General features: G+C 57.8%; 33 protein-coding genes, 1 pseudogene and 1 riboswitch. Of the genes and pseudogenes, 13 read left to right on the top strand and 21 right to left on the bottom strand.

What is annotated here, in order from left to right:
- Positions 1-3,868 (bottom strand): annotated as a pseudogene (locus ACE6ED_RS26860) (hypothetical protein); the annotation flags it as partial.
- Positions 3,869-4,104: 236 nt separating this feature from the next.
- On the opposite strand from ACE6ED_RS26860, the gene ACE6ED_RS26855 reads away from it, so the two are divergent.
- Positions 4,105-5,175 (top strand): YheC/YheD family protein, encoded by a 1,071-nt coding sequence (locus tag ACE6ED_RS26855; RefSeq protein WP_410830523.1) that lies wholly within the window; start codon positions 4,105-4,107, stop codon positions 5,173-5,175.
- Positions 5,176-5,375: 200 nt separating this feature from the next.
- Positions 5,376-6,185, top strand: a complete 810-nt coding sequence (asd, locus tag ACE6ED_RS26850) for an archaetidylserine decarboxylase (protein WP_410830522.1) — start codon at positions 5,376-5,378, stop codon at positions 6,183-6,185.
- A 210-nt stretch (positions 6,186-6,395) separates the two neighbouring features.
- Here the strand turns inward: asd and ACE6ED_RS26845 are convergent, their stop codons facing one another.
- A complete protein-coding gene (locus tag ACE6ED_RS26845; RefSeq protein ID WP_410830521.1) occupies positions 6,396-7,277 on the bottom strand; it encodes an SDR family oxidoreductase in 882 nt (293 codons plus the stop codon).
- 259 nt (positions 7,278-7,536) lie between these two features.
- Between ACE6ED_RS26845 and ACE6ED_RS26840 the strand changes: the two genes are divergently transcribed.
- Positions 7,537-8,061 carry a YfiT family bacillithiol transferase gene (locus ACE6ED_RS26840; RefSeq protein ID WP_410830520.1) on the top strand — a complete coding sequence of 175 codons (525 nt, stop codon included), beginning with the start codon at positions 7,537-7,539 and terminating at the stop codon, positions 8,059-8,061.
- Between the two features lie 40 nt (positions 8,062-8,101).
- Positions 8,102-8,608, top strand: coding sequence for a GNAT family N-acetyltransferase (locus ACE6ED_RS26835; RefSeq protein ID WP_410830519.1), 507 nt, complete (start codon positions 8,102-8,104; stop codon positions 8,606-8,608).
- A gap of 438 nt (positions 8,609-9,046) precedes the next feature.
- Here ACE6ED_RS26835 and ACE6ED_RS26830 read toward each other — a convergent pair whose 3' ends face one another.
- Together ACE6ED_RS26830 and ACE6ED_RS26825 are read right to left on the bottom strand one after the other, a co-directional pair.
- On the bottom strand, positions 9,047-9,832 hold the full coding sequence (locus ACE6ED_RS26830; RefSeq protein ID WP_410830518.1) for a helix-turn-helix domain-containing protein: 786 nt from the start codon (positions 9,830-9,832) through the stop codon (positions 9,047-9,049).
- A 134-nt stretch (positions 9,833-9,966) separates the two neighbouring features.
- The gene (locus ACE6ED_RS26825) at positions 9,967-11,697 is read right to left on the bottom strand and encodes an aminotransferase-like domain-containing protein (RefSeq protein ID WP_410830517.1); all 1,731 of its coding nucleotides are present in this window, start codon (positions 11,695-11,697) and stop codon (positions 9,967-9,969) included.
- 139 nt (positions 11,698-11,836) lie between these two features.
- Here ACE6ED_RS26825 and ACE6ED_RS26820 point away from each other — a divergent pair, with 139 nt between their 5' ends.
- The 4 genes from ACE6ED_RS26820 to ACE6ED_RS26805 all read left to right on the top strand — a co-directional run bounded on the left by ACE6ED_RS26820 (position 11,837) and on the right by ACE6ED_RS26805 (position 15,116).
- Complete coding sequence (locus ACE6ED_RS26820) at positions 11,837-12,496, top strand: pyridoxamine 5'-phosphate oxidase family protein (RefSeq protein WP_410830516.1); 660 nt, start codon at positions 11,837-11,839, stop codon at positions 12,494-12,496.
- Positions 12,497-12,696: 200 nt separating this feature from the next.
- Positions 12,697-13,995, top strand: coding sequence for an aminotransferase class I/II-fold pyridoxal phosphate-dependent enzyme (locus ACE6ED_RS26815; RefSeq protein WP_410830515.1), 1,299 nt, complete (start codon positions 12,697-12,699; stop codon positions 13,993-13,995).
- Between the two features lie 198 nt (positions 13,996-14,193).
- Positions 14,194-14,583 (top strand): nuclear transport factor 2 family protein, encoded by a 390-nt coding sequence (locus tag ACE6ED_RS26810; RefSeq protein WP_410830514.1) that lies wholly within the window; start codon positions 14,194-14,196, stop codon positions 14,581-14,583.
- Positions 14,584-15,002: 419 nt separating this feature from the next.
- On the top strand, positions 15,003-15,116 hold the full coding sequence (locus ACE6ED_RS26805; RefSeq protein WP_410830513.1) for a YjcZ family sporulation protein: 114 nt from the start codon (positions 15,003-15,005) through the stop codon (positions 15,114-15,116).
- A gap of 326 nt (positions 15,117-15,442) precedes the next feature.
- On the opposite strand, the gene ACE6ED_RS26800 is transcribed toward ACE6ED_RS26805, so the two are convergent.
- From ACE6ED_RS26800 to ACE6ED_RS26780, 5 genes are all read right to left on the bottom strand, one after another.
- The gene (locus tag ACE6ED_RS26800; RefSeq protein WP_410830512.1) at positions 15,443-16,657 is read right to left on the bottom strand and encodes an ABC transporter permease; all 1,215 of its coding nucleotides are present in this window, start codon (positions 16,655-16,657) and stop codon (positions 15,443-15,445) included.
- 1 nt (position 16,658) lies between these two features.
- Positions 16,659-17,405: an ABC transporter ATP-binding protein gene (locus ACE6ED_RS26795; RefSeq protein ID WP_410830511.1), complete on the bottom strand. Its 747-nt coding sequence runs from the start codon at positions 17,403-17,405 to the stop codon at positions 16,659-16,661.
- Complete coding sequence (locus ACE6ED_RS26790; RefSeq protein ID WP_410830510.1) at positions 17,402-18,844, bottom strand: DEAD/DEAH box helicase; 1,443 nt, start codon at positions 18,842-18,844, stop codon at positions 17,402-17,404. The genes ACE6ED_RS26795 and ACE6ED_RS26790 overlap by 4 nt, the downstream gene beginning before the upstream one ends.
- Positions 18,845-18,932: 88 nt before the next feature.
- Positions 18,933-19,709 (bottom strand): SDR family NAD(P)-dependent oxidoreductase, encoded by a 777-nt coding sequence (locus ACE6ED_RS26785; protein WP_410830509.1) that lies wholly within the window; start codon positions 19,707-19,709, stop codon positions 18,933-18,935.
- Positions 19,710-19,848: 139 nt separating this feature from the next.
- Positions 19,849-20,307, bottom strand: coding sequence for a chemotaxis protein CheX (locus tag ACE6ED_RS26780; RefSeq protein ID WP_410830508.1), 459 nt, complete (start codon positions 20,305-20,307; stop codon positions 19,849-19,851).
- A 254-nt stretch (positions 20,308-20,561) separates the two neighbouring features.
- Between ACE6ED_RS26780 and ACE6ED_RS26775 the strand changes: the two genes are divergently transcribed.
- Together ACE6ED_RS26775 and ACE6ED_RS26770 are read left to right on the top strand one after the other, a co-directional pair.
- Positions 20,562-21,464 (top strand): LysR family transcriptional regulator, encoded by a 903-nt coding sequence (locus tag ACE6ED_RS26775; protein ID WP_410830507.1) that lies wholly within the window; start codon positions 20,562-20,564, stop codon positions 21,462-21,464.
- 65 nt (positions 21,465-21,529) lie between these two features.
- Positions 21,530-22,339 (top strand): histidinol-phosphatase, encoded by an 810-nt coding sequence (locus ACE6ED_RS26770; RefSeq protein WP_410830506.1) that lies wholly within the window; start codon positions 21,530-21,532, stop codon positions 22,337-22,339.
- Positions 22,340-22,602: 263 nt separating this feature from the next.
- Here the strand turns inward: ACE6ED_RS26770 and ACE6ED_RS26765 are convergent, their stop codons facing one another.
- The 7 genes from ACE6ED_RS26765 to ACE6ED_RS26735 all read right to left on the bottom strand — a co-directional run bounded on the left by ACE6ED_RS26765 (position 22,603) and on the right by ACE6ED_RS26735 (position 29,499).
- Positions 22,603-23,151, bottom strand: a complete 549-nt coding sequence (locus ACE6ED_RS26765) for a GNAT family N-acetyltransferase (protein ID WP_410830505.1) — start codon at positions 23,149-23,151, stop codon at positions 22,603-22,605.
- 31 nt (positions 23,152-23,182) lie between these two features.
- Positions 23,183-24,094, bottom strand: coding sequence for a metallophosphoesterase (locus ACE6ED_RS26760; protein ID WP_410830504.1), 912 nt, complete (start codon positions 24,092-24,094; stop codon positions 23,183-23,185).
- A 155-nt stretch (positions 24,095-24,249) separates the two neighbouring features.
- On the bottom strand, positions 24,250-25,047 hold the full coding sequence (locus ACE6ED_RS26755) for a potassium channel family protein (RefSeq protein ID WP_410830503.1): 798 nt from the start codon (positions 25,045-25,047) through the stop codon (positions 24,250-24,252).
- Positions 25,048-25,049: 2 nt separating this feature from the next.
- Positions 25,050-25,871, bottom strand: a complete 822-nt coding sequence (locus ACE6ED_RS26750; RefSeq protein WP_410830502.1) for a DUF3891 family protein — start codon at positions 25,869-25,871, stop codon at positions 25,050-25,052.
- 396 nt (positions 25,872-26,267) lie between these two features.
- Positions 26,268-27,032 (bottom strand): succinate dehydrogenase iron-sulfur subunit, encoded by a 765-nt coding sequence (gene sdhB, locus ACE6ED_RS26745; RefSeq protein ID WP_410830501.1) that lies wholly within the window; start codon positions 27,030-27,032, stop codon positions 26,268-26,270.
- A 36-nt stretch (positions 27,033-27,068) separates the two neighbouring features.
- Positions 27,069-28,814, bottom strand: a complete 1,746-nt coding sequence (sdhA, locus tag ACE6ED_RS26740) for a succinate dehydrogenase flavoprotein subunit (protein WP_410830500.1) — start codon at positions 28,812-28,814, stop codon at positions 27,069-27,071.
- Between the two features lie 16 nt (positions 28,815-28,830).
- On the bottom strand, positions 28,831-29,499 hold the full coding sequence (locus ACE6ED_RS26735; RefSeq protein WP_410830499.1) for a succinate dehydrogenase cytochrome b558 subunit: 669 nt from the start codon (positions 29,497-29,499) through the stop codon (positions 28,831-28,833).
- A gap of 487 nt (positions 29,500-29,986) precedes the next feature.
- Between ACE6ED_RS26735 and ACE6ED_RS26730 the strand changes: the two genes are divergently transcribed.
- Positions 29,987-30,298: a hypothetical protein gene (locus ACE6ED_RS26730; RefSeq protein ID WP_410830498.1), complete on the top strand. Its 312-nt coding sequence runs from the start codon at positions 29,987-29,989 to the stop codon at positions 30,296-30,298.
- A gap of 741 nt (positions 30,299-31,039) precedes the next feature.
- Positions 31,040-31,948, top strand: coding sequence for a LysR family transcriptional regulator (locus ACE6ED_RS26725; protein WP_410830497.1), 909 nt, complete (start codon positions 31,040-31,042; stop codon positions 31,946-31,948).
- A 1,230-nt stretch (positions 31,949-33,178) separates the two neighbouring features.
- On the opposite strand, the gene ACE6ED_RS26720 is transcribed toward ACE6ED_RS26725, so the two are convergent.
- Together ACE6ED_RS26720 and ACE6ED_RS26715 are read right to left on the bottom strand one after the other, a co-directional pair.
- Positions 33,179-33,844, bottom strand: coding sequence for a potassium channel family protein (locus tag ACE6ED_RS26720; RefSeq protein ID WP_410830496.1), 666 nt, complete (start codon positions 33,842-33,844; stop codon positions 33,179-33,181).
- A gap of 16 nt (positions 33,845-33,860) precedes the next feature.
- Positions 33,861-35,219 (bottom strand): TrkH family potassium uptake protein, encoded by a 1,359-nt coding sequence (locus tag ACE6ED_RS26715; RefSeq protein ID WP_410830495.1) that lies wholly within the window; start codon positions 35,217-35,219, stop codon positions 33,861-33,863.
- 87 nt (positions 35,220-35,306) lie between these two features.
- Positions 35,307-35,491: riboswitch (cyclic di-AMP (ydaO/yuaA leader) on the bottom strand.
- A 347-nt stretch (positions 35,492-35,838) separates the two neighbouring features.
- Here ACE6ED_RS26715 and ACE6ED_RS26710 point away from each other — a divergent pair.
- Positions 35,839-37,755 carry a CPBP family glutamic-type intramembrane protease gene (locus tag ACE6ED_RS26710; protein ID WP_410830494.1) on the top strand — a complete coding sequence of 639 codons (1,917 nt, stop codon included), beginning with the start codon at positions 35,839-35,841 and terminating at the stop codon, positions 37,753-37,755.
- Positions 37,756-38,030: 275 nt separating this feature from the next.
- Here ACE6ED_RS26710 and uvrC read toward each other — a convergent pair whose 3' ends face one another.
- The 3 genes from uvrC to ACE6ED_RS26695 form a co-directional block, all read right to left on the bottom strand.
- Positions 38,031-40,181 (bottom strand): excinuclease ABC subunit UvrC, encoded by a 2,151-nt coding sequence (uvrC, locus tag ACE6ED_RS26705; RefSeq protein WP_410830493.1) that lies wholly within the window; start codon positions 40,179-40,181, stop codon positions 38,031-38,033.
- A 134-nt stretch (positions 40,182-40,315) separates the two neighbouring features.
- A complete protein-coding gene (gene trxA, locus ACE6ED_RS26700; RefSeq protein WP_410830492.1) occupies positions 40,316-40,633 on the bottom strand; it encodes a thioredoxin in 318 nt (105 codons plus the stop codon).
- Between the two features lie 172 nt (positions 40,634-40,805).
- The coding region (locus ACE6ED_RS26695; protein WP_410830491.1) for a DUF4261 domain-containing protein at positions 40,806-41,783 on the bottom strand (978 nt) is incomplete at its 5' end.

Genomic DNA, 41,783 nt, shown 5'->3' with positions numbered 1-41,783 from the left:
AATGCAATTCCGTTACGCTGCCTGCACGCAGATGGCTGCTGTCCACCGACTCTGACGCCAGGTGCTCGCGGGCAACCGCCCCTTCTGAGATGTGGCGGCTTTCCACCGCGCCATCCGCCAAATGCGAACCCGTCACGCTGCCCGCCGTCAAATGACTGCTGTCCACCGACTCCGGCGACAGGTGTTCGCGGGCAACCGCCCCTTCTGAGATGTGGCGGCTTTCCACCGCGCCATCCGCCAAATGCGAACCCGTCACGCTGCCCGCCGTCAAATGACTGCTATCCACCGACTCCGGCGCCAAATGTTCCGGCTTAACCGCACCTTGATGAATATGCCGGCTCTCCACCGCACCGTCCGCCAAGTGCCGCCCGTCTACCGTTTCGCGGTTTAAATGACGGCCTTCCACCGACTGGTCCGCCAGATGCGCGCCGGTTACGCTGCTTTCCCGCAGATGTTTCCCGCCAACCGACTCCGGCGCGAGATGCGCGCTGCTAATCAATCCGGGGGTCAGGTGCACACGCTCCACCGATTCCGGCGTCAGGTGCTCCCGCGTAATCGTGCCGGCCCGCAGATGGCGGGTCTCCACAGCTTCCGCCGCCAGATGAGCGCCCGAAACGCTGCCCGCAATGAGGTGCGCGCCTTCCACCGACTCCGGTGTCAGGTGCTCCCGCAGAATGGCTCCGGCCTGGATGTGCCGGCTTTCCACCGTTTTTTCCGAGAGGTGACGCCCCTCCACCATTTCATCGGTCAGATGCCGCCCTTCCACCGATTGGTCCGCAAGATGGATGCCCCTCACGCTGTCTTCCCGCAAATGCTTCCCGCTGACCGTGTCCGGCTGCAGATGTTCCCCGCTCACCAGCCCCGGCGCCAGATGCACGCTGTCCACACTTCCGGGGGTCAAGTGCTCCCGTAAAATCGTTCCAGCCTTAATGTGGCGGCTCTCCACCGAATGATCCGCCAAATGCCGCGCGCTGATAATCTCACCGGTCAGATGCCGGCCCTCCACCGATTGTTCCGTCAAATGCGAAGCGTTTACGCTGCCTTCGCGCAAATGCTTGATGCCTACCGATTTTGGCGCCAGATGGTCCCCGTTCACCAGGCCCGGCGTCAAATGCGCGCTGTCCACCGATTCCGGCGTCAAGTGCTCCCGGGTAATGATGCCCGCCTGCAGATGACGGCTCTCCACCGATGCTTCCGTCAGATGCCGGCTCTCCACGCTATCGGCGGTCAAGTGCCGGGCTTCCACCGTCTCTTCCGCTACATGCGAGCCGTTAATGCTGTTTTCCCGTATGTGCATGCCGCCCACGGATTCCGGCGCAAGATGCGCCCCGCTGACCAGACCCGGCGCCAGGTGTATGCTGTCCACCGACTCCGGCGTCAAATGTTTCCGCGTGATCGTACCTGCCTGCAGATGACGGCTCTCCACCGACTCCTCCGCCAAATGCCGGCTTTCTACGCTTTCTGCGGTCAGGTGGCGGGTTTCCACCGATTCATCGGCCAAATGCGCACCGTGCACGCTGCCTTCCCGCAGATGCATGCTGCCGACCGATTCCGAGGCAAGGTGGGAGCCGTTTACCAGCCCAGGTGTCAGATGCACGCTGTCCACCGACTCGGGCGTCAAATGCTCCCATGTAATGGTGCCCGCCCGCAGATGCCGGCTTTCTAGAGCGCCATCCGCTAAATGGTGTCCGTCTACACTTTTACCGGTCAGATGCCGGCCCTCCACCGATTGTTCCATCAGGTGGAAGCTGCCGATACTTCCTTGGCGCAGCTGCTCTTTGCCCACAGAGCCTGCGGCTAAATGACGCTGCTCTACAGCGTTATCGGCCAGCTTCGCGGAACCGACGCTGCCGTCCGCCAACTTCGGAGCGGTTACGGCCAAATCGCCGAGCTTATCGGTCGACACGCTTTCGGGCGACAGCTTCAGCGAAGTAACCGCATAATCCGCCAGGTGGTGCGGCTGAACCGCGCCAAATGCCAAATGCTCAGCTTCGACAACAGCTTCCTTCAGCACCCGCCCGCTCACACTGTCGTCACCGAGATGTTTTTCCTCCACTGCCGCTTTGGCAATATGCTCGCTGCCTACCGCCCCAAAGGCGATTCGCCGCCCGGTCACCGCTCCTTCGGCCAGCTTCTGCTCCGTTACCGCACCGTCCGCCAGCTTGGCGGATGTCACGCTGGCGGGGCGCAGATGCACTTCGTCCACCGCCGCTTCCGCCAACTGTGCTCCGGCAATCGCCCCAGGCTCCAGGTGGCGTGCTTCAACCGCACCGCTGCGCAGCTCGCGCGGGCCAATCGCATCCTGCACCAAATGCTCGCCGCCGACCGTGTCGGGAGCCAGGTGCACTCCGGTCACCGCCTTGGGCGCTAACTGGGCGCTCCGGACGGCTCCTTTGGCCAGATGCCTTGACGTGACCGCCTCATCGGCCAATTTGTGCGACAGCACGCTTTGGTCGGCGATCTTCGAAGCGGTCACCGCCTGTTCCACCAGCTGGGCCGTTCCCACAGCGCCTTCGGCCAGCTTGATGGAAGGCACGCTGCGGTCCGCCAAATGGCGGCCGCCGATTTCGCCATCGGCAAGATGCTCGCTCCGTACGCTGCCCGGGCTTAAATGCATGCCGGTGACGGATTGGGAGGCCAGCTGGCGCGGACCCACTGATCCGTCCGCCAAATGCTCGCCGCGGACTGCGCCAAGATCCAATTGGCCGCCTCCGACCAGACGGTCGCCCAGCTGGCCGCGCCCGATTGCGCCGGGAGCCAGATGTCTGGCGTCCACAGCCCCGTCGGCAAGATGACGGCTTTCGACCGCGCCGTCCCGGAGTTTGGCGCCGGTCACTTCACCGTCGGCGAGCTTGCTTTCGGTAACCGCCTCTTCCGCCAGCTTGGCGCTGTCTACCGCACCGTTCGCCAGATGAACCGCGGAAATGGCGCCGCTGGCGATTTTGGCTCCGGTCACCGCCTGATCCTCCAGCTGCTCTTCCGAGATGACACAGTCGTTCAGATGGCGTCCTTCAATGGATTTTTCCGCCAGCTTGGCACCGTCGATGACCCGGTCGGCAAGCTTGGAAGGCCCGACGCTCCCGTCCTTCAGCTTCTCTCCGCCGATGGATCCGTCAAGCAGTTTTGTTCCCGATACGCTGGAATCGGCCAAATGCTCACCCGACACCGCCGCAGGTGCAAGCTTCGCTCCAGTCACCGCCTTGTCCGCGATGTGTATCCCGTGTACGGCCGCGTCCTGAAGCCACGGAGCGCCGATGATGCCATGCTTCAGTTTGGAGCCGTCGATCGCCCTTGAAGCGATTTTAACTCCGGTTACAGAAGCATCGGCCAAGTCGTCAGTATAGACCGTCCTGATTTTTGCGGGGTAAGAACGGAAAGTTTCTGCCGGGCTGATTTCGGCCTGCTGCTCCGCGGCAGCTTCTTTTTCCGGCGGCAGCACGGTCCCCGGCGCCGGGATCTCCGTCTGTTTCTCCCCTTTCGGAATCATTTCCTGCTCTATTTCCGGCTTGGTTTCCTGTTTGACTTGCTGTTCCATTTCCCGCTTGATTTCCTGTTTAGCTTCCGCTTTGGTTTCCGCCAGGACCTCCGGCTTCGTTCCGAGCGGTGTTTCCAGCTTTACCTCAGTCGCAGCCTCCGGTATCGCCTCCTGCTGTACTTTCTGCATCTCCGGCGTACGTTCCGGTTTTACGGCTGCTTGAAGCGCAGTGACCCGCAGCTCGCCCGGTTCGTCCGGGATAAGCGGACGTTTAGGCTGTCTGGACGCATGCCGGCTGGGCTCCAATAAACTCAGTTCTTCCGTATCCGGATTATCCAACACATACAAACGATTTTTTTGCGGGCGCTGCCGCTTGTTTCTGGTTCTGCCCACGAGCAGTCCCCCTCCTTCCGGCTGAGTGATCTCGTAGGCATCATATGCATGAATCTGGGCGAATGACACCCTGGCTCGCGAAGTGCTTTCCCTGCAGCTCCTATCATTTTCAAGTCAGGCATAAAAAAAGGCGGTTGCCGCCGCTCATTCGTCCATCCCGCACGGGCAAGTATACACATACACTGCGGTATGAGGATTACCGGCTGCACACTCTGATGCAAAAGGAGGGACCAGGCATGCAGCGCACATTCGTCGGAATCCTGCTGAACGCCTCCGTTTACCGGGGCCTCCCGAAAGGCAACACCGGACAGGAATACCTCCCCAATTATGAAAAAGCGGCCGCGGCGTACGGATTAACCCCCTGCTACTTGCAGCTGGAAGGTTTGGAGGCTGTTCCCGGCTACAGCAAAGCATATATCCGCGACGGGCGGGGATACACGCAGACATTTATCCCGACACCGCAGGCCGTTCATAACCGGGCGATTTACGTTCCATCCGTCCGCCGGCCCGAGCAGCTTGCACGCAGCGGACTTCTTCTGTTTAATCTTCGTAACCGGTACGGAAAAGATGTGATCCACCGGCTGCTGGCCGAAGATCCCGGACTGGCTCCGCATCTGCCGGACAGCGCCTGGACACCGTCCGGGGTCCGGGCCCTGATGGAACGCTGCGACGACCTTATCCTGAAGCCCTGCTTCGGCAGCGTCGGGCACGGGCTAATCCGCCTGCGCAAGCGGGAGGGGCGCTGGTTTGGCGTCTCCTCCCGCAGCGGCACGCCTTTTCCGTTCCGCCCGCCGCACGGACAGGACGGCTCCTTTGTGAGAAACGGCATCCGCTATCTCGCCCAGGCCCGGGTTCCGCTGGCTTCAGCCCCGGGCGGACGGCCGTTCGATCTGCGGCTGACGGTGCAGCGGGGCTGGGGAGGCGAATGGCGGGTCACCGGACATTTTGCTAAGCTGGCCCCGCCGTCCGGCTTCGTCACCAACATTGCGCGCGGCGGGGCGGCAGTCAAGGTGGAGGAGGCACTGGCATCGGCATTTCCCGGCAGACAGGCGGCGGAAGTGCGCATGCACGCCGAAGAGCTGGGGCTGGAAGTAGCGCGGACGTTGTCCCGCAGACTTCCCGGCCTCGCCGATCTAGGTCTCGACCTTGCCGCGGCTTCGGACGGCAGGCTGTATTTTATCGAATGCAATGGCAGGGACCAGCGCTATGGGCTGCTTCGGGCGGGCCTTAGAACGCAGTGGGAGGAATCGTACCGGCGGCCGATGGCGTACGCCCGGTATCTGCTGGAAAACGGAGCCGGACTGTAAGTCCGTTCATCCCGCCGGACTGCGGCAGGCCAGGCTGCGCTGCGGGACGATCCACAGCGGTTCGCGCTGCCCAGGCGGGGCAAGGAAAGCTGAATATATTGATTTCCCTTCTATTCTATGTCAATATAATGCAGAGCGCAGGCAGGACGCCAGACAGTACCGGCGGACGCGCTGCGCGGCGACATGGAAGGGAGATGGGCATGGTTAGACAATTGTTCCGGCTGATGACGGAGCTGTCTTCGCACCGCTGGCTGTCCCGGATTATGGGGGCGTTTTCCCACAGCGGACTCAGCCGTTTTTTAATACCGACATTTATACGAATTTATAATATCCCCGCGCACGAAGCGGAAAAGGAAATTAAAGAATACCGGACGCTGAACGAATTTTTCAGCCGCCGGCTGAAGCCGGGTATGCGCCCGGTAGCGATGGAGCCCGAGGCGCTGGCCAGTCCGGTGGATGCGGTGGTTACTGCGATGGGACCAATCGAAGCGGGCACCATCATGAACGTGAAGGGGCAGGATTACCGGCTCGAAGAGCTGCTGCATCATTCGCCGCATCTGGAGCGGTACCGCAAAGGCTTTTTCTTTGTGCTGTACCTGAGCCCGACGGATTATCACCGCATCCATTCCCCGGTCACGGGGCGCAAAGTGGAAAGCGATTATATCCGCGGCCGCGCTTATCCGGTGAACGAATTCGGCATGACGCAAATGAAAGGGGTGCTCAGCCGCAACGAACGGCTGGTCACTTACATTGCGCACCGCTTCGGCGAAACGGCCGTCGTCAAGGTAGGCGCGATGAACGTCAGCAGCATACGCTACTCCGACCCGGATGCCGATAGCTGGCAGATCGGCGATGATCTGGCCTATTTCGAATTTGGCTCAACCGTTGTGCTGCTGACGGAGACGGGGACGTTCACCCCGATCCCGGGACTCGTTCCGGGCGCCAAAGTCCGGATGGGGCAGTCGCTTGGACTGCTGCACGCGCGGGTCGCGCCTGAAGTTTCCGGTTAACCGGCGGCCCTTCTTTACCATCACCGGGGGAGGGGCTAAACCCTTCGCCTCCTGCGATGGAACCGCGGTCATTCAAGTTATTCAAGTTATTCAAGTCATCAGCCGGGAACGGCGGGATCCATACGTTTTATGTAGTTGTTTGCTGCGGCATCAGCCTGCTTGCGGTCCTTTGGGCCCGGCAGGCTTTTTTGCGCATCCCCGTCATGCCCGTCAGGGGCGGTTCTCGTTTTTCCCCTTCAGCGCCAGCAGCACCAGCCTGCCGAACCACCGGGCGGGCAGCCACTTCCGGGCCGTCATCGTCAGCGCGGCCGAGGCAGGCAGCCGGTACCGCAGCTTCGGCCGGCGCGAACAAGCAATGCCGCCGACCCTGCGGGCCACCTCCAGCGGGTCGCCGCCGCCCGCGGCGCTGCGGCGCGCATATGCCAGCAGCGCCTCCAGCATGGAGGCATAAGGTGATTCCGGGGAAGCGCTGATCCGGGCAAAACCCTTGTCCCATATCGCCGTGCCGTAAGCGCCGGGCTCGACGATTGAGACCTGGATGCCGAACGGCCGGACTTCCAGCGCAAGGCTTTCGCTGAAGCCTTCCAGCGCGAATTTGGACGCCGCGTACGGGGCAAAGCCGGGAAAACCGACAACCCCGCTGATACTGCTCATCTGAATAATGCGCCCTTGGCCCCGCTCCCGCATCAGCGGCAGGACGGCGCGGGTGACGGATACGGCTCCAATAAAATTTGTCTCCATCTGCTCCCGCCACACATCAAGCGGAACCTCCTCCGCGAAACCGCCCCATGCCGCACCCGCATTGTTAACCAGCACGTCCAGCGATCCCCCCAGCTGTCCGGCCGCCAGGCGGACGGCGCTCCGGACTGAAGTCTCATCCGTTACGTCCATACGGAACACGGTAATCCGCTCTCCCGTCCCTTCCTCCCGCGCGGCCGACCGCAGCGGGTCCGAGGCTTCCGGCCGGCGCATACAAGCGGCAACGCGAAACCCCCGCCTCGCAAGCTCCAGGCTGATCAGCAGCCCGAAGCCCGAGGAGGCTCCCGTCACCAGTGCTGTTCGGCCGTTAAGAGGCGCAGCTCTCCTGTCCATTTTATTCCCCCTGTCTGAACTGCCCGGCGGTAAGACTGCGGACGGATCGACGCACACACCGGACCGGGCTATAATGTTCAAGAGTACCACAGCGAATGCGTTCATGCGATGTGCGGTATTTTGCAGCAATACGCCGCTTGGGCAAACGGCCGTTAACTTGGAGCATAAGCGTTCACGTAACAGGCTGGTTAGTGATTTCCTATTGAACTTCATGCACATCCGTGAGGTTCCCACTGTCAAAATCGAAAGGAGTAATTGCATGGACCTTCGTTATCCGATCGGACATTTTGAACACACCGGCCCCGTTACCCGGGAGCAGCTGGCCGATTGGCTCCTCCGTCTGGAAAGCCTGCCGTCGAGACTGCGCGAAGCGGTAAACGGATGGTCTGCGGAACAGCTGGACACGCCTTACCGGCCGGGAGGCTGGACTGTCCGTCAAGTTGTGCATCACGTAGCCGACAGCCATATGAACAGCTATATCCGGATTAAGTTGGCCTTAACGGAAAATACGCCTACAATCAAACCTTACGAGGAAGCGCTGTGGGCGGAGCTGGCGGACGGACGGACTGCGCCTGCCGAGCTGTCCCTTGCCCTGCTGGAGGCGCTGCATGCGCGTTGGGTCCTGCTGCTGCGCTCGCTTGATGCAGATCAGCTGAGCAGAACCTTTGTGCATCCGGCTACCGGGGAGACGATCCGTACGGACTGGAACATCGGCAATTACGCCTGGCATGGCGATCACCATCTGGCTCACATCACCGGCCTGCGGGAGCGGATGGGCTGGTAAGGGTACGCTTTTTACGCAATTATGAACAGGAGGTTTGCTTGTGATCCGGGAATGCGGCAAACAAGATAAAAACGTCATTTACGACATTATTAATGATGCGGCGTCCGCCTACGCCGGCGTGATCCCCGCCGACCGGTATCACGAGCCCTACATGCCGCTGGAGGAGCTCGAACAGGAGCTTGCGGACGGCGTGCGTTTCTGGGGCTGGTCCGATGACCAGGGTGTACTTGCAGGTGTGATGGGACTTCAGGATAAAGGAGAGGTGGCGCTGATCCGGCATGCGTACGTCCGGACCAATGTGCGGAACCGCGGCATCGGCGGACAGCTGCTGGCCCATTTGACGGCAATGACCGCCAAGCCGATCCTGATCGGCACGTGGGAGGCGGCTGACTGGGCTGTGGCTTTTTATCAGAAGCACGGCTTCCGGCTCGTTACTCCCGGGGAAAAAGAACGTCTGCTCCGGACCTACTGGAACGTTCCGCCCCGTCAGATCGAGGTTTCGGTTGTCCTGAGCGGACCGGGAGACCGGCTGCCGGCGCTCGGGTAAAAAGCACTGGCCTGCGTTTGCACGAGGCGGGCTTTCCCCGGCGGCATCCCGGCCCAAACCACCGCGCATTTGGCCCGGCCGCACCGCCCTGCATAGATAAGAAACCCCGCTGCGGTCAGCGGGGTTTCTTATCTATGTAGAAGCATCCGTCCTTGGCGGCTCTCCGCTTTTCCTCGCGGGCCTGACGGGACAGCCTCTGAGATATGCAAGCTGTTCTCTAATTCGTCCGCATTAAAACCAGGCGTCGTCGCCCGTCTGCATGGACCGGATGCGGCGGCGGCTTCTAAAAATTCCGCTCCCCCCGCTGCGGCATTCCATGTTGCAAATTCTGCGTCTGATCCACATGCCGGTTGCTCCTTTCGCTCTGGAATTCTGCTTGGCAGCTCCTGGATTGAAAGGTAATTACCCCTGCCCCCGGCGGGTGAAACAGACCCATCCTCAGCGGATTTCGGACGGGCTTTTGCCGGTATGCTGCTTGAATTGCCGGCTGAAAAAGAAAATATCGCGGTACCCCAGCGCATCAGCCACCTCAGTCACATTCATGCCCGCATACAGCAGTAGATGCTGCGCGCGTTCGATCCGTGTGCGGATGACATACGCCTGGACGGAAGAGCCGATCAGCTCCTTGAACTTGATGGAAAAATAACGCGGCGACAGCCCGGCACGGGCCGCCAGATCCTCTACCCGGTGGGGCGCGCCCGGATGCTGGCTGATATAGTTCGCCACCTCATGGATGACCTCCGCCAGGTGATTGCTGACGCTGCGCTCAACCGGGATCACCCGGTCCTCCCGGAGAAGATGGATCATCAGCTGCTTCAGAATCAGCTGTCCTTCCTCACGGGCGGCAAAGGTCTTCACCAGAAAAATCCGGACATATCTCGACAGCATATGCTCAAACTCCAGTGTATCGCCGAGCCGGCGGTAGGGCTCCGGAATTTCTTGAACCGGTTCATCGACATCAAAATGAATATATGTAATGACAAGCGGCTTCTGCGGATTGTGCGTGGCGCTCGTATGATCGCCCGGCCGGAACAAAAAACAGCTTCCTTTGCGCACCTCAAACGGCACGCCGTTGCGGACCACGGTTCCTTCGCCGCTCCAGACGTAGAACAAATCGTAATTCTGCAGCGGCTTCTCCCGCTTCTGCCATTTCCAGCCCGGTTCACAGACGATCTTCGCCAAAGCCGGCAAGATGACAAACGAGCTTGGCGACGCATGCAGCATATAGACCCCTCCTAAATTACAGTCCCGCCGTTACCTTCCTGTAGGCGTTGACGGCCAGGCCCCAGGCAGCAGACGACTCCCTGCTTGTCCCCCTGATGACCTATAGCTTTCTATTTCTTTACCATCATACCGCTTCACCGGCTTTTTTGCACATCGTCCCACGCGGCCGCCAGACGATCCACTCCCTCTTTTAACTGCTCCGGGCTTAGATGTGAAAAAGAAAAACATCCCGCAGGCGGACCGGCCTGCATCCGGTACAGCGCCGCATCGCGAAAGTCGGCTCCCCGGCGGACGGCGGCCCCGCGGAAGGCTTTGTACGTCCCTTCCGGTCCAAGCCACTCAGCGTAAGCCTGCAGCCCGGCGTCGGCGGGACGGAGGCGCAGCACGCTTCCAAGCCGCTCTTCCATCAAGGAGCGGAAGAGCTTCGCCCGCTCGCCGTAGATGCGCTTCATGCGCCGCAGATGGCGGGCATAGCCGCCCATCGACATGAACCGGGCAAGGGCCCGCTGTTCCAGCTGGCCTGCGGTCATCGGTTCGTACAGCGCTTTGGCCATGACCGCAGGCCGGACCAAGGCGGGGGGCAGCACCGCGTAACCAAGCCTCAGTCCGGCGAACAGGCTGCCGGTAAACGAACCGATATACACCACCCTGCCTTCGCTGTCCAGCGCCTTCAGCGGTTCTATCGGACGGCCCGCCCAGCGGAACTCGCTGTCGTAATCGTCCTCGACGATGACCGCGCCCCGGCGGTGCGCCCACTCCAGCAGCCGCCGTCTCCGTTCCAGCGGCAGCACCGCGCCGGTCGGAAACTGGCGGCTTGGAGTCACGAAGAGCAGCCGGGCGTCCCAGTCTTCCGGAACGAGGCCCAATGCGTCGACCGGGGCCGGGACCGGAATGCCGCCGGTAACCTCGATCGCCCGGCGGATTCCGTGAAATCCCGGCTCTTCCAATACGGCCCGTTCTCCCTGCTTCAGCAGCAGCTGTGTTAACAGCACAAGCCCCTGCATGGAACCGCTGAACAGCACAATAGAGTCCGCCCCCGTCCGGATGCCCCGCGTTACGCCGAGGTAGGCCGCAAGCGACTGCCTTAGCGCTTCATCCCCCTCCGGCGGTGCGGCGGCGCCAAGCCGCGCTCCGCTCCGGCCGCCCGCGTAGGACAACGCGCTCCGCCATTCCGTATAGGGGAAGTGTTCCATCGGCGCGGCGCCGCCGGTAAAGCTGATGAACCCAGGCATACGCGCGCCTGGAGCCGTCCGGGGATCCGGATGAAGCAGGAGCCGCCGGGCCCAGTCCGACAGGGGCAGCCCGCTTACGCCCTGCCCGTCCTTCTCAGATCCCGTTCTTTCCGCTCCATCCATCACCCGGCCGGCTTCATTGACTAAGCCGTTGTCCTCTGCATCCGCTGTACTCCAGGCCCTAGCGGCTGCGGCGCTGTCCCCTCCGTCCGCCATCCATCCGGTCCCGTCTTCTCCATCCGCCAACTGTCCGGAGGCAGCTTCACCTGAGCCGGAGCGCACCTTCCCGGGTGCTGATAGAGCACCGGACGGTAAAGGCTCCTCCCCGGCTCTACTGCCGGGCGGAATCAGCGGCGGACGGACAGCGGACGGCGAAGCCGGGACAACCTCCGCCACAAACGTGCCTCGTCCGATTTCCGCGCGGATATACCCGTCCGCCAGCAGCATTTCATACACCTGGGAAGCGGACCCGCGCGACAGTCCATACAGCCCGGCCATCCGGCGGGTTGAAGGCAGGCGGGTACCGCCCGCCAGCCTGCCTTCGAGAATCGCGCTGCGCAGGGCATGATACAGCGCCAGATATTTGTACCGGTGGCGCTTTAAATATTCGTCATAAGGCAGCATAATTTCCATTTTCGGCATCCTCCTGCAAAGTGGACCAATAAAATCAATGTAAACCGGCACTTTTTTCTTGTCAATTTCTGCTTTATCCTTGGAATCACGCCCGGCTCGCCCGGAAACAGCAGACTTTAGAATCAAGGAGGCCTACGATATGCGCAGAAAAGAATTTAAGGTGGAAGACCCGCGGGAACTCGAAGAGTTTCTGCAGAGCATGAGCTTTGGCTTTCTCGGAACAGCGGACCCGGAAGGGCGCCCTTCCGTCACCCCTTTGAACTTTGTATATGACGGCGCAAATTTTTACTTTCACGGAAGCCGGGCCGGCAGCAAAATGAAGCAGCTGCGCGCACGCCCCGAAGTTTGTTTTACGGTGGCGGACGAGTATGCGCTTATCCCTTCCTATTTCAGCGATCCCGAACTGGCCTGTCCTGCCACCGCCTATTTTAAAAGCGTGACGGCATACGGGATTGCCGAGCTGGTCGAAGATCCCGCCGAAAAAGCCGCCGCGTTGTCCCTCTTCATGCGCAAGCTGCAGCCGGAGGGCGGGTACGCCCCCATCGGCGCGGAGGACGAGCGGTATCGCGGACAGCTGAAGGGCGTCGCGGTCGTCCGCATTGTGCCCGAATCCCTGACCGCCAAATTTAAATTCGGCCAAAATTTGCAGGAGACGGAGCGGGAGCGGATGATCGGTTCTTTGGCCCGGCGGGGCGGAGAGCGGGACGAAGAAACCGCAGAGATGATGCGTAAATCTTGTCCGTTCCATGCCGAGTCTGCGCCGCCGCAAGCGCCCGGAGACGGGCAGCCCGCCGGCTGAGCAATGGAATGTTTATCCTCCTGATATCCGGCGCTGTGTAAAGAACAACGGTTGACTGCGGCGGCGGCTTCATTTTTTTCGACATATCCAGCGGATTTACGGACCAAAACTTCATTTGGCAGTGACTGCCGCAAGCCGCGATGTTATAATGTTAGGCAGCGAAACGCCCGATTCCAATGATAACCGGAAGGATGAAACCGATGAACCCATTGGCTGCCCAACTGAACGAAACGATCAAGGCCGGAAATGAACATGTGTACGAGATGCTGTCCCAGCTCGGCAAAGACATTTACTTCCCGAAAGAAGGGATTTTGAGCCAGTCCGCCGAAGCGACCGCCCACGCCAAGAAATACAATGCAACAATCGGCATCGCCACGGAGAACGGGGCGCCGATGCATCTCGGCGTCATTCAGGAGAAGCTCTCCGCATATTCGCCCAAGGATTTGTACGGCTATGCTCCTCCTGCCGGCAAACCCGAGCTGCGCACCGTATGGCGCGAAAAAATGCTCCGCGAGAACCCTTCCCTGGAAGGTAAATCGTTTGGCAATCCCATCGTCACCAACGCGCTGACCCACGGACTGAGTATCGTTGCCGACCTGTTCGCTTCGCCAGGGGACGCCGTGATTTATCCGGACAAAAACTGGGAGAATTATGAACTTACCTTCGGCATCCGCCGCGGCACCGAAACCGTGACTTACCCGCTTTTCACCGAAGAAATGACCTTTAACAGCGACGGCCTGCTGGAAGCGCTGCTCTCCCGCAAAGGACAAGGCAAAGCGATTGTGCTGCTGAACTTCCCGAACAACCCGACCGGCTACACGCCGGGAGCCGCCGAGGGAGAAGCCATTGTTGCAGCCATCCTGCGCGCCGCGGAAGAAGGAGTCAACATTGTCGCCGTTACGGACGATGCTTACTTTGGTTTGTTTTTTGAAGATTCGCTGACGGAGTCGCTGTTCGGCCAGCTGGCCAACCTGCACCCGCGCATCCTGGCCGTCAAAGTGGATGGAGCTACCAAAGAGGAATACGTGTGGGGATTCCGTGTCGGCTTTATCACGTTCGCTTCGGACAACAAAGACCTGCTGGCAGCGCTTGAGCAGAAGACGCTTGGCATTATCCGTGCCACCATTTCCAGCGGACCGCATCCGTCCCAGACGTTTGTGCTGGATGCCATCAAATCGCCGGGATTTGAGGAGCAGAAGCAAGAGAAGTTCCGCATCATGAAAGGCCGGGCCAACAAGGTCAAAGCCCTTCTCGACAGCGGCAAATACGGGGATGTCTGGACGTATTACCCGTTTAACTCCGGCTATTTCATGTGCCTCAAGCTGCATACCGTATCCGCTGAAGCTCTACGCGTGCATCTGATCCACCAGTACGGACTGGGTACCATTGCGCTTGGTGAAACCGACCTGCGGATCGCCTTCTCCTGTATTGAAGAAAATCAGCTTGAAGACCTGTTTGACCTGGTGTATCAAGGCATCCGGGATCTGGAGAACGCCTGAATCTCCGCCTAACTCTTCTTGACGGGCAGATTATATTTGCTGCAAGAAACCGTCATCCTCATTGCAAAAGCAAGCAAAAGCGGCTGCTCAAGGACCTGTCCTTGCCGGCCGCTTTTTGCTTTTCGGGTCTCAGGCCCGTCTGCAGTATGGTACTATTCTTTTGATCACCGTCTTTTATTAGGAAGGAGAGATAGCGTTATGGTTATTAAAGAAGTGCAAGCAATAATAGAAAAATATATTGAAGCTTACAATTCATTTGAAATTGAAAGCATGGTTCAACTCTTGCATAAGGATATAATATTCAGGAACATTTCCAATACAGAAACCACAACGGAGACCAGAGGAATAGCAGCATTTAGGGAATTGGCCGAACAGTCGTCAACGATGTTCTCCAGCCGCCGCCAGACAATTACCAGTTACAGTGACAGTGTCATTAACGACGAAATTGAGGTTGAAATTGATTATGAAGGTGTTCTGGCCATGAATCTTCCTAACGGATTAAAAAAGGGGGACAAACTTCAATTAAAAGGGAAATCGAAATTTGGCATTAAGGAAGGCAAGATTTTATTGATTGAAGATTACAGCTGACACAATAATATGGACTTCACTGCGGCAAGTGTCCTGCAGGGCCATTTTGTGTGAAAATTCATACAAATCAGCATCGGCAGAGGACCCGCAGCATTATTGGGTGTGGGAATTCACTCGAATTTCACTTCCTCCTCACCCTGCTTCACTTTACCAACTACTTCAACTCTACCTCACTTTATTTCCACCTGATCCCGCTTCACTTCGCATATCATTTCATCACTCCTCACTTCACTCCCATTTCATCACTCCTTATTTCACTTCACACAGAGGGCTGTTCGCTCACAGCAACCTCTTTTTCTTATGGGACAGCTTCGTTTTTTTACGGAAAGAGACGACATTGGCCCATACACGTTCGGTCCCCGGCACATACAATACGATGTACACTCCAGTACAACAACTTACGCGAAAGGGGAATGAACATGAGCGCAGAAGAAAACAGAGGCGGATACGGGTACGGAGCTTTCACCAGCACGGGCGCCATCCTGGTTCTCTTTATCCTGCTGGTTATCATCAGCAAATCCCTCTTCGTCTAATCGGGAACTTCGCTAAGGAGAAGGCCTACAGGCCTCTCCTCTTCCCCCCCGTGCCGGTATGTACGCCAAAGGTCGGCAGGGACGGATTCGTCCGCCCGTAGGCCTGAAGCCAAGGGATACAGTCATCCTTACCGGGCGAACGCCGCACCCTAAGCAGCCGACTGACCGGATGAGGCAGCAGCAATACCCCGCCTGCGGGCGGCCGGACTGGATTCCGGCCGCTGGCTGGCGGGGTCTTTTTCGTAGGATCAGGCCAGCCGGAACAGGGCTGGAAGATCTATTTTTGCTGGTAAGTCAACATGCGGCAGCCGGATCACTCCCGCAGGTCAATCTTCATCTGTGCTGGCCATTTTACGCAGCAGACTGCCCCGCTGAAGCCAAGCCAATACCAGTCCCGCAGCCAACGAGCCAATCCCCACCCCGGGGTTGGAAGGGATCAGCCGGGCGAGAGGCAGCCACATGACCACGCTCCACAACGCATGCAGACGGAAGACGAAGCCTGCCGTATTGACGGCCCGGCTCCCTTCAGGCAGCGGATAGACGATCAGCCAAAACGATTCCTGATACAGACGCCGCAGCGAAGACAGCTGGACGCCCATCACAAACACGAAAAACAGATACAGACAAGCCGCAGTCAGCGTGTTCCCGCCCAGAGCCACCAGCAAAAGGCCCAGCAGGCCGATCCGCAGCACGATGCCAAACAAATCGCCGCGGGCGAAGCTTTGGGTCAGCAGAAACCGGTATGCGGACCCGCGTTGCCACGGCAGCCGTGAACCGTTTTTCGGCAGCCAGCGGCGGGCATAAACGCGTTGTTCCCGGCCCGAAACGTCGACGAACCAGCCCAGCACCATCTGCGCTCTGGCGGCCTGCGCTTTTTCAGCTGCGATCAGATTCTCCCAGGGCACGATATGCCGGGGAGGCACCATCAGTCCCGCGGTATAAGCAGCGGCAAGTAACAGGATAAAAATCAGTCCCCGGCCGGCCGGCTGCCACAGCCACGCCGCCACAGCCAGCCCGCAGACTGCCCAGCGCAGCAGCCGGAATGCCAAAGCGCTTTGCCGGGACAACATCGAAAGCTCCCGCCAGTGGCCGAAAGCGGACAGGCATTTCAGCCCGGCGAGCAGCAGCACGGTTGCCCACAGCGGCTTGGCGTCGGTTTCCGAACGTATGTAAAGCGGCCATAAGGTGATAAGAATAAACATCAATCCAAGGGCTTTCCAAATGACGCCGCTCACCCACGCCGGCACAAAATATTCGCGCATCCGGTGTTCCTGAGGCAGCATAAACAACGTGTCCGGCTGCTGCAGGTAAGTCCGGAAGTTTGCATGGATGACGGGCGGCGCCAGCAAGGCCAGCGCAATCCAGCGGATCGGCAAATCGGCGGGCACATTCCGCAGAAGCGCTGTATACCAGGCGGAGAAAGCGATCATTGCGAGCAAAAACACCATCGCCACGCCGCTCTGGATAATGTATCCGACATACGGCATGAGCGAGCCGACGAACCGGCCGCGCCGGTCGCGCCGCAGCGCACGCAGATCCATCTCAGTTCCCTCCTTGAACCAGCTCGTAGAACAGCTGCTCCAAAGGCATGCCCGGTTTCCCGGCGGCGGCGGAAATCTCCTCCAGCGTGCCCTGCGCAAGAATCGTTCCCTGATGCAAAATGATGAACCGGTCGCAATAATTTTCAATGGTAGACAGAATATGCGAGCTTAGGAGAATGGAAGATCCGGCCGCCCGGATCTCCAGCATAAAATCAAGCAGCGAACGGATGCCAAGCGGATCCAGCCCGAGAAAAGGTTCGTCGATAACATACAGCGCGGGCCGGGCGACAAAAGCGCACATAATCATGACCTTCTGCTTCATTCCCTTGGACAGATGGGCTGACAGACTGTCCATTTTGTCCTCCATCCGAAACAGGCGGGCCAGCCGGGCGCTGCGTTCTTCATAATCCTTGCGGTCCACTCCGTACGCTCTGGCTGTAAATTCGACATGCTCGCGGACGGTCAATTCCTCATACAGCAGCGGCGATTCCGGTACAAAGGCAAGCGAACCGTGATACCGCTCCCGGTCGGCGGCCAGCGTGACGCCGCTAACCCGGATGCCGCCCTTCTGCGGCGTCATGAGGCCCAGGATATGTTTCATGGTGGTGCTTTTGCCCGCACCGTTGAGGCCGATCAGCCCAACCATTTCGCCTTTGCCGACATTCAGGCTGATATTGTGCAGAACCGGCTTGTTGAGGCTGTAGCCGCCGCTCAGTCCGTCAATCTCCAGCACTGGCGCCGTACTCATCGTCCGCCACCTCCACCTTTTTTATCCTTCAGCCATTTGGGTGCGCCTTTGTTTTTGCGGTCCCGTTCGCGGTCTGAACGGCCTTTGCCGCCAGCCGGCGCGCTTCCCGGCGTTCCTGTCCGGCCGCCCGGGCTGCTGCCGCGCCGCTCCAAGGAGTTCGCTCCCGCCGTTTTGGCCGCGGCTCCGGCGCCGTTCCCCGGCTGCGGGGCCGCTGTACGCCGCGGCGGCGAAGCTTCCGCGTTCGGCCGCGGTCCGGCGGTTTTGCCAGGCCGCCGCTGTCCGCCGCCTGCCGCGCGGACTTCCTCCGGCGTCAGCGCTTTGCCGCCGGACCATACGCGCTCTTCAATCTTCGTCCCCAGCTCCTGCGCGAACTTCCGCATAATAAATTCCTGCTGCCGCGTAACCAGAGACACCGACAGCCCCTTGCGGCCCATGCGTCCGGTCCGGCCAGCGCGGTGGACATAATGCTCCGAATCAAAGGCGGGATCGTAGCTGACCACAAGACTGAGGCCTTCGATATCCAGCCCCCTTGCGGCAACGTCGCTGGCAACCAGCACCCGGAACTTTCCGTCCCGGAATCTTGACAGCACCTTGCTGCGGGTAACTTTATCCGCGTCGCCGTACAGCGCTCCGGCGGTCAACCCAAGATAATTCAGCTTGGCCTCCACCTCAGCGATATTGTCGGTGTCGTTCACAAAGACGATGGCCCTTGCCGGGTTAAAGTGGCGGATCGTACGGCGCAGCGTCTCCATCTTGTCGCGCTCCTCCGTAACGAAGTAGAAGTGCTCCAGACCGGCTGCCGTCTTCACTTCCTCGTCGACGGCGACGTGTACGGCATCCTTCATTTCTTTAGCGGCAAGCGCTCTCGTCTCCGGCCCGATTGTCGCTGACAGCATGACCAGCTGGCGGGTGCGCAGAGTGCTCTGAATAATCTTCTCCACATCGCCGGCGCCGCCGAGCTGGAACATCTGGTCCGCCTCGTCGATAACAATTGTGGTTACGGCGTGCATCTTCAGCTTACGCATGGAGATCAGTTCCTTGATCCGGCCCGGCGTACCCACAATCAGCTGCGGATGCTCGCGCAGCTTCTCCACCTGGCGTTTGACGGCCGCCCCGCCGATCAGTGCGATCGTTCCGATACCGCGCTGCGCGCCGTAACGGTCTGCTTCCCGCACGATCTGCATCGCCAGCTCCTGCGTCGGCGCCAAAATCAGCTTCTGTGCCACCTTCACTGACGGATCGATCCGCTGCAGCAGCGGCAGGAGATAAGCGAGCGTCTTGCCGGTTCCAGTCTGGGAAGCCGCCAGCACATCCCGGCCTTCGAGCAGCGGCGGAATCGCCTGTTCCTGTATCGGCGTCGGCGCGGCGATGCCGAACTCCGCGAGCCTTGCGGCAAAATCCTCCTCAATCCCGATGCCTGTAAATGATGCGTTGCTCATATTTGAATTCATCCTTTTCGGTTATTGATGTCCCTTCCATTATAGGCGAAAACGGCCCTCTCACCAAACGAAGGCCGCTGCCCGGGTACTATTTGCGGTTCATCGCCTTGTACGTCAGCCGGTCCGCCAGGCGGGGGAATAGGCCGTACAGCCGGATGCCAACCGCGGCCAAGCCGGGAAGATCGGTTTCTTCCTTCCCCTTCTCCATCATCTTTACGATCCGGGACGCAACATGCTCGGGTTTCATCATGAACCAGGACACATTTTTTACGTAATTTCCGGACGGGTCGGCGCGTTTGAAAAACTCCGTGTCAATCGGCCCGGGATTAACGGCCGAGACGGTAATCCCGCTTTTCCGGAGCTCCTGTCTCAGCGCGTTGGTGAACCCCAGCACCGCATGTTTGGTGGCGGTGTACGCGACCGCGCGGGCGCTGCCGATTTTGCCGGCCATGGAAGCGACATTAACAATCTGGCCCGAGCCCCGTTCCAGCATATGAGGCACAACCGCTTTGGTACAGCGGACAATCCCCATATAGTTCACATCCATCATTGCATCAAATTCCTCTGCGGGCATTTCCGTAAAACCCTCAAATTTGCCGTAACCCGCATTATTCAGCAAAATATCCACCCTGCCGTGCCGCTCAAAAATTTGACGGAACGTCTCCTCGACTGCCTCCCCGTCGGTTACATCGGCGGCATACAGCGCATGAGGCCCCTCAATTCGCCGGGCCGCGTGTTTCAGCCGTTCTTCCGAGCGGGCAATCAGTACGGGAAAGGCTCCGCGCTTCGCCAGCATTTCGGCCGTAACCGCTCCGATTCCGCTCGACGCCCCGGTGATGACTACGATTTTATTCTCCAGCTTCATATGCGAACAGCAGCTCCCTCGCGCATCATTTCACTTCGCACCGGGCGGGTCCGGCAAACTGCATCCGGCCCATAAACGCCAAATGGCCTGCGGTGCATGCCCGCAAGCCTATCGCCCAAGTCCCGGCTGTATATTTATTTTACGAAATCATCACCTGAATATCCAGTTCGCCGATCCCGTCCATAAGCAGAGGAATGCTTAACGCTTTGCGGGGCATAAACGACACGAGATTCTCCGATTTCATGACGGTCGGAGGCGTAATATCCACCGAGACGCCCTGATTCGACAAAATGGTGCTGGCATTGCCGCTGATCATGTTCCCCAGCTCGGATATTGCGCTCTTGCCCATCTCATCCATCTCTGTGATCACGTACCCGCCCATCATGGCGGATACCATACGGAGCGCGACGGCTTCAGCCAGTCCGAATACAATGTTGCCGCTGAGCTGCCCGGTCATGCCTACTTGTATCCATACATGATTATCGATCAGTTCGATATCCTTAATTCCCAAATTGCCCGTAGATGGCGACACCTGGATGACCTGCTCGATGACGATTCTCGCCGATTCCAGAAAAGGATTAATCACTTCTGCCTTCATAACTAGCGCACCCCTCCTTTATCAGTCTTTGGTCACGTATCCAAAGTCCTAATAGTCTTGATTTATTATACTTCATTTATCGGCACAATTCACCAAAAATTAATCCCTAAGCCATAGGAAATGCAAACTTCCCGAATGCGGTCTCATTGCCCTGCCGGCGGTATTCTCCTATAATTTAATTAAATGCCAACATTTTGCGTAAGATATGCAGGTGAACGATTGCACCATTCGGTTGGCTTTAAGGGAGGTATTCCATGAATATCAGCCAACTGGAGACGCTGATCACGATCTCCAAGACCATGAGCTTCCGCAAGGCGGGAGAGCTGCTCAATTTGACGCAGCCCGCGGTTTCGGCGCAAATCAAGAGCCTGGAAGAAGAATTCAAGACCCAGCTGGTGGACCGGAATCAACCCGTAACCCTGACGGACAGGGGCAAGGTTTTTCTGGAGCATGCGGAACGGATTGCCGCCATTGTCGAAGAGCTGAAGCAGCGTCTCGCCGACCTGGAGGAAACGCCGCAGGGACATATTGTCCTCGGAACAACCACTTCCATCGCCATTCAGATTTTACCCAGGGTGCTGTCTTATTTTCAGAATCAATTTCCTCATATTAAGACTTCCATTCAATCCATGTCCTCCTCGCAAATTTACCAGCATGTCGAGAACGGCCTGGTCGATGTCGGCATCGGCTATCTGATCGGACGCAGTTCGGGCATGACCAGCTCCGTGCTGTATTACGACACCTTTGAGCTGGTTGTCTCGCCCCGCCATCCGCTTGCATCGGTGCGATCGGCCGGTGTGGAGGTCCTGGGAAGCACCCCGCTTATTCTGCTTTCGCCGGATACGGTCGGACGCCGGTTTGCGGAGGAAGTGTTTGCGAAGCATGAGATCAAGCCCCAGGTGATTATGGAGCTGACCAGCAGTGAGGAAGTGAAGCGGATGGTCGAACTTGATCTTGGAGCCGCTATCATCTCCAAGCAGTCGGTCGTAAGCGAAGTGCGGGAGGGACGGCTGAAAATCGTTCCGATTATGGAGCTGGAGGTTACTCATCCGGTCGGCGTCATCACCAAATCGGGCAAATACGTCAATTCCGCCATGCGCCAATTTCTCAGCGACTTAAAAGGAATGCCCGAAACCCAGTTTATCGGCTCGGAATGAGCCGATTTTTTCCGGCCGGACAAGCTTGTCCGGTTACCATCTTTGCAGCTAAGGAGGGTTCACTTATGCGGTTTGATCTGCACACGCATCATTTCCGCTGCGGCCATGCCGACGGAAACATTCGCGATTACATCGAGGCGGGCATCGCCGCCGGGCTTCAGGTGATCGGCATCTCCGATCATACGCCTTATTTCGGACATCCGGAAGAACAGGCTTTTCCGCATATCGCCATGGGCAAAGCCGAACTCGCCGCCTATGTCGGCGAAGTATTGGAGCTGAAACGGGAATACGCAGGCCGGATCGAGGTGCTGCTTGGCATTGAGTCGGACTATTTTCCCGAGCATGCGGAACTGTACCGGCGGACGCTGGCCCAATACCCTTTTGACTATATCATCGGTTCCGTGCACAGTACGGAAGGACTGAGCATCTTCAACAAAGGCCGGTGGAAGAAACTTGACTCCCGCGCCCAAATCGCGGCTAAAACGGAGTATTACCGCCTGATTTCCGAATCCGCAAAAAGCGGCATGTTTCAGATTCTCGGTCATATCGACGCCATGAAAGGGAATTATCCGGCTTTTGCCGATATCGAGGCGCCGGAGCCGCTGGATGCCTGCCTGCGCACTATCGGGGAATGCGGAGTGGCCATTGAGGTCAATACCTCCGGCAAAACCAAGCTGAGCGGCGGCTGGTATCCTTCCGACGCCATACTGGAGCGCGCGCTTCATTACGGCGTGGAAATCACCTTTGGTTCGGATGCGCACAAGCCGTCCCGGGTTGGAGACGAGCTCGACGCGGTCGCCGTCCGGCTGAAGGAGATCGGATTCGGCCACTGGGTCTATTACCGGAACAAAACGAAGCAGGTTGTGCCGCTGTAAACTGTTTTTTTCGGGGATGGGTGAGCAAATGTTAGGAGAGTCAGCAGGGTCTGCAGAGCCGTCAGGGGCTGAAGAGTCGTTAGAGTCCGCAGGGCGGCAAGAGCCGCAGAGTCGTCAGGAGCCGCAGGATTTGCATGACCGGCAGCGGTTTTTGGACAAAAAAAGTGGACCCGATTGCTCGGGTCCCAAACTATATTATATTCAAAAGGGGGTCATGTACTTAGTTTAACCGTTGACTGTTAGAGTTTCATAACGGCATTATTTCAATTGTGTAACAAAACATAAACGTTAATCCGGCCTCCCTCTTTTCCAGGGAGCGGGATCGTCCTCGCCAGCATCATACCGTTTTTCTCCATCACCCGCGCCGACCGCAGGTTGCTATCCATGCATCGCCCTTCCACTCTCCGCAGCTTCCAGGTGTCCTGCGCATAGTTCAGCAGCAGGCCTACCGCTTCCGCGGCCCAGCCTTGTCCCCAGCAGTCCGGCTTCAGCATATAACCCAATGTAGCGGTGCCTTCCTTGCGGTCCCAGGATTGCAGCGATACCGTGCCGACCAAACGCCGATCTTCCCGCGTCAGAATTCCGGCATGGAGCGCTGACTCTTCCCGCCCCAGCACCATCGACAGCGCAAGCCTCCCGGTACTGTAGGCGCGTTCGCCTCCCGCTCTGGGCGACAGCGCAGCCGCCAGCTGCGGGTCGGCAAGCAGTTCTTCAACCGCGGCGGCATCGTCCGGCGTAAGCCCGCGCAGGAGAATCGACCGGCCGGCCAGCTCCGGCAGTTCGATGCGGCTCTGATCCTCAGCTCCCAACATCCCTCACATCCTTCGTCCCGCTTTGGCGGGGTTATCCCTTCCGCAGCGTCAGCACGGATAATTCAGGACGGCATAAAAACCGGAAAGGCATGTACGTCATCCCAAAACCCCGGTTAACATAAAGCGGCATTCCGCGTTGTCCGACATGGTACAGGCCGGCGACATACTTCTGCGCCCCGTACGGCGTGTAAGGCGCTCCGACAAACGGGAGCCGGATTTGGCCGCCGTGGCTGTGCCCCGACAGCTGCAGATGGAACGGATAGGCTGCCGCAGTGTCGGCATAATCGGGTTCGTGCATCAGCAGCAGCGTACACATGCCTTTCGGAACGTCGGATAACGCCGCTTCCGGGTCGGGCCTGCCGTGCAGCATATCCTCGATCCCGGCAATGGCCATCTCCCCGCCGCCCCGCCGGATACGCGCCGAAGCGTTGCGCAGCACGCGGAAACCCGCCGATTCCAGCAGCCCGGCCAGCGCCGGCGCGTTTTTGTAATCATGGTTGCCCAATATGGCATATTTCCCTAACGGCGCCGTAAGCTCCGCGAGCAGCGGAACCGCCGGCCTTGCGTCCCTCGGCTCGCTGTCCACAATATCGCCGGTGAAGCAGATCAGATCGGGCTGCTCCCGCTTGATCCCGGCAAGCAGTCCGGATAAATCCGACGCCTCCTTGTGAAAGCCCAGGTGCGTATCGCTGAAATGAATCACCTTGATTCCGTCAAAACCCGAAGGCAATCCGGCAACCGTAATCCTATGCCGTGTCACCTCCAGCCACCGGGGCTCCGCTTGCCACGCATATCCGCCGGACAGCGCGGCCGCGCCAATAACCGTTGCCGCGCCGCGCTTCAGAAATTGCCGTCTAGTCATTTTGGGTCCGCCGCCGGTGCCCGGAACGGGGTTTGCGGCGGGCGTTCCAGCCGGAGAAGACCCATGTTGGTTCTGCTGCATAAGGGTTTCTCCTTTCTTGTAGCGTGAAAAGAGCCATAGCGGCTCTATCCATCCGCCCGGCTGCAGCCAGGCGGAGAGTCGTAGTGTAAATGAGTGTTTTGCTGCGGTTGTTCCTCCCGGTTCCGCGGCGCTTCCTTCGGATCAGGAAGACCGGCCTAATCTCGGGTGCCCTCATCTCGAGTGCCTTCATCTCGAGTGTCTTCATCTTGAGCACTCTCATCTCGAGCGCCTTCCTTCTTCGGGCCGCCCGGATCCTTCTTCGGGTCATTCGGTTCTTCTTCCGTTCCCCCGCTATCCATTGCTTCATCCAGATCGACATCGACCGCGGATTCGACCTCTTCTTCGCCGCCGGGACCTAATATTTTGCGGAAAAGCCCCAGCATGGACAGCGCGTAGGCGACGGTAATGAAGCTGAACGAAATCTGCATAATCACGGCAAGGCGGGAGGTATTGTCCACGGCTGCGATATCCCCGTAGCCGACTGTGGTGAAGGTGGCGACGCTGAAGTACAGAAACGAAATCAGCTGGCTCAAGAGATCCTGGCCCAGCCCTTTTCCTTCAAACGAAGTCTGGCCAAACAGCTTATAAATGGAGGTATAGACGACCGTAAAAAATATAATACAAGACAATGCGGCCACGCTGATCCGCAGCAGAGTGGACTGCAGCCGGACCTCCCGGCTGTTGGATTCTTTGATTTCATGAAAAATAAACAGGATGTAAAACAGCACGGACGCCAGGCAGAACAGCAGAATCAGCGCCCGCATCCCTCCGTTTCCAGGCACGACGTCCCCGAGGTCAATCCAGTTCAGCAGATCCTCGACCGCAAACAGCACATAAATCAGAATAGGCGCCAGCAGCACACCTTTTCCCAGCCAGCTCATTCTCATTTTGTAAAACCAGAACCCGAGCAGCGACAGGACGGCCAGATTAAAAAGCCACAGCGCCCAATCCACGCTTATTCCTCCTTGTGCCCGCCTTCCGCAGCGTTCTGCGCTTGCTGAACCGCATCGACGGCAATCCGGCAGTCTTCAACCGGGGTCTCCGCATACGCCCGGGCCAGCCCTTTAGCCGCAATGTCGGCTTTGGACACGCGCCGCAGCGGAATCATCAGTTCCACCCGCTCGGTGAACGGATACGGGTCCAGCGTCAGCGTGGAACCCTGCCACTCCGCTTCGATCCGGCGCCCTTCGGTGAACGGAAAATCCTCGCTCCCGGAGAATCCGTCCTGCCACCAGGGGTGCGTCTCCGACTTCGGTGTTCCGGGTTCATGCAGCGCCAAATACAGCGACAGGTCATCGCAGAACTGCAGCAGCCGGCTGTCGTTGTACAGCTCCGCTTCCCCGATCGGAGCCGTATGCTCCAGTTCCCGGCGGATGCGCGCCCGCCGTTCTTTCTCGTGCTCCTGGAACAGCGACAGCTCAGGCCCGCGTTCGCCCGCAACTTCAATCAGCCGTTCAAAGTGCAGGCTGACCAAAAGCGCACCGTACGCCGTCTCCGCCTCGATTTCATCCAGCCCTCGGGTATAAAACGTCAGCTTCGGCACAACCGGAAAATCGATGAAGCTGTACGGGGTCCCCGCTGCGTCATTCCAGAACGGCGTTTCGTCCAAATCGATCCAGGCCCGGTCGTGGTGCCCGATTGCATGTAGCACCTCGGCCCGGCGGGCGGGATTTGGCACCTCCCCGGTTAGAAACACCGCGGCCAGCCTGCCCGACACCAGCCCGTGGTGATGCTGCTTTACCAAGACAAACGTTTCCTCCTGCTCCCGGCAAATCACATCAGTTCCTCCTGTCATCCTAAAGTCGCGTGCTTTTTCCTTGGCAAGATTATAGCACAACTGCCAGCCCGTTCCGAAATTTCAGGCGGGTGGACAACCTGCAAACGCAGGATCGCCCAGTCCGCAGGAACGTGCTCTAAAGTATCGCAGGAGCCGGTCCCACGGCACAGCCATATCCTAACCGGACCCGGAACAACTTTGGTTTACATCAACCTCCGTCCCCTCAAAAAAACGGGCGCTGCCGCATTTTTTGCCGGCACCGCCCGTTTGGTATTAACTCTAAAAAATTATAACGACAGAACTAAGGATGTACGGATGAAGCGGGGCTGTCACTGCGGGAATTGGGTTGCGTCCCCGGCCGTACCGTCCCACGCTTTTTCTCAGCCGCAGCAGCCCTTATACGCCAAGCCAGCGCTTGAACATATGTTTCGTGGTCTGCTTGTTCATCTCCGCGATCGACGTCGTCAGCGGAATGCCTTTAGGGCAGGCGCGCACACAGTTCTGCGAGTTGCCGCAGCCTTCGATGCCGCCTTCCTCCATCAGCGCTTCCAGCCGGTCTTCCGCGTTCATCTCGCCCGTAGGGTGGGCGTTGAACAGGCGGACCTGCGAAATCGCCGCCGGGCCGATAAAGTCGGTTTTTTCGTTTACGTTGGGGCAGGCCTCCAGGCAAACACCGCATGTCATGCACTTGGACAGCTCGTAAGCCCACTGGCGTTTCTTCTCCGCCATTCTTGGACCCGGTCCCAGATCGTAGGTTCCGTCGATCGGAATCCAGGCTTTTACCTTCTTAAGCGCATTGAACATCCGCGTCCGGTCGATCACCAGATCCCGGACAACCGGGAACGTCTTCATCGGCTCGACGCGCACCGGCTGCTCCAGGTTATCAATAAGCGCCGCACATGCCTGGCGGGGCTTGCCGTTGATGACCATCGAGCAGGCGCCGCATACCTCCTCCAGACAGTTTGAGTCCCAGCAGACCGGAACTGTCGCCTGGCCGTTCGCATTAACCGGGTTGCGCTGAATTTCCATCAGCGCGCTGATGACGTTCATCCCCGGCCGGTATGGCAGTTCAAATTCTTCCGTATAGGACGCACCCTCCGGACTGTCCTGGCGGGTGATAATAAATTTCACGTTTTTGGAAGATGCTGCAGTAACACCCATAGCCTGTTCCTCCTCGATCAAATTCGTTGTGCCGCCTTATTTTTCTTTTGAGTAGTCGCGAATCCGCGGCGGAATCAGCGATACATCCACTTCTTCGTACGTAATCTGAGGACCGTCCGGCGTCCAAGCCGCCTTCGTTGTCTTCAGGAATTCCTCGTCATTGCGCTGCGGGAAGTCCGGTTTGTAGTGGGCGCCCCGGCTTTCGTTGCGCAGGAGCGCGCCAAGCGTCATCGCTTCGGCCAGCTCCAGCATGTTCCACAGCTGGCGCGTGAAGGCCACGCCCTGGTTGTTCCAGCGGGATGTGTCGCTCATGTTAATGCGGCCGTAGCGCTCCTTGAGCTCTTTGATTTTGCCGATCGTCGCTTCCAGCTTGTCGTTGTAGCGTACAACCGTCATGTTGGCCGTCATCCAGTCGCCCAGTTCTTTATGAATGACATACGCGTTTTCGGTGCCCTGCATTTTGAGCAGCGATTCGTATTTATCCGTCTGGCGCTTGCGGGAACCATCGAAGATGGTGGATGATACGTCGCGGACCGACTTCTTCAGCCCTTTGACGTATTCTACGGCTTTCGGTCCTGCCACCATGCCGCCGTAGATGGCGGACACCAGCGAGTTGGCTCCGAGGCGGTTTGCGCCGTGATATTGGTATTCGCATTCACCGGCGGCAAACAGGCCGGGGATATTCGTCATCTGGTTGTAATCGACCCACATGCCGCCCATGGAGTAATGGACCGCCGGGAAGATTTTCATCGGAATTTTGCGCGGATCGTCACCCATGAATTTTTCATAGATTTCGATAATGCCCCCGAGCTTGACGTCAAGCTCCTTCGGGTCCTTGTGGGACAGGTCCAGGTAAACCATGTTTTCGCCGTTGATGCCAAGTCCCTGGTCGACGCAGACGCTGAAAATCTCCCGGGTAGCGATGTCCCGCGGCACCAGATTGCCGTAAGCCGGATATTTTTCCTCAAGGAAATACCAAGGTTTGCCGTCCTTATACGTCCAGATACGTCCGCCTTCGCCGCGGGCCGATTCGGACATCAGCCGCAGCTTGTCATCGCCGGGGATGGCGGTAGGGTGGATCTGAATAAACTCCCCGTTTGCGTAATGCACACCCTGCTGGTACACGGCGCTCGCCGCCGTACCGGTATTGATGACGGAGTTTGTCGTTTTGCCGAAAATAATGCCCGGTCCGCCGCTGGCCAAAATGACAGCATCGCCCGGAAACGTCTGAATTTCCATCGTCCGCAGGTTCTGCGCGCAGATTCCGCGGCAGACGCCGTCGTCGTCGATAACGGCCGACAGGAACTCCCAGTTCTCGTATTTTGTCACCCGGCCTTCGACCTCCCAGCGGCGGACCTGCTCATCAAGCGCGTACAGCAGCTGCTGTCCGGTAGTTGCGCCGGCAAACGCCGTCCGGTGGTGCTTGGTGCCTCCAAAGCGGCGGAAATCAAGCAGGCCCTCCGGCGTCCGGTTGAACATCACGCCCATCCGGTCCATCAGGTGAATGATGCCCGGTGCGGCTTCGCACATCGCTTTGACCGGCGGCTGGTTGGCCAGAAAATCGCCGCCATACACGGTATCATCAAAATGCTCCCATGGCGAGTCGCCTTCCCCCTTCGTGTTGACGGCACCGTTGATGCCCCCCTGGGCACAAACGGAGTGCGAGCGCTTGACGGGCACAAGCGAAAATAAATGAACGTGAGCGCCGGCCTCCGCAGCCTTGATGGAAGCCATCAGGCCCGCGAGTCCGCCGCCGACGATAATGATATCGAATGCTGGCATAGTCGGTTCACTCCCCTTATCGAATGACGGTAGTTACAGTTGATACGGCCGCAGCCGCGGTCTGGAATTCGCTGTCGCGGAAAGTGACAAGCGACAGCAGGAACATAAAGGTGACAAGGACGAACAAGCCCATGCACACATAGGACGAAATCCGCTGCGAACGAGGTCCAACGGTGATTCCCCAGCTGACGAGGAACGACCACAGTCCGTTCGCGAAGTGGAAGCAGGCCGAGATAATGCCGACAATATAGAAAGCCAGCATGAGCGGGGAAGTCGCAACGCCATGCATCACGCCGCCAAGCTCCTCGTGCCCCACCTTGCCCAGCGCAACCTGGAACCGTGTCTCAAATACGTGCCAGATCACAAATATAAACGTAATGACCCCCGTAATCCGCTGCAGGGTGTACCGCCAGTTGCGCTCCAGATTGAAGCGGCCCACGTTGGGCTTCGCCTGATAGGCGATGTACAGCCCGTAAACGCCGTGGTACAGCAGGGGAAGCCAAATTAAGAATAATTCCAGGAAGAACACAAGCGGCAGGCTGTTAAGCCACAGCACGCTGTCCGTAAAGCCTTCAGCGCCCCCTTCGACCGCCGAGAAGTTCGTAATCATGTGCTCCAGGAAAAATGCCCCGAGCGGGATTACGCCGAGCAGAGAATGAATCTTTCTGGAATAAAACCCTCTCATAAAACTCCTATCCCCTTTCCATTAGTACAGCGTTTTCATTAATGAGCATACACATCCGGAAGCGGGGTTGAAACAGTGCTGCCGTCCCCCGTAAACACGAGCCTTACGCTCATTTTCATGCGCATCCCCCGTTTCTTCCGACTTTGCTCCACTTTTCACAATTTGTGAATATCTTGTGTCACTTTTTATGTTACTCCTTTTTTGCTTATAAGGGAATTGCAATCTAATTATTAATCATTATAAAATAAGTGCATAAGAAAAACTTTTACTTAAGAGTCATTCTAGTTTTGATCCGGGAAACAGCCCCCATTTCGGCTTACAGGAAACTCCGTTCGCTGTAACCCGGCACAGATGTCTGTGCATTCCGTCACGTGCTGCCGGCAGAGACCGGCGGGGGTCATTATATTTAAGTACCTCAACTTTCGCAGAGCGAAAATCAGCTAAGCTCCAGACCTGGCGCGGATTTAACCGCAATGAAGTAATCGTCTTGAAAAAAAAGAAAAACACCGCTTCGCCCGCGGCGAACGCACCGCTCGGCGTGCTATTTTATTTACGGTGCGATGAAGTTAACACCCTACACTGGGCGGTTGCCTTGGCACAACTCATAGAACGGCTGAACGAAATTACGACTCAGGTTGGGAAGAAATGCTCCACCCTAATTCAAAGTCAACTCCAGCACTGGATCTCCGGTTTGCCCAGTGATCTCAAGGCGTATCTGCCGATCTCAGGCTGCGCTGCCGATCTCAGGCTGCGCTGCCGGTCTCAGGCTGCGAAAGTTGAGTTAATAAAAGCAGCGTGAACCAAGACTTGATAAACCATGTCTTGGACTGCCGCTGTTGTCGTTGAACGAACTGGAACGAATCTTCCCCTGCGACACACCCGCAGCGGATTACCACAGCACGCGATACCGAGGTTTTTCCGGACCCAGAGGACGTTATTTCTGAAATTCTTGGGCTTTTGGGTTGCCTTGCGGACTCCAGATCCGTTATTCGTACCGAAAACATCCAAACGATGGATTTTCCGCGTAAATAAGGGAATCTGAGTCCGTCACTTTGCCAAAACGCTGAATAATCAGCAAATAAGGTCCCCTGAGTCCGTAAGAAAGTCATAGGGGGAGGACAATGTTGAGCTGTGAGCTGCTTCAAAAGGCCTCCAAGGTTTGGAAAATCGAGACTGTGTTCAGGCAGGGAATGTTGCTGTAATTTTGTCAATACGAGTAAAGCTACTGAATTCTCCTTACGCGCTCAAGGGTTTAAGCCATTTTTCTAGCTGCGAAAGTTGAGTTAAGTACAACCTAACGTAGTGGGAAAACTTAAGATGGCGGGCAAGCCTAAGATGGCGGGCAAGCCTAAGATGGCGGGCAAGCCTACGGTGATGGGCAAGCCTACGGTGGCGGGCAGAGTGCGGCCAGAGTCATTACACTGTAGATGGAGCAGCGATGCCTTGCTTACAACAGAGCCAGGAACGGAAAGCAACCGCCCGCTAAAAATCAAGGGCGTAACTATACATTCGCTCGCGATATGAAAAAGGAGGCGCCGCCTTGTACGACGATCTGGATATTTTTGCCGTAGTTGTGGAGCAGTCGAGCTTGAACCGGGCTTCGCGGCTCTTGAATCTGTCCCAGCCCGCCCTTTCCCGAAAAATCTCCAAGCTGGAAGAGCGGCTGGGCACTCCGCTGTTCAACCGGTTCGGCAAACGGCTGGAGCTGACCGACGCCGGCCGGCTGGCGTACACCTTTGCGCTGGAGCAGCGGCATCAGCGTTCCCGTTTTCTTGAGGCACTGTCGAAGTTCAAGGAAGGCGAACCGATGATCATGACGCTTGGCGCCAGCCTGACGACCCTTCAGACGACGCTGCCTCCCCTGATTAACACTTATATGGAGCGGTATCCCGCCGCCGAGCTGAAGCTGATTACCGGCAAAACGCATGAGATCGTCTCGTCCGTCGGCGAAGGCCGGGCGGATGCGGGGATTGTAGCCTCGAGCATATCCGAGCCGGGCCTGCGCTGCGTTCCGCTGTTTGAGGATCAGCTGAGGCTGGTCGTCTCGGAACATCACCCCTTGACGCTGCTGCCGCGTCTGGAGATGGGGCATCTCGCTTCGCTGCCGATGATCCTATTCTCCAAAGGAACGTGGTACCGGCGGCTGACCGACGATCTGTTCCAGCGCTGCGGCGTGGAGCCGGACGTGCGGATGGAGATCGACTCGTTTGAAGCGATCATCCGGCTGCTTCCTACCGGCAAGACAGCCACGCTGCTGCCCAAGTCGTATCTGCGCCCCGAACTGCTGAAGGGAGGCGGGCTGGTGTCGCTGCACATTAAGGAGCTCGACCTCACGCAGCGGACAACCAGCCTGATTTACCGCGAGGGCGGAAGCCTCAGCGCGGCGGCACGCAGCTTCGTGCAGGTGGCGGAGGAGGCGTTTTTTAGCGGCAGGCAGGCGGAGCGATAAGGCTCGCGGAGCACTTAGAGCGGCTGAGCGCAAGACTGGCGGAGCGCTCTTAGAGCGGCGGAGCGGTAAGACTGGCGGAGCGCTTAGAGCAGCGGAGCGGCAAGGACGGCAACGGCACGTTATTTGCAAGCTGTCCGAGCACCCGGACACCCAGCTGTAGAACACAAAAAAACCCGCTATTCTGGCGAAAGAGAGCGCCGTGACAGCGGGTTTTGTTTGCTTTTTTATAACCTCAACTTTCGCAGCTGGAAATGGCTTAGACCCTTGAGTGAGTAAGAGAAATTCAATAGATTTACTTGTATTGACAACAAACACTCACTTGTTAGGGATCATGATAGTGCGATCAACCATGCCAACAAAAAAGGTGCGTAACTCTACGTTACAGCAACATTCCCTGCCTGAACACAGCCTCGGTTATCCAAACTTTGGGGGCGTTTTGAAGCAGCTTTGCATTGTCCTCCCCTATGACTTTCTTGCCGGACTCAGGGTACCCTATTTGCTGATTATTCAGCGTTTTGGCAAAGAGACGGACTCAGATTCACTTATTTACGCGGAGAATCCATAGTTTGGATGTTTTCGGTACGAATAACGGATCTGGAGTCCGCAAGGCAACCCAAAAGCCCAAGAATTTCAGAAATAACGTCCTCTGGGTCCGGAAAGACCTCCGTATCGCGTTCGGTGGTAATCCGCTGCGGGTCTGTTACAGGAGAGGATTCGTTCCAGTTCGTTCAACGACAACAGCGGCAGTCGAAGACATTGTTTATCAAGTCTTGGTTCACGCTGCTTTTATTAACTCAACTTTCGCAGCCTGAGATCGGCAGCGCAGCCTGAGATCGGCAGCGCAACCTGAGACCGGCAACGCAGCCTGAGACCGGCAGCGAACCTGAGATCGGCAGCGCAACCTGAGATCGGCAGATACGCCTTGAGATCACTGGGCAAACCGGAGATCCAGTGCTGGAGTTGACTTTGAATCAGGGTGGAGCATTTCTTCCCAACCTGAGTCGTAATTTCGTTCAGCCGTTCTATGAGTTGCGCCAAGGCAACTGCCCGGTCTAGCGTGCTAACTTCATCGCACCGTAAATCCCGCCGAGCGTGCGTTCGCCGCAAGCAAGCGGTGTTTTTCTATTTTTTCAAGACGATTACTTTATTGCGGTTAAATCCGCGCCAGGACTGGAGCTAAGCTGATTTTCGCTCTGCGAAAGTTGAGTTATAGCCTGTTAAGCAGCGGGCTTACCGGTTCACTACTTCGTCCTCAAACCGGCCGATACCTTCGTTTGATCCGATCAGCACCATAATATCGCCTTCGTGCAGATAATCATGGGCGGTCGGCGCAACGATTACCTCATCCTTGCGGTTCAGCGCGATGATGCTGCAGCCGTATTTGGCGCGCGTGTTGATATCGGCAAGACATTTGCCGTTCATGCAGGACGGCACGGTCAGCTCCACAATGCTGTAGTCCTGGGAAAGTTCAATGTAGTCCAGCAGGTTAGGGGTGACGAGCTGATGGGCTACCCGGATGCCCATATCCCGTTCGGGGAAAATCACCCGGTCGACGCCCAGTTTGGACAACGCGCGGCCGTGCAAAATCGACGTCGCTTTGGCAACAACGGTCTTGACGCCGATCTCCTGCAGCAAAATGGAGGCAAGTATGCTGCGTTCAATGTCGTCACCGATCGCAACGATGCCGCAGTCGAAATTGCGCAGTCCAAGCGAACGCACGGCGTTCTCATCCGTCGCGTCGGCCGTGACGGCATGCGTGAGCTGTCCGCCGATCTCCTCCACAATTTCTTCGTCCCGGTCGATGCCGAGCACCTCGTAGCCCATGTCCATCAGCTCCAGCGCCATGCTGGAGCCGAAGCGTCCAAGGCCAATCACCACAAACTGCTGTGCTTTCATTGTCTTTCGCAGCTCCTTATCCAATAATCATTTTGCCTTCCGGGTACCGATACAACTCTTTACCCTGTTTCGGTCCCAGCGCGTACGCCAAGGTGAGAATTCCCAGTCTTCCGGCGAACATCGTAAACGCAATCAGCAGCTTGCCTACCAGCGACAGCTCCGGAGTGATTCCCATGCTCAGTCCGACCGTGGCAAACGCCGATGTGGTTTCAAACAATATCGCCAGGAAATTCACATCCTCCGTCGTGGACAGCACCATCGCAACCGATACGACAAGCAGCAGCGCGAGCAGGGTGATACTGAGCGCTTTCAGCACCCGCTCCTGGGCCATCCGGTAGCGGAACAGCACGATATCATCCCGGCCGCGGAGCATGGCGATCACCGCCCCGATCATGATCGTAAATGTGGTTGTCTTGATGCCGCCTCCGGTGGAGCCGGGCGAAGCGCCGATAAACATCAGAATAATCATAAAAAACTGCGAAGCCTGGCGCAGTCCCGCGATATCCAGCGTGTTCGCCCCCGCCGTACGCGGCGTGACGGACTGGAACAGGGAGCCGAGCAGCTTGCCTCCCCAGTTCAGCGAACCCAGCGTCTTCGGATTTGTATATTCAAATATGAAGATCACCACCGTACCGATCACAATCAGCGCCGCCGTCATAGACAGCACCACTTTGCTGTGCAGGACAAGCTTTTTATTTTTCCGGTAATCCATCACGTCAGAAAGCACGATAAAGCCGAGCCCGCCCAATACGATCAGCGCCATTACTACAAAGTTGACCAAAGGGTCGTAGACGTACCCGGTCAGACTGCGGTATTCGCCAAACAAATCAAATCCGGCATTGTTGAACATGGAGACCGCATGAAAAATCCCGAAATAAACCGCCCGGCCCACCGGCATGTCGAAAGCCCACCGAATACTGAGCAGCAGCGCCGCCGTGCCTTCGATCACCAGCGAATACAGCAGCACTTTTCGCAGCAGACGGACAATCCCTTCAATCGAGCTCTGGTTCATCGCCTCCTGCAGCAGCAGGCGGTCTTTCAGCGAAATACGGCGCCGGAAGACTAGGGCGAACAGCGTCGCCATGGACATGAAGCCCAGCCCGCCGACCTGGATCAGCAGCAAAATTACCGTCTGGCCAAACGGCGAAAAAAAGGTGCCCGTGTCCACAACAACCAGGCCGGTTACACAGGTTGCGGAAGTTGCTGTAAACAGCGCATTAACAAAAGATAAAGATTCTCCGCTCGTGCTGGAGACCGGCAGCATCAGCAGCAGACTGCCCGCCAAAATAATTGCCGCAAAACCAAGCACCAGAATTTGCGGGGGCGACAGCTTCAGCCAGCGGTAGCCTTTGGAGCCTGGTGGACGTAACGCCATGGTTTCACCCCATGTTTTTTATAATGAAAGAATAGAGAAAAGAAGCCAAACAAAAAAAGCACTGGAAAAACCAATGCTCTTACCCTTGGTTCCTGCAGCTGTAGCCTACGAGGTTAGCTGACGGATTCGGACACTGCGCAGGCTGCCCTATTCGCTCGCAAGCGAAATTCACCCCTTGACGAATGGCGTACGCATCCCGCAAGACTCAGACGCGTATCCCTTCCTCTTGTATGGTTCCCCCGTTTTCACCAGAAATTCGGCTGTTATGCAATTGCATGAAAATTATAATCGCAAATCCCTGCCGTCACAATGCTGCCAATAGCGCGTTTTGAAGCAAAAAACGGAGGAAAGCCTGGCACGCCGCTTGAAAAGCTGGGGTTCTCTGCGGTTTATTGCACATTTGCTGCAAAAATCATCGCTTTTCAAGAATAAGTTTGTCCCTCTGCCGATATGATGAGAGAGACGGTTGGCTTTCGCGCGCCGGTTTATGCTATTTTAAACAGGGAATGTCCAGGCGCTGTCAGCCTCCCGCCTTCCGCTTACAACCCGGGCCGGAGTCCGGAGTGTTCCGGTTCTGTTGTTCTACATAGTTTAAACGCAAGAGACAAGGAGGCGTTTCATGAAATCACCTGAACTTCCCGCGCGCTCTAAAGCGGTAACCAAACCGCTTATTGTTTTGGGAATCATTGGGCTGCTGCTGTTCATTGTCTTTCAAATCCTCCCATCGCTGCAAAATGACAAAGAAGGGATCCGGCGCACGCTTGAACCGTCGGAGATGCGCGGCCGCGCGGCTGCTTTTGCCGCCTCGGAGCTGGGCCACGTTCCGTCGGCAGCAGACGACTGGCAGGTGGGGTACCGGACGGATTCTTTATTTTACGGCTATATGTCCAGCCAGGAGCTGCTGAAATCGTACGAAGACCGGGATCTCGACCGCCTGCATCCATACGATGTCTACCGAGCCGTTCTTCAGCCGGAGAACGGGAAGGATCGGCTGCTGACGATTGATCTCAATATGTACACCGGGGAAGTCGTCGGGTTCTCCCGCATCCCCGTTCAGATGCGCGGTCCCCGGACGGAACCGGGGCCATCTTCTGCCGGGGACAGCAATCCGGCCTTAACCGGCGAGCAGGACAGCGGCACTGCTTCAACCGACGGGCAGGACGGCGGCTATACCGCCTCAACCGACGGGCAGGACGGCAGCACCGCCTCAACTGACGGGCTAGACGGCGGCTATACCGTCGCAACCGATGAACAGGACGGCAGCACCGCCTCAACTGACGGGCAGGACGGCGGCTATATCGTCTCAACCGACGAAGGCGGGAGCAGCAATACAGCTCCCCCTAGCGATAACGGCGGCTTGACGCTCGCGGAGAAGCAGAAGCTGGCTGAGCCCTGGGTACGCAAATGGGCCGCCGAGCCGGGCCGGCTGGAGCCGGTAGCCGCCGAGGGGGATTACGATCTTGTTTACACTGATCCCGAGGTGCGTGTGGGGGATGCTGAATTGCGGTATTTTTTCCGCTTTGATTCCGGCGAAGTGTCGTATTATGCCTCCGGCTTCAACGTTCCGGCGGAGCATGCAGCTTATGTGAGCGAACAAAAAGAGCTGGCCGGAGTGCTCACCCGTTACGGCTACGGCTTGCCTACGCTGATTCTGGGCCTGCTGGCGCTGGTGTACAGCATTTTAACGCGGGCGTACACATCGTTTACGCGTGGTGTTGTGTTAAGCGGCGCTTTTTTCTTCATTACACTTGCCAGCAATCTGAACATGCAGCCGCAGTGGGAGCAGGGGACCGCCGATCCGCTGACCTCGGCGATTGTCAATGTCATTTACGGCCTGTACGCCCTGCTGATGGCCTCACTGCTGTATTTTTCTTTAGTCGGCGGAGACGGGCTGTGGAAGCAGCAGGGAATGAACATGTGGCCCCGCGCCAAAGAACCGGGGTACGGGCGGTATGTTCTGGACAGCGTGGCCGCCGGTTATATCTGGGCGTTTATCCTCCTTGGCGTGCAGACGCTGATGTTCATTGTGCTGAAGCTGACGCTGGACAACTGGTCGACGACCGATGCCAGCCAATCGGCTTACAATATGAAATACGCCTGGCTGCTGCCGCTGATGGCCTGGCTGGCCGGCTTATCCGAGGAGGGTCTGTACCGGCTGTTTGGCATCCCGCTGCTTCGGAAGCTGCTGCGCAGCACGATTGCGGCCAGCTTTGTGACGACGCTGATCTGGGCATTCGGCCATACGCTGTATCCGATTTATCCGGTGATTTCCCGGCCGATCGAGCTGATTGTGATCGGGTTATTGTTCAGCTATATTTTTCTGCGGTACGGCTTTATCACCGTGTTGTTTAGCCACGTCGTCTTCGACAGCATTCTGATGGGCGTTACGCTGATCCTGATGCCGGGAACCGCCAATACGGCGGCAGGGCTCCTCGCCCTTGTCCTGCCGTTCCTTGTCGGCTGGCTGATCTACCGTTTTAATCCGCCTGAACGCGCGGACAACCAGCCTCCTTATCGCGGCGGACTGATGGAATAAACGTAAGCCGTCCGCATTTTGTCCCGTGCCCGGTATATTGCTGAGGTCGGATAGACAAGTAATGGCCGGATGCTGGCAGTACTAGATGCCATATGGATGTAAAAAAGGACCCCAGGCTCCCGGTTTACGGAGCTTGAGGTCCCTCATTATTTGGCTGGACTTACTTTATTGGGCTGGCCTCACTTTATCATCTTGGCTCGACTTATACTCCAATGCCGCAGGCTGGCCTTACTTCTGCACACTGGCTCACCTCACTCCTGCGCGCCGGCTCGGCCTTACTCCTCGACGTAATCGGCTTCGTCCGCTCTGCCTGTCTCCTGGTCCTTCAGCGCATCAAGAATTTGGCGCGCCAGTTTGTCGCCAATCGACAGCGGGCGGAAATCCTCCACCTGCGCCTCCTTGATTTTCTTGAGCGAACCAAAATGCTTTAGCAGCAGCTTGCGCCGTTTTTCCCCGATACCGGGAATCGAGTCCAGCTTCGAGACGACCATCGACTTGGCGCGCTGTTCGCGATGGAACGTAATCGCAAAGCGGTGCACCTCGTCCTGGATGCGCTGCAGCAGATAAAACTCCTGGCTGTCCCGCGCCAGCCGTACCGGTTCGGGCGGATCGCCGACCAAGAGCTGAGCGGTTTTATGCTTCTCGTCTTTGACGAGACCGCAGACCGGGATAAACAGCCCCAGCTCGTTCTCCAGCACATCAACCGCCGCGGAGATTTGTCCCCGGCCGCCATCGACGACGATCAGGTCCGGCTGCGGAAGATTTTCCTTCAGCACCCGTTCGTACCGGCGGCGGATGACCTCACGCATCGTTTCGTAATCGTCCGGTCCCTGGACGGTCCGGACCTTGTATTTGCGGTACTCTTTTTTGGCCGGCTTCCCGTCGATAAACACAACCATAGCGGATACCGGGTTCGTTCCCATAATATTGGAGTTGTCGAACGCCTCAATCCGCTGGAGCGAATCCAGGCCGATGCTCTGGCCCAGGCTCTGCGCCGCGCCGGAAGAACGCTCCTCATCCCGCTCGATCAGGCGGAATTTCTCGTCGAGCGCCACCCGCGCGTTTTCGCAGGCCATGCCGACCATCTGCTTTTTCAGGCCGCGCCGGGGCACGTACGCCTTGACGCCGAGCCACTCCTGCAGCGCGGCCGCGCCGCCCGCCGGGTCGACCGTGCCGCTCGCCAAAGCCGCCTCTGCGGCGGCAGCCGCTTCGGCGAGCTCCTCGGGCGTCTCGGGCACGTCGGCTTCGGCGTCCAGGTCGGCCGCGGTGAGCCGCAGCCCGGTGTGCCGGAAGCCCGCCGCAGCGCTCTCGCTCTGCACGGCCGCCGTGTCCCCGGCCGCTGCCGGCACAGCCGCTGCGGCCTCAGCCGCCGCCGTGCTGTCCGCTGCCACCGCGCTGTCCGCTTCCGCCGCGCCTGCAAGCCCCGCGGCCCCGGCCCCGTCCGCCGGACCGCCGTCTCCGGCTGCGCCGTTCGCGCCGCCCAGCGCCTCATCCGGCAGCGCATTCGGCAGCAAAATTTCCTGCGGCAGCGCAGGGTTGTCGCTGTAATACTGCGTGACATACGACATGAAATCGCTGTACGCCTCGCCGAAAAACGGGAACGACGAGGAGTGGCGCTGGATCATTTTTCCCTGCCGCATGTACAAAATCTGCACGCACATCCAGCCCTTGTCGACAGCAAAACCAAACACGTCCCGGTCCTTCGTATCGCCGGTATTGATGTTCTGCTTCTCCATCAGCGCTTCGATATGCATAATCTGGTCGCGCAGCTCCTTGGCCCGCTCAAAATACAGCTCCTCCGCCGCTTCCTGCATCTTCTGCTGGAGATCCTTTTTAACGGCTTCGTGTCCGCCGCCGAGGAAGGAGGCCATGCTTTTGGTGATTTCGTCGTACTGCTCGCGCTTCACTTCTTTTTCACACGGGGCGAGGCATTGGCCCATATGGTAATACAGGCACACTTCCTTTGGCATCGACTGGCATTTGCGCAGCGGATACATCCGGTCAAGCAGCTTTTTCGTCTGGTGGGCCGCATACGCGTTAGGATACGGTCCAAAATACTTGGCTTTATCTTTAAGCACCCGGCGCGTCACTTCGAGTCGCGGATGCGTTTCATTCGTGATTTTTAAATAAGGAAACGTCTTGTCGTCCTTCAGCTGCACGTTGTAGCGCGGCATGTGCTTTTTGATCAGGTTGCACTCCAGAATGAGCGCTTCCATGTTACTTTTGGTAACGATGTATTCAAAATCGCGGATATCCGCGACGAGCCGCTGGGTTTTGCCGTTATGGCTGCCCGTAAAATAGGACCGGACCCGGTTCTTCAGCACCTTGGCCTTGCCGACGTAAATAATGGTGCCTTCTTCGTTTTTCATCAAATAACAGCCGGGAAGATCCGGCAAAAGTGCAAGTTTGTTGCGGATTGCATCCATGTAATCGATGGCGGTTCCCCTCCTGCTCTCCCGGGGGAGTACGATAATATAAGATAGCGCACAAAGCGCCTCCGGCAGGACCGAAGGCGCTCGCAGCGGACCTTTGCGGCCCGCATCTCTTGTTCAAACGCTGATTATTGATGTTTGGCGACGATGTTCTTCAGCGATTCCTTGGAATTCAGGCCGACTACTTTGTCGACGGGTTGGCCGTCTTTGAAGAAAATCAGCGTCGGAATGCTCATTACGCCAAAACGGGAAGCCGTCTCCGGATTCTCGTCCACGTTCAATTTTGCGATCTTGACCGAGTCGCCGAGCTCCTGAGACAGTTCGTCGAGGATCGGAGCAAGCATTTTGCAGGGACCGCACCAAGGCGCCCAGAAATCAACTACTACAGTACCTTGACCTTCAACTTCATTGCTGAAGGATTGGTCAGACACGTTAACAATGGCCATAATCTGTTCCTCCTTAAAAGGATTACGAAGCCTTACTTACCGCCCCGCAAGCTTGAATAGTGAAATGTTCATGTAATATGATAACCAGATTATCATGTACCGACACGTTCCCAGTATAACATATTTCCCGGCGATATGTGAAACATCACAGCAGGCGCGCTGACCGCCGGTTTTACCTGCCTGCGTAGTACTCGGGACCCGGGTTCAGATCCAGCACTACCCGTCTCGGCTCAAGCAGCGAATATTGGTGTTCGCACAGCCAGCGCTGCTGTTCATCCCGGCCGATGGTTTCGCCGTCTGCGATAATGTCCCCCCGGTTAAATAAATAATGCGCAATATCCAGCAGGAAACCAGCCGTCTCGTTCGGGTTCATATCGTAAAAATGGCACTGCACGTCCGGGACGCCAAGCGCAGCCAGCCCTACGCTGTCCATCACCATCTCCACTCGGCCCTCCTCATTCGGGGCGTTACGGAACAGGCGGATATTCAGCGCGCCGTACAGCAGCTGGTCTTCTTCCATCGCCTGTAAAAAAGCGCCCGGCTCCACCAGTTTATCGCTGGCCCGCCAGTAAATCGCCTCGCATGGAGCCGTTTCGGCGAGCGCCTGCAGCACGCCCGTGAACAGCCGGAGCCGGTCTTTATACGGGAGACCGGATGCCATCAGGTCGCTCAGCATCAGCGCGTGGCTGCAGCCGGTTACCGCCTGCTCCGCCTGCGGCCAGTGCCAGGACTGCTGCAGCGCCGTCCGGTAATCCTCGGGTGTAGGCGCCCGTTCCGACCCCATAATGGCAGTCTGCGCAGGCAGCTCTTCGCCTCCGGCGTACGTTACTCTATTGGATAGATGAAAAAAATGCAGCGGCGCTACCTGCCCGCCGTTTTCCCCGTCGTCACTTGAATTCGGCTCCCAGACCGCAAGCCGTTCCGTGTCTTCCCCTGTGCCGCCGATCTCGCCTGTATATTTTTGAATCCGTGCATACAGCGCTTCTCTGTCGATTACCGGTTTGTCCCGGTATAAGAGCTCCGCCATGTACACCGAGGCGAATCCGTAGCTCTCCCGTTCATCCCGCATATCCTGGGCTTCTTGAGCTTCTTGAGCTTCTTGGGCTTCTTGGGCTTCTTGGGCTTCTTGGGCTTCTTGGGCTTCTTGGGC

The sequence above is a fragment of the Paenibacillus nanchangensis genome, from assembly GCF_046543445.1.
GTDB lineage: Bacteria > Bacillota > Bacilli > Paenibacillales > Paenibacillaceae > Paenibacillus_AQ > Paenibacillus_AQ nanchangensis.
This window is presented reverse-complemented; position numbering and strand designations above follow the sequence as displayed.

Excerpts from the sequence above, each read along its gene's own strand:
- ACE6ED_RS26810 (WP_410830514.1), top strand. The coding sequence starts at position 14,194 with ATGGTTATTAAAGAAGTGCAAGCAATAATAGAAAAATATATTGAAGCT.
- ACE6ED_RS26805 (WP_410830513.1), top strand. The coding sequence starts at position 15,003 with ATGAGCGCAGAAGAAAACAGAGGCGGATACGGGTACGGAGCTTTCACC.
- ACE6ED_RS26735 (WP_410830499.1), bottom strand. The coding sequence starts at position 29,499 with ATGAGAGGGTTTTATTCCAGAAAGATTCATTCTCTGCTCGGCGTAATC.
- sdhA (WP_410830500.1), bottom strand. The coding sequence starts at position 28,814 with ATGCCAGCATTCGATATCATTATCGTCGGCGGCGGACTCGCGGGCCTG.
- ACE6ED_RS26765 (WP_410830505.1), bottom strand. The coding sequence starts at position 23,151 with ATGTTGGGAGCTGAGGATCAGAGCCGCATCGAACTGCCGGAGCTGGCC.
- ACE6ED_RS26770 (WP_410830506.1), top strand. The coding sequence starts at position 21,530 with ATGCGGTTTGATCTGCACACGCATCATTTCCGCTGCGGCCATGCCGAC.
- trxA (WP_410830492.1), bottom strand. The coding sequence starts at position 40,633 with ATGGCCATTGTTAACGTGTCTGACCAATCCTTCAGCAATGAAGTTGAA.
- ACE6ED_RS26830 (WP_410830518.1), bottom strand. The coding sequence starts at position 9,832 with ATGCTGCATGCGTCGCCAAGCTCGTTTGTCATCTTGCCGGCTTTGGCG.
- asd (WP_410830522.1), top strand. The coding sequence starts at position 5,376 with ATGGTTAGACAATTGTTCCGGCTGATGACGGAGCTGTCTTCGCACCGC.
- ACE6ED_RS26790 (WP_410830510.1), bottom strand. The coding sequence starts at position 18,844 with ATGAGCAACGCATCATTTACAGGCATCGGGATTGAGGAGGATTTTGCC.
- ACE6ED_RS26820 (WP_410830516.1), top strand. The coding sequence starts at position 11,837 with ATGCGCAGAAAAGAATTTAAGGTGGAAGACCCGCGGGAACTCGAAGAG.
- ACE6ED_RS26825 (WP_410830517.1), bottom strand. The coding sequence starts at position 11,697 with ATGGAAATTATGCTGCCTTATGACGAATATTTAAAGCGCCACCGGTAC.
- ACE6ED_RS26715 (WP_410830495.1), bottom strand. The coding sequence starts at position 35,219 with ATGGCGTTACGTCCACCAGGCTCCAAAGGCTACCGCTGGCTGAAGCTG.
- ACE6ED_RS26780 (WP_410830508.1), bottom strand. The coding sequence starts at position 20,307 with ATGAAGGCAGAAGTGATTAATCCTTTTCTGGAATCGGCGAGAATCGTC.
- ACE6ED_RS26760 (WP_410830504.1), bottom strand. The coding sequence starts at position 24,094 with ATGCAGCAGAACCAACATGGGTCTTCTCCGGCTGGAACGCCCGCCGCA.
- ACE6ED_RS26815 (WP_410830515.1), top strand. The coding sequence starts at position 12,697 with ATGAACCCATTGGCTGCCCAACTGAACGAAACGATCAAGGCCGGAAAT.
- ACE6ED_RS26795 (WP_410830511.1), bottom strand. The coding sequence starts at position 17,405 with ATGAGTACGGCGCCAGTGCTGGAGATTGACGGACTGAGCGGCGGCTAC.
- ACE6ED_RS26785 (WP_410830509.1), bottom strand. The coding sequence starts at position 19,709 with ATGAAGCTGGAGAATAAAATCGTAGTCATCACCGGGGCGTCGAGCGGA.
- ACE6ED_RS26845 (WP_410830521.1), bottom strand. The coding sequence starts at position 7,277 with ATGGACAGGAGAGCTGCGCCTCTTAACGGCCGAACAGCACTGGTGACG.
- ACE6ED_RS26855 (WP_410830523.1), top strand. The coding sequence starts at position 4,105 with ATGCAGCGCACATTCGTCGGAATCCTGCTGAACGCCTCCGTTTACCGG.
- ACE6ED_RS26800 (WP_410830512.1), bottom strand. The coding sequence starts at position 16,657 with ATGGATCTGCGTGCGCTGCGGCGCGACCGGCGCGGCCGGTTCGTCGGC.
- ACE6ED_RS26840 (WP_410830520.1), top strand. The coding sequence starts at position 7,537 with ATGGACCTTCGTTATCCGATCGGACATTTTGAACACACCGGCCCCGTT.
- ACE6ED_RS26710 (WP_410830494.1), top strand. The coding sequence starts at position 35,839 with ATGAAATCACCTGAACTTCCCGCGCGCTCTAAAGCGGTAACCAAACCG.
- uvrC (WP_410830493.1), bottom strand. The coding sequence starts at position 40,181 with ATGGATGCAATCCGCAACAAACTTGCACTTTTGCCGGATCTTCCCGGC.
- ACE6ED_RS26775 (WP_410830507.1), top strand. The coding sequence starts at position 20,562 with ATGAATATCAGCCAACTGGAGACGCTGATCACGATCTCCAAGACCATG.
- ACE6ED_RS26720 (WP_410830496.1), bottom strand. The coding sequence starts at position 33,844 with ATGAAAGCACAGCAGTTTGTGGTGATTGGCCTTGGACGCTTCGGCTCC.
- sdhB (WP_410830501.1), bottom strand. The coding sequence starts at position 27,032 with ATGGGTGTTACTGCAGCATCTTCCAAAAACGTGAAATTTATTATCACC.